The following is a 57,671-nucleotide window of genomic DNA, read 5'->3' on the forward strand; positions in this document are numbered from 1 at the left end:
CGACTACTTAAAAGGAGTCGAATTTGTCTCTGAAGCCGCCAAACTATCAGAAGAACATAATCACCACCCATTTATCCTTATCCAGTATAAAGCAGTCATTATTACTTTGTCATCTTGGAATGCAAAAGGTTTAACGAAACTAGATTTTGAGCTTGCAAAGCAATTTGATGAACTATTTTTACAAAACGAAAAAGCAATTATAAGAAAGTAAAAAAGAGAAGCCTTTTTTAGGCTTCTCCTTTTACTTTGAATTGGATACAATGTCCAAATGGATCCTCGACTTGCAATATTCCATCTTTGTACGTAGCAATCTTGCCAATATTTTTTAAACTTTCACATACTTGCTCTTTTTGTTTTTCATCCGCTAGTACAATTGTGAAATATTTCAAGCCAACGGAATTTGGCATTTGCGGTGGTATTCCTTCACCTTGCCACGTATTTAAACCAATATGGTGATGATAGCCACCTGCCGATACGAACAACGCGCCATTACGAGCTGGGATTGTTACTTCAAAACCAAGACCATCCACATAGAAACGTTTTGCTTCTTCTAAATCAGCTACATGGAAATGAACATGCCCCATCACAGTACCCGCTGGAAAACCATTCCACGCACTTCCTTGTTGTAATAACTCTTCACCAGCTAACGGATTGCTAACAAATGGTAGTTCTCCATTCTCATCACGCCAAACTTCTTTTTGGCGATCATGATAAATTTCAATCCCGTTTCCATCTGGATCAGCTAAATAAAGGGCTTCACTAAAGTAATGGTCGGCTCCGCCGTGCAGTGGATATACCATTTCTACAAGATGACGAAGAATATTCGCTAAATCCTGTCTACTTGGTAATAAAATTGCGTAATGATATAACCCCGTTCTCCCTCTTTGCTTTGGTATGGCTTCTTTCTTTTCTTCAATGATAAGGAGTGGTTCGTTATTTTCATTCCCAAATGTAACAACCATTTCATCTTCTTTTAGTACTTTCATACTTAGTACTTCTGTATAAAACTCTAGTGATTTCTTTATATTTGATACATATAAATGAACAACATCAAGTGTTGTGTCGGGATGAAGTTGAAAACTCATCTTGTTAGCCCCCATTTCATTTAGTTCTTCTTTAACATTTTCTCTTTTAAGAAATTATCTACAAAACCGTCTGCTTTCGCAACAAATAAGTACGCACCCATTGCTAACAATGCAAGCTCTAATTCGAAGCCAGGATTTTTTCCATCTCCTAATAAACCAGCTGACCATTTTACTTTCACAATTGCTCCAACCATAACAAGTGCAAATAATAATCCAATATATCTTACTCCTAAACCTAGTATTAACAATATACCACCAACTACTTCCGCTGTTGCTACGCCGTATGCAAGTCCTCCTGGTAAACCAATGCTTGTGAACCACCCTGCAATATTGTCAATCCCCGATTGGAATTTTGTTAAACCGTGCATAAAGAACGTTACCCCTAACACGATACGAATAATTAAGTTACCGATATGTTGATTCATTTCATTCTCTCCTTTATAGTTTTCTTATACAAAACTTTTATTTACATTACAAAACATACACTACTTTTTTTTATTCGTCAATTCATTTTCACTGGGAAAATATATATTTTTTTTGCTATGATACAAATAGTTGTTTACAAAAAGGAGCTTGATTTTATGAATATTGGTTCTGCAATACGTGAAATTCGTCAACGTAGAGGCATAACAATCGCACAAATTTGTGAGGGAACAGGTCTTTCTAAAGGGTTTATGAGTCAGGTTGAAAATAATAAAACCTCACCATCTATCTCAACTTTAGAAACGATCTCCAATTTTTTAAACGTTCCTCTTCCCTATTTATTATTAGAACAAAAAGATCGGTTGAAAGTTGTCAAAAAGGTAGAGCGTAAATACAGTGTATACGGAAAAGATGAACAAAGAATTGAACATGTTGCAGAGCAAGGTGGCCTTCGCCTAAATCTCGTAGAAATTCCTGCTGGGTTTCCGAAAGAAAACTCACCAAATGCCCATGAGGGAGAAGAATGTCACCTCGTATTACGCGGAAAACTAGAAGTTCAACACGGAGAAGATATTGCAATTGTAGAAGAAGGTGATTCTTTCTCTTGGAATGCATGTGTTCCTCATATCGTGCGTAATATAGGAGAAGAAACGGCATTATTACTCATCTCTAGTCATGCAGAAAATCGAAAACGTGTTTATTAAATAAAAAAGAAGCCTGTAAATTAGGCTTCTTTTTTATCCCCGTATAACTCCATAGCTCGTCCCAACTAGTACAGTCTTTTCGTATTGATTGCGATATACTGACTCGATTGAAACCTTTTTGTATCCTTCCATCTGTTCAACATTTGTTAAAGTCAATTCACAAGTGATCGTATCCCCTGTAAAAACCGGTCTAATAAACTCACTTACTAATTCTCTTGCTATGTAATGTAATTCTTCGCCTACTTTCGTTCCAATACTAGCAGTCAATAAACCATGAACCATTAAACGTCCATTTTCATCATATTCCATATGGTGCCTGCCTTTATCTCCTGTAATATTTGCAAATTCAAAAACCTCTTCCTCAGTAAATCTTCTTTCGTATTTAAATACATCCCCAACTTTTACACTCATTTTTATCCCCCTAATAATAAACAGAATTTTCTTTCATCTTACCATAAAATGAGTCTCAGTTCAGTTTATATTATTAAAATAGTGAGCCTTTTTCTACACTACCTTACTTTTATCTGTGCCCCTCTTTTTTTGCTGCTTGATACCCGTAGTACGCACATGTTCCATTTCTCGATAACTCCCTTACCTCAAAACCACAACTTCTATAAAAATCAAAATTACTAGCAGATGTATGTGCAAACCAATCGCCATGTGGCAGCTTTTGCAAACAAAGAGCGACAAGTTTCTTACCTAATCCCTTACCTCTATATTCACATTTCACAACTAAATTTACTATGTTCGCGACCATAATTCCATCAGAAATGACTCTAACCATCGCAACCATCTCTTCTTCATCCCAAATTGTGAATGCCCATGTTGAATTTTCAAATGCTATCGTGAATTTTTCAATTTGCCAGGAAGGGATATCATCATTGCTCCAACCGGCATCTTCGAATAAAGTTTTAATTGCATATGCAGGTACACCATTCGTTCCCTCACGAATAATAAGTCCATTATGATAAATATACATGTAATCCCCCCTTTATTTTTATATACCATTCTTCAAAAGATGCAATTTACCCTTTTTCATCCAACACACTTAATGGAATAAACGAGAACATCCATACCATGAAATGAAGTTGTTTTCTCATAACTAAGTCCTGTTTTTCTAGCAACAAAGATGGAGGCCGGGTGGTCCGGATTAATAAGAGAAATTAATTTATTCATTCGTAACGCTTGGAAGCCATAGTCTCGAAATGCTGCCGCTGCTTCTTTCGCATACCCTTTTCCCCAATACTGAGGCAGTAACCAATACCCAATTTCAATTTCCTCTTTTCCATCTATCTGCTGCTTTACTAATCCTGCATGACCAATTCGTATTCCTGTTTCCTTTTCAATCAATACAAATAAACCAAGGCCGTTTTTATAGCTAGGAATCACCCACTCCTCCAAACTTTTTTTACATTGCATATATGTTTTTAACGTCCCATTTCCAATATAGCGCATTACCTTCTCATTTCCCCATAGTGAAGCGTAGAACTGTAAATCATCCATTGTATATTTACGAATTTGTAAACGATCTGTATGAAACATCTCTGCACTCCTTCCCACTCATTTGTGCTTAACTACACGACCATGTTTTGAATATATACTAAATGTTACTGTCTATTATAAAGGAACTAACAATAAAATACAGAATATTCAATCTCAGAAGAATTAAAAAAGGCAGTAGACAAATATTGTCTACTGCATCCATATCATAACTAGCATAAAGAAAACTACAATTGAGGGGGGTGTAGGATTTTCAAATATACTAGATACTTATCCCGTTCTAACGGGCGGTAAACTTTTCAATTATATGAAAGTGAAAAGTTTACCGCACATAAGAACCTTTGCGGTCATTAAGAGAGTACCGTTAAGTACTCAAATACACGCTGCGCTTTTTCTCCACCCATTCGTGCATGTTGAAGAAGGGAAATACCATGTGGACCCGATGCACGCAATGCCTCTGGTTGTGCCACTAAAATAGCTTGTACGACTTCTAATTCTCCAAGCATCGCGGCTGCGAAAATATCCATTCGAGCACCCTTTTCTAGTAAATAGAGAGCAATATCCTTACGACCTACATGTGCCGCTGCTCCTAACGCACTTTCCCAATCTGATCCACCCCAATTGTAAGAAGCATGAAGTAAGCTTGGCGATTCAGCCAACAGTTCTTGTACTTTTTCTAAATCTCCGTGAGCTGCCATAACAAATTCTCTTACTAACTCAGTGGTAATACGTTCTTCTGTTCGCATCGCTGTTCTCTCCTTTTAGAAATTCTTTTCGGTGTAAAAAATGGCTTGTCGCTTCCTTGAAAAATATCTACCTCAATACCGAACACACGTTGAAACATTTCATGACATAACACTTCTTCTGGTATACCGTCATACTGAAGCTGTCCTCGCTTTAATACAAGTAAACGATCACTATATTGAGCCGCTTGGTTAATATCATGTAAAACCATTACAATTGTCATGCCAAACTCCTCGTTTAACCGTTTCACAAGTTCCATCACTTCCAATTGGTGAACGATATCCAAAAAAGTTGTTGGCTCATCTAATAATAAGACATTTGTACGTTGTGCTAGCGTCATTGCAATCCAGGCACGTTGTCTTTCTCCTCCTGATAAAGATTGTAAAAGACGATATTCATACCCTCCAAGATTTGTAACTGACAATGCCCAATCAACAATTTCTTCATCTTCTTTATTTAAGCGACTGCTCCATGATTTATGAGGGCCTCTTCCAAATTCGATTAATTCTTTCACTGTTAAATCTAATTGATGATCATGCATTTGTGGTAACATCGCTAATTGCTTCGCTACATCGGCACTTTTCATCGTATGAATATTTTTTCCATCTAGAATGATATCCCCTTCGCTTTGTTTAAGTAGTCTTGCCACTAAACGAAGCAAAGTAGATTTTCCAGATCCATTCGGCCCAATCAAACTAACGACCTCTCCAGCTTTAATATGTACATTCATATTTTGCATTTGAAATCTTTCAGAATGTGCGTAAAACACTTTATTAACGGAAATCACGTTGTTTTCCTCCTCTATGAATTAAATATAAGAAGAACGGACCGCCTAAGAAGGATAATAAAATACCAACAGGCAATTCAATTGGATCGAACCAACTTCGAGCTATCGCATCCGCGAAAACAAGTAATATCCCTCCGCCAAGACATGATAATGGCAATAAATATTTATAATCATTTCCAACTAATAAACGTAACATATGTGGTACGACAAGACCGACAAATCCAATAAGACCAGAAACACTAACCGCAATTCCAGCTAATAATGTACTTACGACTATTAAATAAAACCGGCTTCTCTCCACGTTATGACCTAATAATTTCGCCATTTCATCTCCAAGCATTAATACTCGAATATGTTTAATACCAAAGAAGGCTAATATAATAGCGAATATTGCATAATAAATAATCATGTTTAAATGTGTCCAACTTACACCACCAATGCCACCTGCTAACCATGGCAACACAGATTGTACTTTATCACTATGTAATAACATTAACGCTGACGTGGCTGCACCAATTAATGCATTGATTGACACACCTACTAAGACAATCCTTGAAGCTGGTGCCCCCTTTTGCCATGATAAAGCATAAATGACCATCGCCGTTATAAAAGCTCCTAAAAACGCTCCGAGCGGTAAAAAAGCCATATGCTGAGGAAATAAAATCATAATTACAATTGCTACAAGGCCTGCTCCAGATGAAACCCCGATTATACCAGGGTCTGCAAGAGGGTTTCTCATCACCCCTTGCAGCAGGGCACCAGATGCTGCTAAACATGTTCCTACTATAAATCCAACGAGCACTCTCGGTATACGAAGATCCCATACAATTCGATGAACTGTTGAATCTTCATCTTGTATCCCTGTCAGAATATCTCGTAATGAAAAGGATAAACTTCCTGCGAAAAGGCCGTAGAAAAGACCTAAAATCATTAATACTACTAAAGTAACTGCTATTATCCATCTTTTTTTCGCAAAAGGATGTTCCTTTTCCCTTACTACTTCACTACTTTCCATACGTATCATTTCCTTACATCTTGTATACTTTTATACATAAAGTCCATCGCTTCTGTAACTTTTGTTCCCGGATTTGATCCAAATAAGTCGGGGGGCAAAATAACTACACGATTTTGTTTTACTGCATCCAAATTTTTCCACGCTTCATTTTTCATCATTTCGCCTTCAAATGCTTTTTTAACGCTACTTGGATCTCCATGTGTAATTAAATAAATCACATCTGGATTTGCCTCAATAATACGTTCTACACTTAACTGCGCATATTGCGGATATTCCTTCATTTCCGGAAATTCAGCTGCAATATTTTTCCCGCCTGTTTTTTCTAAAATATCACCTGATAAAGATGTTGATAATGCTGCTAAATAAGTACCTGGTGCTCCATACACTAGCAATGCTTTCACATCGCTTTTTTTCTCATATGTCTTGATTTGATCATTAATTTTTTGGTTAAGTTCTTTTGCTCTATCTTCTTTCTTCATAATCGTTCCGTATAATTCAATATTCTTTTGAATATCTTGTACAGAATTTGCAGAAGAAATCATTACTTTCGTTCCTTGTCCTTCAACCGTTGGAACATTCTTTTGGAACCCATTATTAGCAATAAGTACATCCGGTTTTAAGCTAGCAATCTGCTCAAAATTCGGCTGATGTGCATTCCCGATTACTTGCACTTTCTTTATATCCTCTGGAAGCGTTATTTTTGCATCCGGACGACCTACTATTTTCCCACCTAACGCATGAATAATATTCATGTCTCCCATACTTAATGTTGCAAAACTCTCTGGCACTTTATCGAATGTTACCTTTCTTCCTGACAGGTCGGTAACTTCGATTTTCTCTTTTCCTTTTTCTGTTTTTGTTGCAGATGCTTTTTCGTTTTCCTTTGCATTGCAACCTATTAACAAGAAAAAAATAGATAAAATCGCTGTGAATAGCGTAATAGATTTTTTCATTCTTCCACCTCTAACTGATAATGATAATCATTAACTACTATTCTACTTTAATTGATAAGGATTATCATTGTCAACATAAAACGCATACATTTTCTAGAAAAAACAAAAAGCGTTACAAAAAAGATTCCTTCTTTTTTGTAACGCTCTATTTATCAATATTATTCACATTCATTTCCCTCTAACTCGTCTCGCATCACTTTCACACGCTGAAAGAAAAAGAAGGATAAACTTAAAAATATAACGATGCTCCCCATCATAACAAAAGATTGTACTGCTTCTTTTGCTCCATTCGGAATCAACAAGCCAACCATTAACAATGTACTTACAGCGAGAAGGATTTGTCCGAACCGAGTATAATCTGCTATTTTTTCTTGCAATTCTTTCATCATATTCTCACTCCTCCATTTCACTGTATCATATTCTATTACACTAAAAGACAAGTAAATACAGACATTCTGGGAGATGTTTTCCAAATGAAAAAGAGCCGCTTTATCGCGACTCTTTTATAAGCATTACTCCCCTTTATATGCTTCCATATAAATTTCTTTCAGCTCTGAAATAAGAGGTAGTTTTGGATTAGCTGTTGTACATTGATCTTCAAAAGCTCTTTCTGCTAATAATCCAACAACCTCTTCAAACTGCTCTTTAGCAACTCCTTGTCCCGCAATACTCATATTAATATTTAAACTTTTTCCAAGTTCAATAATTGCTTGGACGAGTGATTCCACGCCTTCAACTGTTGAGCTCGCTGGAAGCCCGAGCATTCTCGCAATATGTGCATAGCGTTCATCAGCTACAAAGTGCTCATATTTTGGGAACAATGCGTGTTTTCTTGGCTTAATAGCATTATAGCGAACTACGTGCGGCATAAGAATTGCATTCGCACGCCCATGCGGAATATGAAATTCTGGTCCAATTTTATGTGCTAAGCTGTGATTAATACCTAGGAAAGCATTTGCAAATGCCATCCCTGCGATTGCAGAAGCATTATGCATTTTTTCTCGTGCTTCTTCGTCATTTCCATCTTTAAATGCTCTTGGTAAATATTTAAATACGAGATCAATGGCCTTTAATGCTAATCCATCTGTATAGTCATTTGCTAGAACAGATACATATGCCTCGATTGCATGCGTTAATACGTCCATGCCAGTGTCTGCTGTTACATGTGGTGGTACTGTCATTACAAACTGTGGATCAACAATTGCTACATCTGGTGTTAATTCATAATCTGCGAGTGGATACTTTATATTATTTTTCTTATCTGTGATAACCGCGAATGGTGTCACTTCTGATCCTGTTCCTGATGTTGTTGGAATGGCAACAAACTGTGCCTTACTTCCTAATTCCGGATATTTACATGTACGTTTTCTTATATCTAAAAACTTCTGTTTAATTCCATAGAATATTGTTTCTGGTTGCTCATAGAAAAGCCACATCCCTTTCGCTGCATCCATCGCTGAACCACCACCAAGTGCAATAATTACATCTGGCTTAAAACTTCTCATCATTTCCGCACCCTTAAAGACAGTTTCATCTGATGGATCTGGCTCGACCTCAAAGAAAACTTCAACTTTTACATCATTAGCATGTTTACGTAAATAATGCGTAACCGTATCTACATATCCATGCTCAACCATTCCTGGATCCGTTACAATAAATGCACGTGAAATGTTAGGCATATTTGCTAAATATGCTGTCGCATGTTTTTCAAAATAAATTTTTGGTGGTAATTTGAACCACTGCATATTCTTTTTTCTATTTGCCAACCTTTTTATATTCAATAAATGCGTCGCTGTTACGTTTTGAGAAACTGAGTTTTTCCCATACGAACCGCAACCAAGCGTAAGTGATGGAATAAATCCATTATATATGTCACCAATTCCACCTTGTGATGAAGGGGCGTTTACAATAAGACGGCAAGCTTTCATACGTAATCCAAACTGCTTTTGTACTTCTTTATTTGTAGAATGAATGACTGCTGAATGTCCTAAACCACCAAGGTCTAACATGTCTTCGCAATATGTAAGTCCCTCTTCTAGTGAATTTGCTTTTACACAAGCTAATACTGGACTCAGTTTCTCACGAGATAGTGGATATGCTGCTCCGATACCTTGTATTTCAGCTACAAGCATTTTTGTATTTTCAGGCACAGTAATTCCAACTAATGCGGCAATGTACTGTGCTGATTTCCCTACAATATCACTATTTACTGCACATGTATTTTCATTAATAACAAGCTTTTCTAATTTTCTTCTCTCTTCTTCTGTTACAAAGTAACAATTGTTTGCAATCATTTCTGTTTTCACATCATCATAAATTTCCTTGTCTACAATGATTGCTTGTTCTGATGCACAAATCATACCGTTATCAAATGTTTTTGATAAAATTAAATCATTAACAGCTCGTTTTATATGCGCTGATTTCTCTATATAGCATGGTACATTACCAGGACCTACACCTAGCGCTGGCTTTCCAGTAGAATAAGCTGATTTCACCATACCTGCTCCTCCAGTTGCCAAAACAAGTGCAACACCTTCATGGTTCATTAATTGTTTCGTTGCTTCGACAGAAGGTTTTTCAATCCACTGAATACAATGTTTTGGTGCCCCTGCCTTCACAGCTGCATCGTATACTGTTTTCGCCGCTGCAATGGAACAGTTTTGTGCTGAAGGATGAAATGCGAAAATAATTGGATTTCTCGTTTTTATCGCGATTAATGCTTTAAACATTGTTGTCGACGTTGGATTCGTTACTGGCGTTACCCCAGCTACTACACCGACAGGTTCCGCAATTTCTATTATTTCTTCATGAGGATCTTCATGAATAATCCCTACTGTTTTATCTTTTTTTATGCTATGCCAAATATATTCAGTAGCAAAAATATTTTTAATACATTTATCTTCATATACACCACGACCCGTTTCTTCAACAGCCAACTTCGCAAGCGGCATATGTTGATCAACACCTGCTAATGCCATTTCATGAACAATGTTGTCAATTTGCTCTTGTGTAAAACTTTCTAATGCTTGTAAGGCCTTTTGACCGTTATTCACTAACGTATCAATCATCTCTTTTACTTCCTGCATTTCATTTACAACTTTCTCTTTGACTACCATGTAAATTCCTCCTATTCTGCTACCGTGGACTAAATAAGACCCTGCAGGTCATAATAAGTCCCGATTAGCGCAAAAAAAATAGAGTTGCTTTCCTACATGAACCTCATTGTTTGTGAAATATTTCACAAGTTTGTTCGTGAGTAACACTTCATGAACTTAATATACATGAAACTATTTCATTTGTGTATGTCTATTTTGTGAATTTTTTCACAAAATAACGTAATAAAAATGCACTGCCTATATAAGCAGTGCATTTTTATTATGCTAACGCTTGTGCTAAATCTTCAATTAAATCTTCACCGTCTTCAATACCGACAGAAATACGAATTAATGTATCTGTAATTCCTAATTCTTTGCGGCGATCTGCTGGGATTGATGCATGTGTCATTTGAGATGGGATAGAAATCAAACTTTCTACTGCTCCTAAACTTTCAGCAAGTGTAAAGTATTGTAATTTCTCTAGTACTTTATTTAATGTTTCTTCACTATCTACATCAAATGAGATAATAGCACCAAATCCATTTGCTTGTTCTGTTGCTAATTCATGGTTTTGATGTGATGCAAGACCTGGATAATATACTTTATTTACTTTTGGATGGTTATTTAAAAACTCAGCAATTGCACGTGAATTCGTTTCATGCTCTTCCATTCGAATTCCTAATGTTTTTAAACCACGAAGTAGTAAGAAGCTATCTTGCGGACCAAGAATGCCTCCTGTTGAGTTTTGTACAAAGTGAAGGTCTTCTGCTAATTGCGGGCTATTTACAACTACTAGGCCTGCAACTACGTCACTATGACCTCCTAAATATTTCGTTGCACTATGAAGTACAATGTCTGCTCCTAAAGAAATCGGTGACTGCCAATATGGCGTCATGAATGTATTATCGATAATTGTTAATAAATCTTTCTCTTTAGCAAGAGTAGATATTTTCTTAATATCAGTAATTTTCAGTAATGGGTTCGTTGGTGTTTCCACATAAATCGCTTTCGTGTTTGGACGAATTGCTTCTACAACTTCCTCTAGATTTGTTGTATCTACAAATGTATGCTCAATACCGAAGCGGTTTAATACTTTTGTGATAACGCGGTACGTTCCACCATACACATCATCTGTTAAAATAACGTGGTCACCTTTTGAGAACAACATAATTGTAGCTGTAATAGCAGCCATTCCTGAACCAAATGCAAAACCAGCATGACCGTTTTCTAATACAGCAATCATTTCTTCTAAAGCTGCACGTGTTGGGTTGCCTGTACGTGAATATTCATATCCTTGATGCTTACCAACTGCTTCTTGTTTGTACGTACTTGTTTGATAAATCGGTACATTTACAGATCCAGTTGAAGGTTCTCCTATGCGAATACCATGAATTAACTTTGTCTTTGCTCTCATTTTTTATTCCCATCCTTTGTATATGTCTTTACTTAAATAGCGCTCACTACTATCAGGAAAAATCGTTACAATGTTTGTACCTGGCGCCGCTTTCTCTGCTTCAAGTAAACTTGCATGAAATGCTGCTCCTGACGAGCTCCCAACAAGCAGTCCTTCTTTTTGAGCTAATTCCTTCACTCGTAAAAATGCATTTCGATCAGAAATTGTATGAATTTCATCAAAATAAGATGTTTTCAAAAATGGTGGGATGAATTCAAGGCCAATCCCTTCTGTTTCATGCGAACCAGCTTTACCACCATTTAAAATGGACCCTTCTGGTTCCACAATAACCGTTTTTATATCTACATTTTTTTCTTTCAAATAAGATGCAGTCCCCATGAATGTACCACCAGTTCCCGCTCCAGCAACAAATATGTTAATCTCTCCGTTCAGTGCCAACCAAAGTTCAGGACCTAGTGTTTTGAAATAAGCACGCGGGTTTGCTTCATTCGCAAACTGACTTGGAGAGTACGAATTCGGTATTTCATTTACTAATTTTTTTGCTTTCGCAATTGCACCAGTCATTCCTTGCTCAGTTGGTGTATGCACAACCGTTGCGCCTAGTGCTTTCATTAATTCTTGTTTTTCAATACTAAATTTCTCTGGTACACAAACAATAACGCGTAAATCATGTTGTAACGCTGCAAGTGCCAGTCCAATACCAGTATTTCCAGCAGTCGGTTCAATAATTGTTCCACCCTGGGTAACAAGCCCTTTTTCTAGTGCATCTTCGATTAATTCTCTTCCTAAACGGTCCTTAACGCTTCCACCTGGGTTATAAAATTCAAGCTTTGCAAATAAACGGACCCCTTCTGGAAGTGAAAAACGAGTAATTTCTACAATTGGTGTATGACCGATCAACTCATGAACTCCACGATATACATTCATCGTGTTCTCCCCCTTATTTGCCAATAAAGAAAAGGCAACTGTATGTATTTTCTTTATATGAGACAGTTGCCTTTTTGTTACATTACTTTAACTCTTCTAGTACTTTTACGATAAAGTTTGTAGAATGAAGAGCTGCTTGATCTAAAAATTGATCAAATGAAACATTTGATTCTTTACCAGCAATATCAGAAAGTGCACGAATAATAACAAACGGAACTTCATATTGGTGGCATACTTGTGCAACAGCTGCTGCTTCCATTTCTACTGCATAAAGATCTTCAAATTTATCACGAATTGCTGCAACGCGGTTCGGATCACTCATAAATGAATCACCTGTTGCAATCATACCTTTTACAACTTGAATATTTTCTTCTGCCTGCATACATTTCTCAGCTAATGCAACTAATGCTTCATCAGCTTTGAAGCCAGGTGGCATTCCTGGTACTTGACCATACTCATAGTTAAATACTGTTACATCTACGTCATGATGACGAACTTCTGTTGAAATAACTACATCTCCAACATTTAGAGAATGATGGAATCCACCAGCTGAACCAGTATTAATTACTTTTTCAGGCTTATATCTTTCTAATAAAATTGTCGTTGACATCGCTGCATTTACTTTACCAATACCAGACTTTAACAAGATTACTTCATGTCCTGCTAATTGTCCTTTCGTAAATTCACAACCCGCAACCGTTTCTGTTTCTGCTTGTTCTAATTTGTCACGTAAAATACGTACTTCTTCTTCCATTGCTCCAATTACAGCAATTCTCAATCTAATCCCTCTTTCTATTGCTTAGTTGCCTCCATTACCCAAACGAAATGATTTAATCTCGTAAACGTTACATGGAAGCCATTGTTTTCAAAAATAGACTGCATGATCGGAATACGTGTATAGTATTCCGTTTGCAAATCGTTTGCTAACTGATGGAAACCTCTTTGTTTTGCTGTTTCAACAGTTTTATCATATGCATCTTGATCTGCAAATATCGTATCAGCAAACACTATTTTACCACCTTTGTTTAGCAATTGACTATACTTCGCAATCGCTACATTTTTTTCATCATCTGTTAAATGATGAAATGCATAGGTGCTTACTATGGTATCAATTGAATTTGGGACTTCAAACGAAAGAAAATCACCTTCTGTAATGGAAAACTCTTGCGGTAATTTCTCTTTAGCAATCATGCGCATTTCACGTGACGGTTCTATACCGTAAACTGTGCGGCCAGCAAGTAATAATTTATTTGTTAAATTACCTGTACCAACACCAAATTCTAATACATTACCAAATGACTTGTTAACTACATCCTCTAGAATGTCCTCATAACGGGCAAAAACTTCTTTATATTGTATATCTTCGCCTTGTACAAATGAGTCGTACGTATGAGCCCACTCATCAAATAAACCATTAAATTCTGTACCCATAAAAATTCCCCTTTTTCTTATCGGTTTTATCAGTATGATATGCCCTCTTTCCAAAAATGTCAATTGAAATGTACATGGTATTTCCTTCTTTTCTTTGTTACACTATAGTTGATTACATAGGAGAGGGGTCGTCTTCGTGTCATTTACCTTTGAAATGTTAGAAGATAAAGTAGAGTTTTTCGAAGCAGGAGACTTAGCTTCTTTGGAACGAAAAATTAGTGAGCAAATCGATAATAATAAAGCACTTATGCTTGAAGTTCATCACATCTCGCATCAAATGGTTATGGATCCCGAAAGCAAAAGGCCATATTATAGCGCGGTTGTTCATTTTAAATTAAAGAAATTACGCTAACTAAAAAAGAGAAGCTCCTAAGGAGCTTCTCTTTTTTAGTTTAGATTTTGAACAAGTACTGGTTTCCAGCCCTCATTATCTACCCAATCAATATTCACATAATATTTTTTGCCTGATTGTTTATCTTGTACGTTACCGTAAGCTTTATTTTTACCGTTATTTCCAATTCTATGAATAACTAATTGCTCTACTGGAACGTCAATTGCAGCTGAAATAGCTTGATTCATCTCATTCCAATCTGCTGTACCTTTTTTAAACGTCATCGCAGGTGTTGCACCTTGCTCTGTACCTACTGGCTTCCAAGAAGATTTCGTATAAGCGTCAGTTGCCTTTGGCTGTGTTTTTTCAGCTGGTACTTTCTCGTTAGCTTTCGCTTCTTCTTCAGCTTTTTTCTGTTCTTCTTCAGCCTTTTGCTTCTCTTCTTCCTTCTTCTTAGCATCTGCCTTATCTTGCTCGTTCTTCTTCATCTCTTCTTTGCCTTTAGCTTTCTCAGCCTTATTCTCTTTCGTTGTTTGCTGAGCTACTTTTTTATCACTAGAAGACGCTTGTTCTTTTCTTTCAGGAACAAACAATTGATATGATACAATAGCTACTAATATTAATACAATTGCAATTGCAATATTTAAAACACCGTTTTGACGACGTTTTTGTTGTTTCTGTTGGAATCTAGATCCTCCTGCCATTCTTCAAACCTCCATGCAGTTTTTCATACTTGCTATTGTAACATTAAATCTAGAAAGGTTGAACATTTACAATAATATTTTCACGAAATGAAAACATTTCACTATGAATTGCAAGATTACTTTTCATTCTCTAATCGATAGATTGATTCTACGATAGCTTTGAAAATAGGTGTAACTTTATTTTCACTACTATTCGTTTCTATATCCACGACAACTAAAGCATATCTTGGATTTTCATATGGAAAATAACCTGCAAACCAACGATTCACTTTCGTCCCTTTTCCTGTTTGCGCTGTCCCAGATTTTCCGGCGACACTTAGTGGCAACGACCTGAATGCGGCTCCTGTTCCTTTCTCTGTTGTTACAACGCCCCTTAATAATTCTTGTAATGTTTTCACCGCTTCATACGAAAGCTGTTTTCCACCTAATGTATGGTCTTCAAAAGTATAAAAGTCCGTTCCATTTTTATACTTTATTTTTTCCACAGCTTTCACTTCCATCTTTTCTCCATCCCTAGCAATCGTCGCCATCATATTTGCAATCGCTAGAGGTGACATACGTACATCTTTCTGTCCAATTGCTGTTTGCGCTACCGCCTTTTTACTATTCTTATTTCCTTCACTTCCCCAAATCGTAACCTTCTTCTCCTCTGGCATTTGCTCAAAATGAGTTGTATGAAATACAGAACCTTTCCATCCAACCTTACCAGCGGCTCCTAACGCTGCTACGTAAGTTTCTAACACCATCTTATCCTTTTGTATTAGCTCATTACCTAGCTCTGAAAATGTCCTATTACAGCTTCTAGCAAAGCTCTCTTTAAAACTAAGTGTACCCATCATAACTTGTGGGTGGTCTTCACCATATAGATCTTGATTACAATTAAATATACGATTCAACACATTTTCATTTTGATCAATCACTGCTGCTGCAACTATTGTTTTAAAAACAGAACCGGGAAAATGTGGTGTTAACATTTGATTTTCAAGTGTAGTGGTATATAAACGCTCATCCTTCACCTGCACAGATGGTTTACTGACCATCACTAAAATTTCATTTTTCTTTACATCAAGTAATACTAGTCCTCCCTTCTTTATTCCGCTTGCTTCAACCACCTCTTCTGCTTTTTGCTGTAACTCGTTATGTAAAGTAGTTTGAATCGTCACCGGATAAAACGGATTTCCAGGCGCAGTATATTTCGCTTGTTTTCCAAAAATCGGTTCTCCTTGTCGGTCCACTTGATACAATACTTTTGCCTCTCCATCCGTCAAAAGAAATTCATCAAATGATTGCTGCAATCCTGAAATGCCAATTGGCGTTTGCCTTGAAATATTTCTTACTTCTCCGTATCGTTTTTCAAATTCTCGTTCATTCTCCCCCACATCGCCAATTAAATGATTCACCCTGTCAGCTTGCCGTAAACGAACTTCAGCTGCTACAATACCTAATACATTTAATTGATTCACCTGCTCCATCTGCTCTCGTACCAAGTGAAATGGACCATCTCCCCTTTGCACGATAAATGCACTTTTCTTGTCTTTCATTTGACTTTCAATCTCTTGTCTCGACACACCAATGATATGCGCAATTTTCTCTAACATGTCATTTTTTATTTGTAGAAATGGAAAAACAATTAAAACAGGATACTTTTTCTCACCTATTCCCTTACCGTTCCGATCTATAAAATGGCCTCGTCCATCATCTACTGTAATGGACTGCGTCCGTTGTGTAACACTTTTTTCAATTAAATTTATCTTACGATCTGTAAATGATTCTGTATCTATAATTTGTATTTGAATTAAACGACAAAGTAAAATAAACATGATACATATAAAACAAATTAAAACAATTGTAATTCTCCGTTTTATTTTCATAAAAAAACACCTCGTCTATTATAGTTTGGACGGAGTGTTTCATCTTTTATACAAATAAAAAAATCACTCGCTTTTACACGAGTGATTTTTTATTATTTTACAGAGATAATCTCTACTTGCATTTCTCCACCTGGAGTTTGGATTGCTACCTTCTCACCAATTTGCTTACCTAATAAGCTTTTTGCAATTGGAGAATCGTTAGAAATTCTTCCTTCAAATGGATCTGCTTCTGCGCTACCTACGATTGTGTAAGATTCTTCATCTCCACCTGGTAACTCTTTAAACGTTACTGTTTTACCTAATGTAACAACTGTAGATTCTTCGCCATTATCTGTGATGATAACTGCGTTACGAATCATGTTTTCTAATTGTGTAATACGTCCTTCTACGAACGCTTGCTCATCTTTCGCTGCATCGTACTCAGAGTTCTCAGAAAGATCTCCGAAGCTACGTGCAATCTTAATGCGCTCTACAACCTCTTTACGTTTTACCGTTTTTAAATCTTCAAGTTCGTTCTCTAGCTTTTGCTTACCCTCTTGCGTCATAGGGTATGTTTTTTCTGTTGCCATATTTTCCACTCCTTTTATATACCAATCCCCCGAAAAAAAGAGGAGTTCCATATGAAAACTCCCCCACTTATATGTATAGCGGAGGTTTCTAGCACGCCTGTACTAGCGGAGTTGTCACATACAACCCCGTATTCCCAATTCTTCTTTATATAAAGAAGATATGTATGGAAAGTTGATATAAATATGCCCTCACCTATATATAGATGAGGTTGCATGTTTCATTGTATTCGATAGGAAGGGAAAAAATCCCTTCCTATCGTATATCTTTTACTATGCTATTACAAATTTACTTTTTGTTCAAGAATTGTTGCAATTTTTGTCACCATAATATCAATTGCAACATGGTTTTGTCCACCTTCAGGGATAATAATATCCGCAAATTTCTTAGAAGGCTCAATAAATTGATTGTGCATTGGACGTACAACACTTACGTATTGATCAATAACTGAATCCATCGTACGACCGCGCTCTTTAATATCACGCTGCATGCGGCGTAAAATACGAAGATCTGCATCTGTATCAACGAATAGCTTAATGTCCATTAACTCACAAAGACGTGGGTCTTCTAAAATAAGAATTCCTTCTAAAATGATTACATCTTTCGGCTCAACTGGAATAACTTCTTCTGAACGCGTATGCAATGTATAGTCATATACAGGCTTATCAATTTGCTCATATGCAAGCAACTGCTGTAAATGTTCAATTAACAGATCATTATCAAACGCAAGCGGATGATCATAATTTGTTTTTAAACGCTCTTCCATTGGTAAATGGCTTTGATCTTTGTAATAATAATCTTGCTCTAAGATTAAAATAGAATGACCTTTAAAATGGTCAAAAATCGCTTTCGTTACACTCGTTTTACCTGATCCCGAACCACCAGCAATTCCAATTACAACAGGCTTATTCGTCCCCATTCGACTATCACTCTTTCTTATTGAAGTATGTTTTTGCGCATCATATTATTCACATACACTGGTTGATCCACTTTGAATTTCACGATTTGCAACGGATGTCTCGCTGCATCTAATTCGTTTCCATCCTCATCCCAAATTTTCTCCACCGTCTGCGTAAAGTTTTCTATTTCTGGTCCAAAGAACTCCACTTCATGTCCTGGTTTGAAATGATTACGTTGCTCAATCGTTACGATGCCCGTTTCTTCATTATAATCTAACACTAAACCAGCGAAATCATACGTTGTTTTCTTACTATGATTTCCAAACATTTGCTCTTGATGTCCTGGAACCCCTTCAAAGAATGCGGGAGCTGTATCACGATTTGCACATTTATCAAGCTCATCTAACCATTCTTGTTTAAACTCAAAATTATCCGGATCCGCACAATACGCATCAATTACTTTACGGTATACTGTTGCTACAGTCGCTACGTAATGGATTGATTTCATACGTCCTTCAACTTTTAAGCTATCAATTCCAATTTCAATCATTTTCGGAATTGATAAAATTAAATTTAAGTCTTTTGGACTCATTGCAAAGTGAGCATCTTCTTCTTGGAATAGAGGCAGCTCTTTTGCATCTTTATGTTGTGATACTGTTTGAACTAAATCATAGTCCCAACGGCAAGATTGACAACAACCACCACGGTTAGAGTCACGTGCTGTCATATGGTTACTTAACGTACATCTGCCTGAATATGCGATACACATTGCACCATGGACGAATGCTTCAATTTCAATATCCACTTTTTCTTTAATTTCTTTCATTTCTTCATAGCTTGCTTCACGAGCTAATACAAGACGATGTAAACCTTCTTCTTTCCAATACTGTGCTGCTTTCCAGTTGGATAGTGATTGTTGTGTACTTAAATGCACTTCAACAGAAGGCGCTACACGTTTACAAGTCTCAATAATAAGCGGATCAGCAACGATAATTCCCGTTACGCCAGCTTTTTCAATCCCTTTTAAATATTCCTCTAGCCCGTCCATATTTTCATTATGTGCAAAGATATTTGTTGTTACATATATTTTTGCTCCATATTTCTTTGCAAATTCAACACCTTCTGCCATATCTTCCAGTGTAAAGTTACCTGCATTCGAACGAAGACCAAATTCTTGTCCACCTAAATATACAGCATCTGCCCCGTAATGGATAGCTACTTTTAATTTTTCTAAGTTACCCGCAGGGATTAACAGTTCAGGTTTCTTCACAATAACGCGTTTGCCATCGACTACTCGTGAAATTTCTTGTACAGTCATTTCCTACACCCTCCTCGTTTAGTAAACCGTCTCTTTAAAGAAGAATCCCGTGTCTAACGGACGATTCACTGGTTGCATTTCTTCTATCTCTTTATATAAATCGTCTTTCACGTCATAATACGCATCACGATCTTCTACACATAAATCAATTGCTTTACGATATTTCTTCGTTACCTCAATAATGTATGCAGAGCTTTTTAGTACACCATCAATTTTTAAGCTAGCGACTTCAGCATCAATTAGCTCTTCTAACTCATCGATGAAACAAATATCGTTTGGACTCATAATGTGAGTACCATTTTCATCTTCATAAATTGGATATTTATTGTTACGCTCTGGGTCATATAAGAACATATTCTCTTCATATTTTTTCTTTTCAATGTCAAGATTACGTCCTTGGTACTCAAAGTAGTTTCCTACTAATGAACGCTTCGATTGGAACATACAAGTCATACCGTGAATTTGTACTTCAAGTTCCACTTCAGCATTTTCTTTTAATTCAACAATTTCATCTAAGCTAAGCTCACGAGCTAATACAGCACGTTTTGCTCCCCTTTGTCCCCAGTAGTTACAAGTAAACCAGTTAGTTGCTGTTGTTTCTGTATTCCAGTGCAATTGCATATTTGGCGCTACTTCTCGGACCGCCATTAATACTGCTGGATCTCCGAAAACAATTGCATCTACACTTACTTCGTTTAAAAATGCAACATAATCTGTTAATTCATCTACTTTATCATTGTGAAACATAGCGTTCATTGCTACGTATACTTTCACACCATTTTCATGTGCAATCTTCACAGCTTGTTTCACATCTTCACGTGAAAATTCCCCTGCTAAACGTAAACCGAACTTTTGCTCACCGATCATTACCGCATCAGCTCCTGCTTTCGCAAGAGGTTCAATATCCACCACTGCTTTTGGCGTTACTAACAATTCAGGTTTCTTCATACCTTGGTCACCCTCTCTTTTTACTAACAGCTACTCCATCACCAATTGGGAAAATCGTTGTATCATATCCTTCATGATTCATAAGCCATTCATTGTACGTCTTAATACGACGGATTAAACCACGTGTACGTCTGTTTTCAATTTTCTCTTTTGTCGTTACAAGCCCATGGTACATAACATTATCTGAAATAATTACGCCACCAGGATTTAATAACGGTTCATATAAGTCAAAAAAGCGACGATATTGTCCTTTTGCTGCATCAATAAAAATAACATCAAATGTTCCATGTTCTTCTACTTGCTCGCCTGTTTCTAAAGCATCACCGTAAATAACAGAAATACGCTCTTTAACTGGTGAACGTTCTATATATTCAAGTGCTTTTTCATATCGCTCGCGATTGCGTTCAACTGTCACAATACGAGAGTTTGGAATAGCTTGCATCATACGAATACTAGAATAACCAATTGCTGTACCAAGCTCTAAAATACTTTTTGGTCCAATTAAACGTAAAAATTGCAACATAAATTCCATTCCAAGTCGATCCATAATCGGCACATGATTTTCTTTCGCATAGTCTTCCATTTCAAGAATTAATTTATCTTTCGGATCAATAAATGATAATAGGTACTCGTTAACTGCATCCTCCATAATGGTCCTCCTTATTTACATGGAGAAGTGCCTCTATGACGTCTTTTCACACATAGAATGCAATAAAAATACAAGCCATTTTCACCCTTAGCTTGTACGTCCCGTTTTGATATTAAAAACGATTCTTCTGCCAGTTTTTAACCCGATATATTTTACCACAAAAAAGAGGGATGTGCGACCTTTTTCGCTATCCCTCCCCATTTCACTGTTTTTTCGTAATATATTTTTGCTTTAATGCATTATGCTCGTCTAATGTTTTCGCATAGTACACTTCACCAGTTGGTGCAGCTAAGAAATAATAATAATCTGTTTGCGCAGGTTCTAACGCCGCCTCCACTGAATGTTTACCCGAGTTTGCGATTGGACCAACTGGCAATCCTTTCACAACATACGTATTGTATGGTGAGTTGATCTTTAAATCTTCGTATAATACACGTTGTTTATGCTTTCCAAGTGCATATAATACCGTTGGATCAGTTTGCAGTGGCATACCTTTCGCTAAACGATTGTAAAAGACACTAGAGATCTTTTGACGATCTGTAAAGCCTGTTGCCTCTTCTTCAATAAGTGAAGACAATGTTAAAAGCTGATGAACATCCCAGTTCTTCGCTTTCATTTTTGCCTCGTTTTGAACAATGATTGCATTCGTTTTCTCAAGCATTGGAATTACGATTTCTTCTAACGTCGTATCTTTTTTATAGAAAGAGTACGTCGCAGGATATAAATAACCTTCTAATGGATATTTAATATTGCTATCAAAGATTTTATCCGTTAATAACTTCGGATACTTTTGCTGCATTTTTTGAATAAATGCTTTATCGTTTAATTGACGTACAACATCATCTTTATTCCACTTTAATTCGTTTGCAACCGTTTCTGCAATTTCAGTTACTTGCGCACCTTCTTTTATCGTCACTTTATAAAGAGCTGGACGATGAACGTTACCAGATGACATTTGTTCAATCACATCTGAGGCACTCATTGAAGGATTTAATAAATATGTACCCGCTTGTAAATTTTTCGATTTAGCCTTTGTATAAAAACTAAAAACTGTACCGTTTTTCACAGCACCTTTTTCTTCTAAAATCTCACCAATTTTACTAGTAGATGACCCCTTGGGAATTTCTACTTCAATCTCTTTTTTATTCCCGCTATCAACTGGTCCTAATGCGGATGAAATATACGCATAGACTGAACCACAAACTAAAAGCAGTGCAATAATCGAAAATAAAAAAAGACGTCTACGCTTCTTTTTCACTTGATTCTCTATCAACACTCTTCCTCCTTAATTAAATTGTAGACCGCATGTATATCTTTCTATACAACACGACATAAAAACACAATAAATTTATTTATCTTTTTAGATAGACATTTTATTTTTCTACAATCCGTCTCATTATACTACAAAGGATTGCAAGGTTTCGACAAAAAATCTTTCATTTTACATATAAAAAAAGATGGACTATATGTCGTCCATCTTTTTAGTACTTATTATTCAGCTTCTTGCTCATCAGCTAGAGTGTTGAACATTTCTTGTACCATTTCCCACTCTTCTTCAGATTCGATTGGAAGTAAACTTCCGCCCTCTTCTTCATTTTGCTCATAAGCCATTGCGTCATAAATTTGGTCTCCATCTTCGTCTACTTCACCGATTGGAGAGAAGACTACGTATGATTTTTTGCCAAATTTTTCAGCATCAAAAGTGAAAATAATTTCACATAAATGTTCGTTACCTTTTTCGTCTACAATTGTAATTTGATTTTCTTCCATTTTGGTCACCTCTTATTTACTATCTAAAAATCCTTGTAAGATTACGACTGCAGCCATCTTATCGATTACTTGCTTTCGCTTCTTACGGCTTACATCAGCTGAAATGAGCAGACGTTCCGCTGCCATCGTCGACAAACGCTCGTCCCACATTACAACGTCTAATTGTAACAGCTCTCGTAGGTTTTCTGCAAATTGTTGGCACGCTTCACCACGTGGGCCAATTGTACCATTCATATTTTTAGGTAAACCTACTACTATTTTGTCCACATTGTACTGCTTTACTAACTCAGAAATACGGTCAAAACCAAAGTTGCCTCGTTCTTCGTTAATCCTGATTGTTTCCAGTCCTTGCGCTGTCCAGCCCATTTCGTCGCTCATTGCAACTCCGACTGTTTTTGTACCTACATCTAAACCTAATATCCGCATAAACTACTCCTCACGATGATGTTTCAAGTAAGACTTCACAAGCTCTTCAATTAACTCATCACGTTCAAGCTTGCGAATGATGCTGCGTGCATCTTTATGGCGAGGTATGTATGCTGGGTCTCCACTTAATAAATAACCGACGATTTGGTTAATCGGATTATAACCTTTTTCTTGAAGTGCATCATACACAGTTAAAAGTACATCATTTACATGGACACTCTGTTTTTCATCTTGAATGCTAAACTTCATTGTTTTATCAAAACCGTCCATTTCAAGCACCTCACTTATATAGTAAGTATAGGGAGAAGAACTTCTCCTCTCCCTACCATTGTACACTACTATCTCTTTATTTTGAAACAGATTTAACGTACTCTTGTACAAATGCTAAAGCTTCCTCAACTTGCGCTGGGTTTTTACCGCCCGCTTGTGCCATATCAGGACGGCCACCGCCACCGCCACCACAACGAGAAGCTACTTCTTTCACAAGTTTACCAGCATGGTATCCTTGGCTAATTAAATCTTTCGTTACGCCAGCTAAGATGTTTACTTTATCATCATTTACAGACGCTAATACGACAACTGCAGATTCTAATTTATTTTTTAGGTCATCCATCATCGTACGTAAGTTGTTCATATCTGCAACATTTACTTTTGCTGCTAATATGTTTACACCATCAACTGTCATTACTGAATCAGTTAAGTTTCCAGCTTCAATATTGCTTAATTTTGCTGCAAGAGATTCGTTTTCTTTTTGAAGTTGTTTTACTTCAGCAAATAAACCATCCACTCTTGTTAAAATATCTTTCGGATTTGTTTTCATTTTTCCTGCTGCTTCTTTTAATAAACCTACTTGATCGTTCATTAATTCGTATGCAGACTTACCAGTTACCGCCTCAATACGACGAGTTCCTGCACCGATACCAGACTCAGCAACGATTTTGAAAATACCGATAGAAGCTGTGTTATCAACGTGACAACCACCGCAAAGCTCTAAGCTGTAATCGCCAACTTGTACAACGCGTACAACATCACCGTATTTTTCACCGAATAATGCCATTGCGCCCATTTCTTTCGCTTCTTCGATTGCTTTTTGAGAAATCTCAACATCAATACTTTCCCAAATTTTCTCGTTTACGATACGCTCAATTTTTTCTAATTCGTCAACTTGTACTTGACCGAAGTGAGAGAAGTCAAAGCGTAAACGTTCAGAAGTTACAAGAGAACCCGCTTGGTTTACGTGCGTTCCAAGTACGTCTTTTAATGCTTGGTGTAGTAAGTGAGTTGCTGTATGGTTTTTCACAACGCTACTACGGTTCTTTGTATCAATGATTGCTTTCACAGCAGCATCTTTCGTTAATGTACCTTCTTCAACAACAACTTTGTGCAAGTTTTGGCCGTTTGGTGCTTTTTGTACGTCTTTTACAAGAACTTTCACACCGTCAGCAAGAAGGTAACCACGGTCTGCAATTTGTCCACCGCTCTCAGCATAGAATGGTGTTACATCAAGCATTAATTGTCCTTCTTCGCCAGCTTGTAAGCTGTCTGTGTATTCGCCGTTTTTCACAAGTGCAACAACGTTACTTTCTGTTGCAACTGTACCGTAACCAACGAACTCACTCGCTACTTTCACTTCTCCAAGGACACCGCCTTGAACTTGCATAGAGTCAACGTCTTGACGAGCAGCACGTGCGCGCTCACGTTGTTTTTCCATTTCATTTTCAAAGCCTTCTTGATCAACTGTCATACCAGCTTCTTCTGCATATTCTTCTGTTAATTCAATCGGGAAACCGTATGTGTCATATAGACGGAACGCATCTACTCCAGAAATAACAGTTGTTTTTTCTTCTTTTGCTTTTGCGATAACTTCAGCTAAAATTGCTTCACCATCATGAAGTGTTTCGTGGAAACGCTCTTCTTCGTTTTTCACAACTTTTGCGATGAAATCTTTCTTCTCAAGTACTTCTGGGTAGAAGTCTTTCATTACTTCTCCAACAACCGGCACTAATTCAAACATGAATGGACGGTTGATATTTAATTTCTTCGAATAACGAACAGCGCGGCGTAATAAACGACGTAATACATAACCACGGCCTTCGTTAGATGGAAGAGCACCGTCACCAACAGCAAATGTTACTGTACGGATATGGTCAGCAATTACTTTAAACGCCATATCTTTTTCTAAGTCACCATTACGATACTTCTCACCAGAGATTGATTCTGTTGCACCAATCATCGGCATGAATAAGTCTGTGTCAAAGTTTGTAGGTACATCTTGAACGATAGATGTCATACGCTCTAGACCCATCCCTGTATCGATGTTCTTCTTAGGAAGTGGTGTATATGAACCATCTGGATTATGGTTAAATTGAGAGAATACAAGGTTCCATACTTCTAAGTAACGCTCATTTTCTCCACCTGGATATAATTCTGGGTCACTAAAGTCATTACCGTAAGCTTCTCCGCGGTCATAGAAAATCTCTGTATTCGGTCCACTTGGTCCTTCACCGATATCCCAGAAGTTTTCTTCTAAACGGATGATGCGCTCTTTTGGAACACCCATTTTCTCATTCCAAATTGTGAATGCTTCTTCATCTTCTGGATGGATTGTAACTGAAAGTAATTCTTTATCGAATCCGATCCATTTGTCGCTCGTTAAGAACTCCCAAGCCCAAGTAATTGCTTCTTCTTTAAAGTAATCACCGATTGAGAAGTTCCCTAACATTTCAAAGAATGTATGGTGACGAGCTGTTTTCCCTACGTTTTCAATATCGTTTGTACGAATTGATTTTTGAGCATTTGTAATACGTGGATTTTGCGGGATTACACGTCCATCAAAATATTTTTTTAACGTTGCTACACCACTGTTAATCCATAAAAGAGATGGATCCTCATGTGGAACTAGTGATGCACTAGGTTCTACTGCATGTCCTTTTTCTTGGAAAAAGTCTAAAAACATTTGACGAATTTGTGCGCCTGTTAGTTGTTTCATTGTATTTTCCTCCTTAAATATAAAAAACTCCCGCCCCTATAAAAGGGACGAGAGTTAACTCGCGATACCACCCTAATTATGAATTGATTACTATAACAATCAACTCATCACCTCATGGTGCCGTAACGTGGCAAAACGGCAGTGATTAGCTGCTCTCAGGATTAGCTTTCTGTTACCCTTCATTTAAAGCTTCTTTCAGCCATATGGAAGCTTCTCTCTATAAATGGACTGTAACGTACTTGTTCCGTCATTGATTTAATGTATTATATGACTAAATATAATAGAATTCTCTTAAGTTTGTCAATGTAGATAATCATTTATATTATATCAATTGCTTATTAATCATAGCTATTCTACTAGTCATTCTTAACAGCCTTTTCATATATTATGCATGTATTAATAAGTTGCACTACCTCTACAAACTTTTCTGAATATTATATTTTTGTTATAATTAAATTATCAACAATAAAGGAGCGATTACAATGACAACCTTATTAAGCAAAGCCAAAACCATATTAACGACTGACGAAATAATATTGTTTTACGTAGCATGTTCACTAGACATATTTATTTATCGCTCCGTCGCAAGGCCAGGGCTGTTAATTTTAACGAACAAACGGCTCTTCTTTTATGGACCAGATGTAAGTCAGAATCCATTATTTGAGGAGTACTCTTTCGAAAAAATTTCTGACCTAAAAGAACAAAAGCGCCTTTTCAGCAATCAAATTATCTTTATGTATGATCATGAATGGAAAAAAATAAAACATATTCAAACAAATGATGTAAGCTCTCTCGTTCAACAAATACACGAGCAACTCTCAAAATAATGAAAGCCCTCTACCTTTGTAGGTAGAGGGCTTTCTTATTACACATTTTCTTTTTTCCAAAGAGGTCTTACATGAACGATCACTGTACGAATGACTGCTAAAATCGGAACTGATATGAGTAATCCTACAATTCCTGCCACTTCTCCTCCAACTAGTAATGCCAGCATAATAATAACAGGATGCATACGAAGCGACTTACCAACGATGTAAGGGGATAAAATGTTACTTTCCAAAAATTGCAAAATAGCAATCGTAATTCCCGCCTTAATAAGTAAACTCGTTGATACCGTTGCCGCAATCATTAATGTCGGGATTGCTCCTAAAATCGGACCGAAGTACGGGATTATATCCGTTACCCCAATAATAATGCCGAGTAATAATGGATATTTCATACCGATAAACCAAAAAGAAAGAACAGATACGCCCCCTAATACTAAGCAAACAAATAACTGTCCTCGAATATAACTTCCGAGTGACTTATCAATTTCTTTCGCTAGCATTTGTCCAGTACTCCGCCACTTACTCGGGACTAGTTTCCAAAAGATATGATAAAACTCACCGTAATCTTTTAATATGTAAAATACAATGAACGGTATTAAGAAAATAATGAGTAACGAATCGAGTACACCACGAGCTGTGCTCATCACTTTATTCAAAAGTGATTGTATCTTCGTTTCTACTCCACCAAAAATTTGTTTCACCTTTTCATGAATAAATGACGGGAAGTTCGCTGTTTGTTCCGTAACGCCATCCATCCAAGAATCATACATTTTTGTAAACTGCGGGAACTGTTCATTGATTTCTTGTAATTGCTTAATTACAACTGGCGTTCCTTTATAAATTCCATAACCAATTCCACCAAAGAAAAGGATGTAAATGAGCAAAATAGCGAGTGTGCGTGGCATCCCTTCCTTATGAATTTTTTCAATTAAAGGATGCAATAAATACGCAATAAAACACGCAATAAGAAACGGTGTAATGGCCACTTTAAATACAAAAATAATCGGTGCCCATAGCGGCTTAATTTTTAAAAAGACGAGCAAGCAAAGAAATACGAGTAACAATAACCCTAAACGATATATCCAAATAATTTTAAGATTCTTCACACGAAAAACCTCCTCCACCTTTATTTTGAAAATAAATAGGGTAGGTTATGTGCAAAAGTTTTAAAATCTTTTTATCCAGACCATACTGTTTTGTAAAGACGTACATATAAATAACATAACAAGGACAACCACCCCTGAGAATGCAGCATGAAACAATATAATCAGGAGGGTTCATGATGGTTTTATTTATGCTCGTATTATCAGCACTTTTTATGATTCTTGAATGGGTTTGTATCGGGTTTGGTATTTGGAAAGGTTTCTTTATTCGTTCCTCACGAAAAGAAAGAGCGAAGCAATTATTTCATTACGGAATGCTTGGCGTTGGATGTTACGGCCTATCTTATCTCTTCTCTGAAATTGGACTTTTATATTTGCATACAAGTGCATAAAAAAACTCCCTTATGATGAAGGGAGTTTTTTGCGCTTATAGATAAGATTTAATCATCTTACGTGCTTTTTTCATATTGCGTTTTGAAAATACATCTTGCTTGCGAGCATATTGGTATGCTGCCGCTCCAACACCTAATGCGATTAATGAATTGCGTAGATTCAAAGTAAATCCCCCTTTTCGTTATCCGATCGTTCTTTCGTTCTCATCAAATAAATCATCAAGTGAGCTTAATGAACCATCTTCTTCTACTTGATGCGTATGGATTTTCCCCTTTGAAACCGATAATTCGATATAACAATTCCAGCAATAAAATTGGTTGACACCTATTTTTCCAATGTCTTTCCCTTTGCAATTTGGACAAATGAACATATGGCTTTCATCTCCTTACAGTCTCCCAGATTCTATTCGCCATTATGTCCAAACCGCATTCATTTATACATTGCTGGAGCCTTTCAACGTTATACGTTTGAAAGTTTCACTATATAATTTCACCTTGTTACATGAAATCATACGGTGAAATGTTTTCCACGTCCATTTCTTCACCATTAACTGTTACCATCTGTACTTCTCCTTGTGATTCTTGCAAGCGACTCGCTAAAGTCGTTTGACGCATTGCATCATCAAGGCGATTTACACCAGACTGGAATGCGGCTTCCTCCCCGCAAATAATAAGGAACTTCTTACTTCTTGTAATACCAGTATAAATTAAATTACGACGTAACATACGATTGTAACTTTTTACTATCGGCATGATTACGATCGGGAACTCACTACCTTGCGACTTATGAATCGAACAGCAATAGGCATGTGTAATTTGATTTAAGTCTGGCTTTGTATACGTTACTTCAATTCCATCAAATGAAACGATAATCATATCTTGTTGCTCAACGTTTTCTTTCGCATAAAACACCGAAACAATTTCTCCGATATCACCATTAAACACTTGGCTCTCTGGCTGATTAACGAGCTGCAATACTTTATCGCCTCTTCGGTATACAACATCACCGTAAGCAATTTCTTTACTCTTTTCCCTTTTCGGATTAAACACTTCTTGCAACGCTTCGTTTAGTACATTAATACCAGCAGGCCCGCGGTACATCGGCGCCAATACTTGTACATCCCTTGCGCTAAACCCTTTTGTCTTAGCATTGTCACAAACCTTCTTAACAACCTCAACAATTTGAGCTCCTGTACAGCCAATAAATGAACGATCTTTTTGATTTTGCGCTAAATCTGGCGGGAGCGTTCCATTTTTTATCGCATGGGCAAGTTGAATAACAGATGAGCCTTCCGCTTGACGATAAATTTCAGTAAGCTTTACTGTCGGAACTGCACCTGCATTCAATAAGTCTTTCAACACTTGTCCAGGGCCTACAGATGGTAATTGATCTTCATCGCCTACAACGATAACTTGAATATTAGTCGGCAATGACTTAAACAGCTGATTTGCAAGCCAAATATCAACCATTGAAAATTCATCAATAATGAGTAATTTCCCTTGTACCGGATCCGTTTCATTACGCTGGAAAGACCCTTCTGGCGTCCAGCCAAGTAAACGGTGAATTGTACAAGCTGGAAGCCCTGTTGATTCACTCATTCGCTTCGCTGCTCTTCCTGTTGGAGCCGTTAATAATATCGGAAATGGATTATCATCACTGTATTCATTCGGATTTAACGATAGTCCGTGAAGTGATGCATACATTTCAACAATTCCTTTAATAACTGTTGTCTTCCCTGTTCCCGGTCCACCTGTCAATAACATCATCGGTTTATGAAGTGCCGTTTGAATTGCTTCTTGCTGAAATGGTGCATACTGCACATTCAGTTGTTCTTCAATTTGACCTAACGTCTTTAACACTTCTGCTTCAGGAAATGAAGGTGTTTCCTCTTGATTCATGAGCCTGCGGATAGACTTTACAACACCTTTTTCAGAGTAGAATAACGAAGCTAAATACACTCGTTCTTCTTCTATGATAACTTTCCCTTCACTTTGCATCATTTCAACGCAACCTACAATATCTTCTTCTGTCACTCTTCCTTCTTGATTATTTAAAAGTGACATCGTTTCTCTTACGAGTTGATCTTTCCCCATATAAACGTGACCAAGTTGTAATGATACATTTTCTAACGTATAAAAACATCCCGCACGTACACGATCATCATGATTACCCGATATCCCTAACGCACGTCCTATATCATCCGCTCTTCCAAATCCAATCCCATCCACTTCTTCAATAAGCTGATATGGATTCTTACGGATTACTTCTAATGTCATCTCTTTATATTGTTGGTAAATCTTAATAGAAAGCTTCGTTCCAAAACCGTAGCCATTTAAAAAGCTCATTACTTTCTCTAGCCCTTGATGTTCAACAATCGTCTCATATATTTCCTGAGCTTTTTGTTTGTTGACAACACCATTTAGCGCATCAGGATCATCCATAATTTTAGAAATGGCATGTTCCCCGAGATGGTCCACAATTTTTTCAGCTGTACGCTTTCCTATCCCTTTAAATAAATCACTCGCTAAATATTGCACCATACCAGCTTTTGTTTGCGGTAATTCTTTCTTAAACGTTTCAACCAAATATTGTTTCCCATACTTCGGATGGTCTTTAAAATGCCCTGTCAATGTAAACACTTCATCTTCATGCATGCGGGGAAAATGACCGTTTATCATCACTTTTTTTTCGTCGTACGTTTCATTCGTTTCAATGACTTTCATACTGACAACGGAATAGAGGTTTTCTTCGTTGTGGAAAATGGTATGAAGAACTTGCGCTTTTATAAACTTTTTCTCTTCCTCAAACAAATCCATTGCATGTTGATTTCCCATTCTTCCTCTCCTTTCCGGTTTCATTTCACTTTAATGAGCAGTACATCCCCCACCTTTTTAGATGAGGGATAACTACCCATTAAACTATATTTTCATCTTATTCAGCTTCTTGCTCTAATAAACGAACACCATTACCAGCTAAAAAGTGATCTGGTTGAATTTCAGTTGCTTTCTTAAATAAAGCAAGAGCCTTCTCGTTATTTTCTTCAAATACGTACGCAACACCTAAATTATAATACGCATCTGCATGCTCTTCATCCATTTCTAATACCTTTTCAAAATAAGGTTTCGCCTCTTGAATATGTTCTAAACGTGCAAAGCAAAGTCCACACTGGAACATAGCTTCTACATCGTTTTCATCTAATTCTGTTGCTCTTTGTAAAAATGGTAGCGCAAGACGATCATTTCCAAGTTGCACATGTGTAATACCTAGCATAAATGTTACATCAGCTGATTGTAATCCAGCTTGCATCGCTTGTTCAAATACAGCTTTAGCCTCTGCAAATTGCTCTTGACCGTAATATACGTTTCCTAATCCATAATAAGCAGCAGCAGATTTATCATCTAACTCTAATGCACGTTTATAAAATAAAATTGCTCTTTCACTATCACCTAGTACATCTAATAAGTTCGCAAAATTAATGTATCCAAGCGCATCTTTCGGATTTTCTTCGATTGCTTCTGTGAAATTTTTAGCAGCTTCTTCCCAGTTTCCTTCTTGCATATATTGAATACCTGTTTCAAGTTTGTTTGACATGTCCTTCACCTCTACAACAAATTATAACAAAGAATGTATTTTCCAAGCGAACGAAAATTCGCTTTATGTAAAAGAAACCTCTAACCGCGAATCGGCAGAGGCTTCTCGTTTTATCCTAAATAATCCAATTTCTTACCGCTACGGTACACTTCATCAATTGTAGCACCGCCTAAGCACTCATCTCCATCATAGAAAACAACTGCTTGTCCTGGTGTAATTGCACGAATTGGCTCGTCACAAAGAATGCGAACTGTATTTTCATCAACGATTTGAACCGTTACTTTATTGTCTTCTTGACGATAACGGAATTTCGCTGTGCATTTAAATTCTTTTTCTTTCGCTTCATTACTTACCCAGCCAATATTCGTAGCAATAACTTCATCACCATATAGAAGTTCGTTATGGAATCCTTGATCAACATATAAAATGTTTTCTTTTAAGTTTTTCCCAACAGCAAACCACGGATCACCGTTACCACCAATACCAAGGCCATGACGTTGTCCAATTGTATAATACATTAAACCGTCATGTTTCCCTTTCACTTCACCAGATAATGTTTGCATCACACCTGGTTGTGCTGGTAAATAATTACTTAAGAAATCTTTAAAGTTACGCTCACCAATGAAGCAAATACCAGTACTATCTTTCTTCGCCGCTGTCGCTAAACCAGCTTCTTTCGCCATTTCACGAATTTGTGGTTTCTTCAGTTCACCGAGCGGGAACATTGTTTTTGATAATTGCTCTTGGCTTAATTGATTTAAGAAATACGTTTGGTCTTTATTGTCATCAACGCCGCGAAGCATTTTATATTCGCCGTCCATATAAGCAACGCGTGCATAATGGCCTGTCGCTACATAATCCGCACCAAGCGCAATTGCATGCTCTAAAAATGCTTTAAATTTAATTTCTTTATTACACATTACATCTGGGTTTGGTGTACGACCAGCTCGGTACTCATCTAAGAAGTACGTAAACACTTTATCCCAGTATTGTTTTTCAAAGTTTACTGCATAATATGGAATGCCAATTTGGTTACACACTTCAATTACATCATTGTAATCTTCTGTTGCTGTGCAGACACCATTCTCATCTGTATCATCCCAGTTTTTCATAAAAATTCCGATTACATCATAACCTTGCTCTTTTAATAAAAGAGCTGCTACAGATGAATCGACGCCACCGGACATCCCGATGACAACGCGTGTTTCTTGAGGTAGTTTGTTCATCATGTCACCTCCTATGCTAATTTTGTGTTAATCGCTTCACGATTTTCACTGTTTCGTACGCCGCTTTCTCAATTTGCTCTTTCGTATTTCCAAGTCCGAAACTAAAGCGTACGGATGAACGTATTTGATCGGAGTCTTTTCCGAACATCGCTACTAATACATGTGATGGATCAATCGAACCAGCTGTACAAGCAGAACCACTTGATACCGCAATGCCAGCTAAGTCTAAGTTCACAAGAAACGGTTCAATGTTCATTCCTGTAAAACTAATATTAAGCACATGCGGTAAGCGATATTCTAAGTTTCCGTTTACCTCGAAAGTAATGTCTTCATTTTTGAAGACAGATACCATTATATCTTTAAACTCTTCATATTGGGCATTTTTTTGCTCACGAGTTTTTACAGCTAGCAAAATTGCTTGCTGTAAACCAACGATACTCGGTACATTTTCAGTACCAGCACGGCGTTTTCTTTCTTGCTCCCCGCCTATTAATAACGGTTCAAATTTCACATTTGCACCAGCGAATAGGAACCCTACACCTTTTGGCCCGTTAATTTTATGAGCTGAAATCGATAATAAATCAATGCCAAACTCTTTCACATCTATTTCTACTAATCCGTAAGCTTGTACCGCATCTGTATGGAAATAAGCTTGATGCTCTTTTAACAGCTTACCTATTTCCACAATTGATTGCATCGTTCCAACTTCATTATTCCCAAACATAACGGATACGAGAATTGTCTCTTCTGTTAATGCCTTTTGTATGTCAGAAACTTGAACGCGTCCTGTTTCATCAACAGGTAAATATGTGACTTCAAACCCTTCACGCTCTAACAATTCACACGTATGCAAAATTGCGTGATGTTCAATTTGCGTCGTTATAATATGGTTACCTTTATGACGATTCGCACGTGCTACACCGATAAGTGCTAAATTATCAGCTTCTGTACCACCACTCGTAAATATAATTTCATTCGGATTCGCATGAATGCTACGTGCACACACACGTCTCGCCTCATCTACTGCATGGCGCGTTTGACGTCCATAAAAGTGAATACTAGACGGGTTCCCGAATGTTTCTGTCATATATGGAATCATCTTTTCGACCACTTCTGGGTGAGTCGGAGATGTCGCAGCATGATCTAAGTAAATGCGTTCCATTAAATCTCCTTCTTTCCAAATCGTTTCACAAGGAATTAAATGTAAAACATATAGCCCCCGTGATTTTCTTCCTCATAACGTACTAAATCTTCTAATGTTGTACTATCTAACACTTCTTGCACCGCATCACGAACACGCATCCATAATTGGCGTTGTGCTGGTTCTTCTTCTTCTATCATTTCTACAACACTAATTGGCCCCTCTAGTACACGGATTACATCCCCAGCTGTAATGTTAGCTGGCTGATCTGACAATACATATCCGCCATATGCCCCGCGCGTACTCTTTACTAGACGAGCGTTACGAAGTGGTGAAATTAATTGCTCTAAGTAATGTTCCGATAAGTCATGTGCCTGCGCAATTGATTTTAAGGAAATCGGACCTTCACCAAACTTTTTTGCAAGATCGATCATAATTGTTAAGCCGTAGCGGCCTTTCGTTGAAATCTTCATCTATTTTGCACCTCTTTTCAAATTTTCACTTCTATTGGTTATATCTTATTTATAAAAGAACACAATTTAAAATCCTATGAAATTATAGCATAATATAGTATTATAAGAAATTTCAACTTGTGTATCAAAATGATAACATAAAATCACATTGAAAAACTCGGAAATTATTACAATTGAAAGAAAAATGAAAATATTAATATTCATTTTTCCCACAAAACGGCATCCTATTTCAAATTCCACTAAAAAAAATGATACGATAGAAAGAGATTATACATTAAGGGAGACGGTAAAAATGAAACAACCACTCGCACATCGAATGCGCCCTACAAATATTCAAGAAATTATCGGACAACAACATTTAGTTGGTGAAGGAAAAATTTTATGGCGAATGGTCCAAGCAAATCATTTTCAATCTATGATTTTATACGGTCCTCCAGGCACTGGAAAAACATCCATTGCGAGCGCAATTGCAGGAAGTACCGGAACCCCTTTTCGCCTATTAAACGCTGTTACTCATAATAAAAAAGATATGGAAGTTGTCGTACAAGAGGCAAAGATGCATCGACACCTCGTTTTAATTTTAGATGAAGTACACCGTCTAGATAAAGCAAAACAGGATTTTCTATTACCTCATTTAGAAAGCGGACTCCTTACCTTAATTGGTGCAACGACGAGTAATCCGTTCCATGCTATTAATTCTGCTATTCGAAGTCGTTGTCAAATCTTCGAATTACACGCATTGACAGAAGATGATCTTTTAATTGGCTTAAAACGAGCACTTGAAGATAAAGAAAAAGGTCTTGGGGAATATGATGTAACCGTTACACCTGAAGCATTACATCACTTTGCAAATGCATCAGGCGGAGATATGCGTTCCGCTTATAATGCACTTGAACTAGCTGTTTTATCTAGCTTTACAACAGATGACAAAGCTGCGGAAATTACGCTAGAAATCGCAGAAGAATGCTTACAAAAAAAGAGCTTCGTTCACGACAAAGGTGGAGATGCTCATTATGACGTATTATCGGCATTTCAAAAATCGGTACGCGGAAGTGATGTAAATGCAGCACTTCATTATTTAGCACGCCTTATTGAAGCTGGTGATTTACAAAGCATTGGTAGACGGCTTCTTATTATGGCATATGAAGATATCGGACTTGCTAGCCCACAAGCCGGACCACGTACACTAGCAGCCATAGAATCAGCCGAACGAGTTGGGTTCCCAGAGGCACGTATACCACTTGCAAATGCTGTTATCGAGCTTTGTCTATCACCAAAATCAAACTCAGCTTATAAAGCACTTGATGCTGCACTACACGATTTACGTAACGGTCAAACAGGCGACATCCCAAGTCATTTAAAAGATAGTCATTACAAAGGCGCAGAATCACTTGGCAGAGGCATTGGATACTTATATCCACACGACAATCCAAATGGCTGGGTACAACAACAATACTTACCTGATAAAATTAAAAACAAACAATATTATAAACCGAAAACGACAGGGAAATTTGAGCAAGCACTTTCTACTGTATATGAAAGATTACAAAGTTCGAATAAAACGAAAAATAAAGGGTAACATAAGCGAAAACGTCACCATTATGGAGGCTTCGCTTATGAAAACACGTCAAGATGCATGGACAAAAGAAGACGATCTCCTTTTAGCAGAAACTGTTTTACGACATATTCGCAGCGGCAGTACACAAATAAAAGCATTCGATGAAGTCGGCGATACATTGAACCGCACTTCAGCAGCTTGCGGCTTTAGATGGAATGCTGAAGTACGACCGAATTACGAAGATGCGGTGCAACTTGCAAAAAAACAACGTAAAGAATTAAAACGCTCTGAAGCTAAAATAGAAAAAGAGCATTTCACGCAAACGAAACAACTCGTAATCGACGCCGAGTTTTCAGAAGATATTACGCCAAATAAACAAGAACTTACAATGCAAAGTGTCATTTCATTTTTGCAAAACTTAGAGCATACCAACCCTTCACTCGCAAAGTTACAAACTGAAAATGAAGTATTACAGGCTCAGCTCACATCCCTGCAAAAAATGAATCATGAACTCGAAGCAAAATTAGCGGTACTCTCAAAAAAACAACAAGCAATCGAAGAAGATTATGCAATGCTTGTTAGAATTATGGACCGTGCTCGAAAACTCGTTTCAGTTGAAGAACAAGAAGAACAGATTGCTCCCATTTTCAAGACAGATCAAAATGGAAATTTAGATATTATATATTCTGCAGAGAATTAGAAAAAGGATGTCACTTCTTTGACTAAGTGACATCCTTGTTTTTCTTCGTTAAAGAGTATATTGGTACACGAAATTACATCGATTTACCGACAAAAATTGACGAAATATGCCTGCCTGTCATACAAGAAAACTCCCGATATTAATTGGATATTTTTTACTAAAATGTTATTATAAACATATATCTTTTAAGGGAGATGGTTACTATTTCATTAATAGTCTTCAAAATAACACTCGGTGTTCTCGTCCTAACTTTAGCTCTTTTCACCATTAACAGCTTAAAAAAGACGTCCGCCTATACATCAGATAAATATGATCATTACTTACTAGCTTTACTTACATTTGAACTAGTAGTAATGCAAATATCCATATTTCTTTAATACATGTAAAAAAGCATATATCCGAAATGGATATATGCTTTTACTTTATTCTTGCCCTACACGTTTCACTTCTACGTTTTTAATGCGTTCACGTACAACGTGACTTGCCATAATTAAGCCTGCCACAGATGGTACGAATGCATTTGATGAAGGTGGTAATTTCGCTTTACGAATTTTTGCATTTTCGTCTGGTACGATTTCTTTACGTACTTCTTCACGAATTACGATTGGGTTTTCGTCAGAGAAGACAACTTTTACACCTTTTTTAATACCCTCTTTACGAAGCTTCGTACGAATTACTTTCGCAATTGGATCTGTATGTGTTTTAGAGATGTCCGCAATACGGAAACGAGTTGGGTCCATTTTATTTGCCGCACCCATACATGAGATAATTTTAATTTTACGACGTAAACATTGTTTAATTAAATGAATTTTGAACGTAATCGTATCAGATGCATCTACTACGAAATCCAAGCCATGTTTGAAAAACTCTTCATATGTTTCATCAGTATAAAACATTTCTAGTCCAATTACTTCACACTCTGGATTAATATCTGCGATACGCTCTTTCATTAATTCTACTTTTGAACGTCCTACAGTAGATACTAACGCGTGAATTTGACGGTTTACATTTGTAATATCTACAACGTCTTTATCAACTAATACAAGACGCCCAACGCCAGAACGCGCTAACGCCTCTGCCGAAAATGACCCTACGCCGCCAATTCCTAAAATACCGACTGTACTATTTTTTAATATTTCAAGTCCTTCTTTACCGAAGGCTAATTCATTACGTGAAAATTGATGTAACATTCAGCTCTACACTCCTATTACAAAAATGGTCTACCATGTATTCTAGCGTTTTTCCGACTATTTGTATAGAAAAAGTTATAGAATTCCTAAAAATACATATTTCGAGAAGGAAAGCATAGTGTAAACCGCGCTTTTACCTCTTCTCTCAATTATCCATTAAAAAAGTCTAGATGGTATTAGTATAACCATCTAGACCTTATTTTTACTTCTCTTACTTCTCTTCTTTCACGCTCAATTTTAAGCTTAACTCTTCAAGCTGTGCTTCTGCAACTGGGCTTGGAGCTTCTGTTAATAAGCAGCTTGCGCTTGCTGTTTTCGGGAATGCAATTGTATCACGAAGGTTCGTACGGCCTGCAAGTAACATAACAAGACGGTCTAAACCTAATGCGATACCGCCGTGTGGTGGCGTACCGTATTCGAATGCTTCTAATAAGAATCCGAATTGCTCTTGTGCTTCTTCTTGTGAGAATCCAAGTGCTTTGAACATTTTTTCTTGTACGTCACGCTCGTAAATACGAAGTGATCCACCACCAAGCTCATAACCGTTTAATACAAGGTCATATGCTTGTGCACGTGCTTTTTCTGGTGCTGTTTCTAATAGCTCAACGTCTTCACGGAACGGCATTGTGAATGGGTGGTGAGCTGCGAAGTAACGATCTGCATCTTCATCGTACTCAAGAAGTGGCCAATCAGTTACCCATAGGAAGTTAAATTTACTTTCGTCAATTAACTCAAGCTCTTTACCTAGACGTAAACGAAGTGCACCTAAGCTATCTGCAACAACGCTTTTCTTATCTGCTACGAATAGTAATAAATCGCCAGCAGTAGCTTCTAATGTAGCCATTAACGCGTTTGCTTCTTCTTCACCGAAGAATTTCGCAATCGGTCCTTTTAAGCCGTCTTCTTCAACTTTAAGCCAAGCTAGACCTTTTGCACCGTATACTTTTACGAATTCAGTTAATGCATCAATATCTTTACGAGAGTATTTGCTCGCAGCACCTTTTGCATTAATTGCTTTTACTTGTCCGCCGCTTTCTACAGCACTTGTAAATACTTTAAATCCACAACCTGCTGCAAATTCAGATAGGTCTGTTAGTTCCATTTCAAAGCGTGTATCTGGCTTATCGGAACCGTAACGAGCCATTGCATCAGCGTATTTCATACGAGGGAATGGTGCACTCACTTCTACACCTTTTGCATCCTTCATAACTTTCGTCATCATGCGCTCCATCATATCTAAAATTTCATCTTGTGTTAAGAATGAAGCTTCGATATCGATTTGCGTGAATTCTGGTTGACGGTCTGCACGTAAATCTTCGTCACGGAAACAACGTGCTACTTGATAGTAACGCTCAAATCCGCCGACCATAAGAAGCTGTTTAAATAACTGTGGAGACTGTGGTAATGCATAGAATTCACCATCATGTACACGACTTGGTACTAAATAGTCACGAGCTCCTTCTGGTGTGCTCTTCGTTAAAATTGGTGTTTCCACTTCTAAGAAATCTTCTGTGTCTAAGAAGTTACGAATTGTTTTCGTTACGTCGTGACGCATTTTGAATGTGTTAAACATTACAGGACGACGTAAGTCTAAATAACGATATTTTAAACGCACATCTTCTGATGCATCTGTATCATCAGCAATAATGATTGGCGTTGTTTTCGCTGCATTTAATACGTTTACTTTCGTTGCTTGTACTTCAATACGACCAGTTGCCATATTGTCATTAATTGCGCCTTCACCACGCTCAACAACTGTACCTTCTACGTGTAATACGTACTCGCTACGAATTGTTTCTGCTACTTCTAGCGCTTCTTTTGATGTTTCTGGGTTAAATACAACTTGTACGATACCTGTACGGTCACGTAAGTCGATAAAGATTAATCCACCTAAATCACGGCGTTTTTGTACCCAACCTTTTAATTGAACTGTTTGTCCAACTGCTTCTACTGTTACTTTTCCACATGCATGTGTTCTTTCAGCCACTGTAAGTTCCCCCTATATTAATTTCTCTGCTACGTATGAAGCAAATACATCTAATGCTACTTCTTCTTGTTCGCCTGTTGCCATATCTTTTAAGTTAATGATGCCTTTATCTAGCTCATCTTCCCCTAATACAGCTACAAATTTCGCTTTTAGACGATCTGCTGATTTAAATTGTGCTTTCATTTTGCGATCTAAATAATCTTTTTCAACTGATAATCCAGCTTTACGAAGATCAAACGCAACTTTTGCAGCATGGTCTTTTGCTTTTTCACCAAGAGCTACAACGTAACAATCGATACTATGTTCAATTGGTAATTCAATGTTTTCAGCTTTTAGCGCCATAATTAAACGTTCAATACTCATCGCAAAACCGATACCTGGCATTTCTGGTCCACCGATTTCTTGTACAAGTCCGTTATAACGGCCGCCACCGCTTAATGTTGTGATAGCACCGAAACCTTCTGCTTCACTCATAATTTCAAAAACAGTATGTTGGTAGTAGTCTAAACCACGTACTAAGTTCGGATCTTTTTCAAATGGAACATCCATCATCGTTAATAGCTCTTGAACTTTGTCATAGTACACTGCTGAATCTTCGTTTAAGTATTCTGTAATAGATGGTGCTGTTCCCATTAATTCATGGTTACGGTCCTTCTTACAATCTAAAATACGAAGAGGGTTCTTTTCTAAACGAGATTGACAGTCAGAACAGAACTCGCCGATACGTGGCTCGAAGTGTGCGATTAACGCATCACGGTGCGCTTGACGGCTCGCTGCATCACCTAAGCTGTTTAATACAACTTTAATATTTTTTAAGCCCATGCCGCGGTAAAACTCTACAGCAAGTGCAATTACTTCTGCATCAATTGCAGGATCGTTACTACCGATTGCTTCAATACCGAATTGTACGAATTGACGATAGCGACCTGCTTGTGGTCTTTCGTAACGGAACATTTGGCCGATATAGTATAATTTCGTTGGTTGTGTTGCGTCACCGAACATTTTGTTTTCAACGTAAGAACGTACAACAGGTGCAGTACCTTCTGGACGTAATGTTAAACTACGCTCTCCACGATCTTGGAATGAGTACATTTCTTTTTGTACGATATCTGTCGTATCACCAACACCACGTAAAAATAGCTCAGTGTGTTCAAAAATTGGTGTACGAATTTCTTTATAATTGTAACGACGGCAAATTTCGCGTGCTTGCCCTTCGATATACTGCCATAACTCAACAGTGCCTGGAAGAATATCTTGCGTTCCGCGTGGGATTTGAATAGACATATTCAGTTCCTCCTCAAATTGTTTTAATCTTAATAAAAATAAAAAAACTCCCGCCTCTACTGTTTGAACAGTAGGGACGAGAGTATTATACCCGTGGTGCCACCCTAATTGAAGCACGAATGCTTCCACTTTTTTAATAACGCTTAAATGTGCGTTCATCCCTACTAAGCATATACGCCGTTCAAGTTGAAACCTCTAGAGTGTCATTCAATCAGTCATCATGTAGAAATGTTTTCAGCCTAAGACATTTCTTCTCTTGCCATGTGTGTCTCATTTACTCTTCTCTATCAACGGTTATATTCATATGTAAATATAAAATTACTATACGTTTGTTGAGTAGGATTGTCAAGTACTCTAAGAGCGTTCAATCTGCTTCTTTAGACGCTTTACATCTTGAAGAGAAATTCCAAACTCAGAAGCGAGCTCCATTGAAGTATTGTTTTGCTCTTTTGAAATAAAATCATGAAAATTCACGTTAAACAATTGATTTGCACCATTTGTAACAGAATGCCCTTTTTCATTCATACGCATACGTATATCCCTCACATTCAATATGGATGTTTTACTTTTTATTGTTCCATATTGATGAGAGAGTTATACATAAACAAAAAAGCTATTGGTTCCAAAGAAGGTAATCCTTTCATCCGTGGGGTTCACTGTCCACAAATAGCGTGATAAATGAACAAAACATACAACAATGTATAAAAAAGAGAGGATGATATCATCCTCTCTTCTTAAGCAACACTATTTACTATCCACAATTAAGGTCACCGGACCATCATTGATTAAAGAAACATCCATCATTGCTCCAAATGTCCCTGTTTCTACATGCAATCCTTGCTTACGAACTTCCTCATTAAAGAAATCGTATAAGCGCTCTGCATAGTCAGGTTTGGCAGCATCCATAAAGTTTGGACGTCTTCCCTTGCGGCAATCTCCGTATAATGTGAACTGCGAAATTGATAGAACTTGTCCTTCTACATCAAGTACAGAATGGTTCATCTTTCCGCTCTCATCTTCAAAAATACGTAAGTTCGCAATTTTTTCTGCAATGTAAGTTGCATCTTTTTCTGTATCTTCATGCGTAATGCCAACTAGTAATGTTAAACCGAACGGAATTTGTCCTACGATCTCACCGTCTACTGTGACAGACGCTTCTTTTGATCGTTGTAAAACAACTCTCATCTTTTCTACACTCCCTATTAATGCATCATGCGTCGTACTGCATAAATTTCTGGAACACGTTTAATGCGTTCTACTACTTTTTTCAAGTGCTGTAAGTTACGAATAGAGATTGACATATTAATTGTCGCCATCTTATTACGGTCACTTCTACCAGAAACTGCCGAAATGTACGTTTTCGTCTCTGTAACAGCTTGCAATACTTCGTTTAATAAACCACGGCGATCATAACCTGAAATTTCAATATCAACGTTATACTCAATTTCTTTTTCAGGGCTACCTTCCCACTCTACTTCTAATAAACGTTCTATAGCTTCTTCTGTATGAACATTTACACAATCACGGCGGTGAATCGATACACCTCGGCCTTTCGTAATATATCCAACGATATCATCACCCGGTACTGGGTTACAGCATTTTGATAAACGAATTAATAAATTATCCGCACCACTTACTTTAACGCCAGAATCCCATTTTCGAATTTTCATCGGTTTACGAACTTCTTTAACTTCAACGATTTCTTCTTCTTCACGTTGCTTACGGAATTTGTCCGTTAGTCGCGTAACAATTTGCGACGCTGTAATCCCGCTATATCCAACTGCTGCAAACATATCTTCTTCATTTGCAAAATTGAACTTCTCAGCAACACGTTTTAAATTGTCAGGAGCTAGCACTTCTTTCATCTCATACTCTAAGCCACGTACTTCTTTTTCAACAAGTTCACGGCCCTTTTCAATATTTTCGTCTCTACGTTGCTTCTTAAAGAATTGACGTATTTTGTTTTTCGCATGAGATGTTTGAGCAAGTTTTACCCAGTCTTGACTTGGTCCATACGAATGTTTCGATGTTAAAATTTCAATGATGTCACCCGTTTTTAATTTATAATCAAGGGTCACCATTTTCCCATTTACTTTTGCGCCAATTGTTTTATTTCCAATCTCTGAATGCACGCGATACGAAAAGTCAATCGGAACAGATCCAAGTGGCAATTCCATTACATCGCCTTTAGGTGTAAAGACGAATACCATGTCAGAGAATAAATCAATTTTTAATGACTCCATAAACTCTTCTGCATTAGAAGCTTCATTTTGCCATTCTAATATTTGACGGAACCAAGTAAGTTTCTTCTCTAATGTACCTGTTGTTTCTGCTGTTTTTCCTTCTTTATACGCCCAGTGCGCCGCGATCCCGAATTCTGCAATCTCATGCATTTCTTTCGTACGAATTTGCACTTCAAGCGGATCACCTTTCGGCCCAATTACAGTCGTATGAAGAGATTGATATAGATTTGCTTTCGGCATTGCAATATAATCTTTAAAACGACCTGGCATCGGTTTCCAGCACGTATGAATAATTCCAAGTACTGCATAACAATCTTTAATACTATTTACAACGACACGTACAGCTAATAAATCGTAAATTTCATTGAACTGTTTATTTTGCAGTGCCATTTTACGATAAATACTATAAATATGTTTTGGTCTTCCAGAAATCTCAGGTTGAATTGAAACCTCTTTTAACTTCTCACGAATACCAGTCATTACTTCATCTAAATACTCTTCACGCTCTGCACGTTTACGCTTCATTAAATTTACAATACGATAGTATTGCTGTGGATTTAAATAGCGAAGTGACGTATCCTCTAACTCCCATTTAATAGTACTAATTCCGAGTCTATGTGCTAAAGGTGCAAAGATTTCTAACGTTTCATTCGCAATGCGACGCTGCTTCTCTTGAGGCAAATGTTTCAATGTACGCATGTTATGAAGACGATCAGCTAGTTTAATTAAAATAACTCGAATATCTTGAGCCATTGCAATAAACATTTTGCGATGGTTTTCTGCTTGCTGTTGCTCGTGAGATTTATATTTAATCTTTCCGAGCTTTGTTACACCATCGACAAGCATAGCAATTTCTTTATTAAATTCACGTTCAATATCTTCTAATGTAATTTCTGTATCTTCCACTACATCATGTAAGAAACCTGCTGATACTGTAGCTGGATCCATGTGTAAATCAACTAAAATACCTGCAACTTGAATTGGATGAATAATGTACGGTTCACCCGATTTTCTGTATTGTTCGCTATGCGCATCACGTGCATATTCATAGGCACGTGCCACTAGCTCAATATCTTCATCTGCTAAATATTGACTTGCTTTCTCGAGTACCTGTTCAGCTGTTAGTACCTGCTCATTTGCCATCGAATCACCTTTTATTGAAAATTGACTTTATCTTAATTAAGTAGAATAAATTATATTCTATCATTATAACCTAATGATTGTGAATTGTGAAAAGGAAAAGATTTTACTGACATTTCACCTTGTTTTTTTGTGCAATTATACAAAAGTACCCGCTCCTCTCCAAGAGATTCACGGGTACTTCTTATCACCGTAGTTTTACCTATATAGTGATTAGTATTTTTCTAATACTAATACATCGTAACCATCTAACATTTTACGACCATCTAAGTAAGTAAGCTCTACTAAGAATGCAATTCCTGCTACAACTCCGCCAAGTTCTTCAACTAGCTTAATTGTCGCTTCAATTGTTCCACCTGTAGCTAATAGATCATCTGTAATCAATACGCGTTGACCTGGCTTAATTGCATCTTTATGGATTGTTAAAACATCTTTACCATATTCTTTACCGTAGTCAACTGTAATTACTTCACGTGGTAATTTCCCTAATTTACGAACTGGTGCAAAACCTACTTCTAACGCATAAGAAACTGGGCAACCAATAATAAAGCCACGTGCTTCTGGCCCTACTACAACGTCAATGTCTCTTTTCTTTGCATACTCAACGATTGCATCTGTTGCTGCTTTGTATGCTTTACCGTCGTTCATTAACGGTGTAATGTCTTTAAATACAATACCTTCTTTTGGATAATCCGGTACAATTGCGATATGTTGCTTGAAATCCATATTTCTGAATCCTCCTCAGATCTAAAAGGTTTGTAAATACAAATCCTTTACCCTAACTGTTCTACTTCTTTATGATTACGAATCGTTTCAAACCATGTATATAGTTGCTGATATGTGCTATAAACCAATTCTTTTTCTAATTGTAAGTGGTTCATTTTCTCACGATATGTGTTCGATTCAATTAAATCACGCTTTTGTTTTTTGTCTGCCATAAAAATGACGCCATCTTTTATTGTAACAAATTCTAACTCAAAAAACACCTGTGTCATGAAATTTACTGTATCTTTTGACCAACCTTTATGTTGACAGAGTTGTGCTCCGTATTGTCTTAAAGAAAATGGTGCTTTTTGGCTCAAGAACGAATAGTACCATTTAAAATGTTCCCTCGTTGGAACAGTACTAAATAAATGATTATTCTCTTGATAAAATAGCGTATAAATTCGCGACGGGAACCCAACTTTAAATAGATTTCTTAATTCATCTGTTCCTTTTGGCAAATCAAGTAACACGATGTATTGATCGTCTAAATGAGTTACTTCTGATGCATGCATCATATGCTCTTTATAGTCTTCTAGAGAAAATTTATTCAATACCTCTTCAGAAAAATACACCATCGTTATTTTTTCTTTCGGAAGTTCTGCTACATTTGCTTCTACGTTACGCATACTACGCCAATCAAATAATTGCCACGCCTCTACAGCAATATCTTGTACCATTAATTGCGGCTTCTTAAAATTATTCCATTCATTAATAGATGCTTCTCCTATTACAGATACCTTTGCAACTGGAGAAATTTCTTTCGCATACGCACCAAAACCAAATCCGATTGTATCCAGTGTCGCTTGTCCATCGCGAAGAGCCATTTTCAAATGAGAGCCATCTGATCCGATTGCACGAATACTTTCTAGCTCTGCATCCTTCACTGCAATACGCGGTTTTGGATTTCCAACACCAAATGGCGCTAACTTTTGCATGTCTTCAATTGCTGCAAGTGTTACATCCTCCACTTTACAAAAAACATCAACAGCGGTAATTGGGATAAAATCTTCTTCTGTTAAAATTACCTCTGCTTGTTCATTTAAGCGGCGGCGCAATTCAGCTACATCATTCATATGTAGCGTCATTCCCGCTGCCATTGGATGCCCTCCGAAGTGTGGCAATAACTCTCTACAATCTGACAAGTTTGCAAACAAATCAAATCCTGCAATACTACGTGCTGAACCTTTTGCTGTTTCTTTTACAGGATCAATACATAATACAATCGTTGGACGATAAAAACGTTCAACTAATTTAGATGCGACAATTCCAATTACACCTGGATTCCAGCCTTCTTTTGCCAGTACTAGTACTTTATTGTCTTCTGGCGGGAAATTATTTTCCACTTCAGCGATAGCTTCTTCTGTAATTTGCTTTACAATATCTTTTCGCAGTTTGTTCAGCTCATCAATTTCTTCAGCCAACTCTTTCGCTTCTTCCGGATCATCTGATAATAAAAGATGTACAGCCGGCGTAGCATCTTCTAAACGTCCAACTGCATTAATACGCGGTGCGATTGAGAAGCCAATGCTCTCTTCTGTAATTTCACTTTGCGATACGTTAGCAACTTTAAACAGCGCCTTTAGTCCGATATTTTTTGTCATGCGCATATGTTTTAAACCGCGCTTCACTAGCAATCTATTCTCACCATGAAGTGATACTAAATCGGCTACTGTACCAATTACTGCAATTTCTAATAAATGTTCTGGTACACGGCCTAATAGTGCATGCGCAACTTTAAATGCAACACCTACACCAGCTAAATAGTGGAACGGATACATACCGCCATCTAATTTCGGATGAATAATCGCAAGTGCTTCTGGCAATTCCGGTGGTGGCTCATGATGATCCGTAATAATAAGATCTACTCCAAGCTCCTTCGCTACCTTCGCTTCATGCACTGCTGCGATACCAGTATCAACAGTAATAATTAGCGAGAACCCCGCGCTATGTGCCCAACGAAATGCTTCTTCGTTTGGTCCATACCCTTCTGTAAAACGGTTTGGGATATAAAATTCTACGTCTGCACCTAATTCTTGTAAGGCAAGATACAACACAGTCGTACTACTTACTCCGTCCGCATCGTAGTCACCAAATATTAATATTTGCTCTCCATTTTGAACCGCCTTATTTACACGTTCTACGGTTCTATCCATTCCTTCTAATAAAAATGGATCATGAAATTCTTGATTTTCTGTATTTAAAAAATCTAAAATCTTATCTTCTGTATCTAGTCCTCTACCGAGGAATAACGAAACGACAAGTGGTGATAATTGTAATTTACTTGCTAATTCACTCACTCGCTCATTATTATATTCTTTTTCTTTCCAACGCGTCTTCGGTTGTAACACGAAATCACCCCTTAACCTGTTCATTATACAAGACAGATTAAGGGGTGACAATATAATGCAAACTACGATGCAATATCTATATACCAAAATATTAATAATGTTTAATTTGGAGAATACGGATTTATATGTACAAACACATTTTGTACGTTATCTTGTTCCATCAGCGTTTCTTTCACACGCTTTCCAATACGGTGCCCTTCTTCTACAGTAATGTATGGGTCTACAGAAACTTTAATATCAACAATAACGTAATGGCCATGCTCCCTTGCATATAAAGAACCGATTTTTTTCACACCATCTATTTGAAGTACTGCTTTTCTAAGCGGCACAACATCTTCCTCATGCAGAACATGATCAAGCGTTGCATGAATTGCTTCTGCACCAATACTCCATGCCATTTTGGCAACAAGGAGCGAAACAAATAATCCTGCAATTGGATCGGCATATACAAGCCAATTTACCCCAAACTTACCACCAATAATCGCTGCACAAATACCGATTAAAGCTGCAATTGAAGAAAATACATCCGAACGGTGCTCATATGCATTTGCAATAATTGCATCACTATTTACCCTCTTCCCTAATCGGAATTTATATTGAAACATTCCTTCTTTCACAACAATCGAAAGAACAACAGCAAAAATCGTAATTCCTTTCGGTGGTTCTAGTTCTTGCGAAAAAGCTTTTATAGACGAAATTGCTATCTCGATTCCCACAATAAATAATAATACTGCAACAATAATAGCTGAAATCGATTCCGCTTTACCATGACCATACGGATGATCTTCATCAGGCGGCTGCTTTGCTGCTCGCAATCCAAACAGTACAGCTAGCGAACCAATTACATCTGATGCAGAATGCACGGCATCCGCTAATAGCGCTTTACTGTTCCCAATATAACCAATTACCGCCTTTACAATCGCTAATATAATATTACCAACGATCCCGACAATAGCACCAAACTCGGCCTGTTTAAAACGTTCATCTTTTTCCATAATTAAAATCCCTTCTTTTCTTAACCTATCTTTTTATTGTAGCAAAAATAGCGATAGCATCACCACTTTCTTCCATTTTTTTATTTCAAAGTCGCTATCTTATTGTATCCACAAACGAAAAAAGAGATGCCTCATAAAGAGACATCATCTTTTTTATACTTGCGGTTCAGATTCTACTTTCTCAACCTTTTTCTTGTTTTTGCCCTTTTTCAAACGACGGTTTTCAAGCATTAACCAAATTTGAGAAGCGACGAAAACAGAAGAGTACGTACCTACAACTAATCCAACAAGTAACGCAAACGAGAAGTTACGTAATGACTCACTACCGAAGATAAGTAACGCAATTACAGGGAATAACACTGTTAATACGGTGTTAATCGAACGACCAAGCGTTTGGCGAATACTTGCATTTACGATTTCTTCTAAGTCTTTTATATCGCGAACTCGTTTTTTCTGTTTGTATAATTCACGGTTTCTATCAAATGTAACAATCGAGTCATTAATAGAGTAACCGATGATTGTTAATACCGCAGCGATAAACGTTAAGTCTACCTCTAATTGGAAAATACTAAATATAACAACCATAACGAATGCGTCATGTAATAATGCAAGTACTGCAGATAATGCATACGTAAAGCGGAATCGAATACTTACGTATAAAATGATAACTGCAGAAGCGATTAATACTGCGATAAATGCATTTCGTGCAATTTCTTTACCGATTGTCGGTGAAACTGTACTTACGTTTGGATCTGTACCATATTTATCATGGAAGAATGTTTTTGTTTTCGCAATTTCATCTTTTGATAGAACACCTAATGTACGAACTGCGAATCCTTTATTGTCATCTCCAGTCGGTACAATATTTTCTTCCTTCACATCAATTTTCAATTCTTTAAAATCTTTATGAACATCAGATACAGTAAGTGCTTGTTTTGATTGCAAGTCGATACGTGTACCACTCGCAAAGTCAATACCAAGATTCAATTTGAAAATTGGTAGTATAATTGCACCTGCAATTACAACTACAATCGAGAAGACAAGGAATTTATGACCGATATTTACAAAGTTAATACGATCAAATTTCGTTGGTGGATGTACTACACCTTTTGTTAACGGAATAATATCCTTTTGTTTCACACCGAAATATCCTGGTTTTTTATCGAAGTAACGGCTCTTTACAAGTAACCCTAGTAAGAAACGAGTACCGAATACGTTCGTAACGAAACCAACTAAAATACTTACAATTAAGCTTGTTGCAAACCCTTTTACAGAACTATTACCATAAACGAATAATACACCAGCTGCTGCAAGAGTCGTAACGTTTGCATCTAAAATTGTTGCTAATGAACGATGGTTACCAGCACGGAATGCTGACATCATGGACTTACCAATTTTCAGCTCTTCTTTCAGTCTCTCGTACGTAATAATATTCGCATCAACTGCGATACCTACCCCGAGCACTAACGCCGCAATACCTGGCAATGTAAGAACTGCATGCATCCAGTTAAATACGAGTAGCGTAACAAAAATGTATAGACCTAGCATAATAACCGCTACAATTCCTGGTAAACGGTAATATACAAGCATAAATAAGAAAATAAGAGCGATACCAATCGCACTAGCGAAAATTGTTTGTTCTAATGCTTGTTGTCCAAATTTCGCCCCAACAGATGTTGAATACATTTCTTTTAAATCAACAGGAAGTGCACCTGCATTTAATAAAGATGAAAGTTGTTTCGCACTTTCAACTGTGAAGTTTCCACCTACGATAGATACTTCAGCTTGGTTAAACACTTGGCTTACTGTTGCTGCTGATAAGAACTTCGGATTCGGTTTTGCAGATTCTGCTTTATACGAATCTTTTCCTTCTTCAAAGTCTAGCCAGATTACCATTAAATTCGTTGGTGGTGGCATTTTTGAAATTTTTTCAGTTACTTCACGGAATTTTTCAGCGCTTTTTAGTGTAAGACCTACGCTCGCACGGCCTTGCTCATCAAATGTTTGCTTCGCTCCGCCGCCTTTTAAATCCGTTCCGTCCATAAGAAGGTTGTCATCTACATCACGGAATGTTAATTTTGCTTGTGTTGATAACATTTCACGTGCTTTTTGCTGATCTTGTACACCAGCAAGCTGTACGCGAATTCGATCTTGTCCTTCAATTTGAATGTTCGGCTCACTTACACCGAGAACATTAACACGATTTTCAAGAGCACCTACTGTACTTACAAGTGCCTCTCGGTCGATTTTATCACCTTTTTTGGCTGGCTTTACTTCATAAAGAATTTCAAAACCACCGCGAAGGTCTAGTCCTAGACTAATTCCTTTTGCTATGTCTTTTCCTGCCGCACCAATTACTCCACCGATTAATAAAACGATGAGGAAAAAGGCGGCAATTCTCGTACCACGCTTTGCCATATGTACCCTCTTTCTGCTACTAACACTTTAAATAAATCTCTTACGATTCACTTTTACACGTGTGCATACGCCTAGTTAGTAGACTTCCTTTCTATAATTTTGCTAGTTCATCACTAGCTGTGTTGGTAAGTTTTTCACAATACCTACACTTTCATTATTTATTTTCTCTGTTCACTACCCCCTTTATATATAATCTTAGACATAATTATTTCCTCATTATCAATACCTATCATTATACTGCAAAAGGAAGAACAAACCAATTGCAGGCGGTTATTTATTTTCATATTCATCAAACGACCAAAGTGGTGCTTGATATGCTTCAACAGTTAAATAAGTCATATATTCATTAGCACTTACTCTTAATACATCATTTACTAATTCATATAACCTCACATCGCTGTCTATCTTCTTCCACTTTTTCACTTTAAGAAACTTCCAAATGTCATCATCTGTTACTCGGTCATAACCGAACATGTGGAACTCTTCTACTTTGCTTTCTAAAACGACTTGTAACTGTCCGCGGTATGATTCTACCAAAGCCTCTTTTTCTAACATACATAACATCTCCTTCTTATTTCAGCACGAAAAGTCGCTTTTAATCCCGCTCTAATGGACAGCAATAACTACTTTCAAGAGCACTCTCTTAAATGCTTGTCATTCTTGTCTCGTACGTGCATATAAATTATTGTAAATCATTCCACTGATTTTGAGAAGGTAGGAGAAGACCATGACGAGACAAAGCTTTTTAAAAGGCGCATTTATTTTAATGATTGCCGGCTTTATTACCAAAATCCTTGGATTTATTAACCGGATTGTAATGGCACGTATTTTAGGAGAAGAAGGCGTTGGCCTTTATATGATGGCCGTTCCTACATTCATTCTAGCAATTACATTAACACAAATCGGCCTTCCTGTCGCAATCGCAAAATTTGTAGCAGAAGCAGAAGCTGTGAATGATAAACAAAGAGTTAAAAAAATATTAACAGTATCATTAGCAGTTACATCCGTTATTAGTATCATTTTAACAATTGGAATTATGCTCCTCACACCTATTTTAGCAAAAACATTATTAACTGATGAAAGAACGTACTATCCATTAATGGCCATTTTACCTGTCGTTCCTGTTATTGCCGTTTCTTCTGTTTTACGCGGCTATTTCCAAGGGAAACAAAACATGAAACCTAGTGCTTACGCCCAAGTTATAGAACAAGTTGTCCGCATTACAATTATCGCTATATGCATTCAGTTATTTTTACCTTACGGCGTAGAATACGCTGCAGCTGGTGCTATGTTATCAGCCGTTCTCGGTGAAGTTGCATCGTTATTATTTTTACTCACTTTATTTCAGCGCGAAAAACATTTATCTATACGCTCTGGATTTTTCACTACTGTAAAAGAAAGCAAAGGGACATTTTATTCGCTTATGGATATCGCTCTTCCAACTACAGGGAGTCGTTTAATCGGTTCCGTTTCATATTTCTTTGAGCCTATCGTCGTTATGCAAAGCTTAGCGATTGCCGGCGTTGCTGCCTCTGTCGCAACCCAGCAATACGGTATATTAAACGGTTATGCCTTCCCACTTCTTTCACTGCCAGCCTTTATTACATACGCCCTTTCTACAGCACTCGTTCCATCTATTAGTGAAGCGATGGCGAAAAGACAGCATAAATTAGTGGAACACCGCCTACAACAAGCTCTCCGGATCTCATTAATTACTGGCGGGTGGTCAGTCGTTATATTATACGTATTCGCTTCTCCTATTTTAACTCTTATGTATGGATCGGATAGTGCAACAGCATTCATCCAGCTTCTTGCACCTTGCTTTTTATTTCATTACTTTCAAAGTCCACTTACATCTGTTTTACAAGCTTTAAACTTAGCACGGGCTGCGATGATGAATACATTTATTGGCGCAATCGTGAAATTAATCGTTATTTTTGTACTAGCTTCAAGGCCAGAATTTCAAATGATGGGGGTTGCACTTGCAATTGCAGCAAATATAGTAACCGTAACATTCCTTCATTACGCTACTGTTTTAAAGAAAATTACATTTACCATTTACGCGAAAGATTACATTTTCGGCGGACTTGCCATCGGTATTGCAGGCTCCTTCGGTTTTTACCTTCATAAGTACATTATTTTTTCTCATTCACTTGGCGTACAAACCTTATGGGAAATCTCTTTAACAACACTTGTTTATATCGTTCTCCTCTTCACTTTCAAACTCATTCGAAAAGAAGAGTTAAGTAGGCTCCCTATCATTCGAAAACTTTCATTTTTGAAATAAACAGGCTTACTATTTCATATAGTAAGCCTCTAGTTTTCTTTCACATCAACAAAAAATTGTCCATTTTGAAAGCTGCAGTATAAAATTTGTTTGATATCGTTATAACCTAAGTTTTTTAATTTCTCAATAAGCCATTCATCTGTATGTTCAATCATTTGTAAATGATTCGATTGGATTTCTCCATCAATAATTAACGGGAGTGTAAAAACCGGCGTATCATTTTTACTCTTTTTACTTTTTTGTTTTTGAAAGACAGATAACTTTCCTGAAGGTTCTAAAATGGCGTATTCTACATCCCTTACATCTCCGACTCCCTGCTCCCTTAATTGCATCATTAAATCATCTATATTATAACGTTGCTTTCTCATTTTCTTTTCATCAATCTTTCCCGCATTTACAAGAATAGCCGGCTCACCTTCTATTAAATGTCGAAAACGTTGATACTTTAACGAAATAACTGACAAAATGATTTGTATACACATAAGAAAAGTCATCGGAACTAATTGGTGCCAAAGTGATTTATCGGTATTTTCAATTGCGACTACAGCCATTTCACCAAGCATAATGAATACGACTAAATCTAATACACTTAGCTCTCCAATTTCACGTTTACCCATAAGACGAAAAATAATTAATATGATGATATACAAAAGCATCGTCCGACCAATGATTGATACCCATTCCATTTCTACATCTCCTTTTTTACATATAGACTCCCCTATAAAAAATAAACTAGTCTAACTTCAGCAAAAAGAAAATATGCTTGTATTAAAAAGGGGGAATGTATAAATGGATGGAACGAAAAAATTATCAACTGCAATCGGCTTTGGTATCATTACCTTATTAATTCTGGCAACAATTATTAGCATGGTTATGGCTCTTTTATTAAAATTTACAGATATGAATGAAGGGACATTAGCCGTTACTATTTTTATACTTGCTCTTTTATCTATGCTTATATCCGGATTTACTGCCGGCAAAAAGGCACAAGGGAAAGGTTGGCTAGTAGGTTTCACAACAGGTCTTACATTCGCTATACTTGTTTTTCTAGTTAACTATTTAGGCTTCTCTCAAACTTTATCGAACTCACAGTTACTTTATCAATTAGCATTAATGGGGGCAAGTACACTCGGTGGTATTTTCGGGGTAAATATGTCAAAACAAAATAACTAAAAAAAGCCCTGCACATTTCATGCAGGGCCTTCCTCATTAGTTTTTCACAACTTCACGAATCGCATTGCGATCGAAAGTTAAGTGTGAACCACCAGATTTAATAACGATTTTCGTATCATCTACTGATTCGATTGTACCGTGTAAACCACCGATTGTTACGATAGCATCACCTTTTGATAACTCACTTTGCATTTGAGCAACTGCTTTTTGACGCTTTTGTTGCGGGCGAATTAATAAGAAATAGAAAATCGCAAACATCGCAACAATCATAACGATATTCATCATACCTGGATTCATCTTTGTTTCCTCCTTTTAAATTATGTATTAGAAGTTTTTAGCATTCGGTTTATTAAAGCCATACTGTTCAAAGAATTCTTCGCGGAAATCGCCAAGACGGTCTTCACGAATAGCTTGTCTCACCTGCTCCATTAAGTTTAACAGAAAATGCAGGTTGTGATAAGACGTTAAACGAATTCCGAACGTTTCATCACATTTCATTAAGTGACGAATGTACGCACGAGAGTAATTTTTACATGTATAGCAATCGCAATTTGGATCAAGCGGACCGAAGTCTCTTGCGAATTTCGCATTTTTTACAACTAGACGACCTTCACTTGTCATACATGTACCATTTCGAGCGATACGAGTTGGAAGTACACAGTCAAACATATCAATACCACGAATTGCACCGTCGATTAATGAGTCAGGAGAACCTACTCCCATTAAGTAACGTGGCTTATTATCTGGAAGAAGTGGTGTTGTAAACTCAAGTACACGGTTCATAATATCTTTTGGTTCTCCAACAGATAAACCACCTACAGCGTAACCAGGGAAGTCCATTGAAACAAGGTCTTTTGCACTTTGACGACGAAGCTCTTCGAACTCTCCACCTTGTACGATACCGAATAAACCTTGATCTTGTGGACGTTCATGCGCTTTTAAACAACGTTCTGCCCAGCGGCTTGTACGTTCTACAGACTTCTTCATATATTCAAAAGTAGCTGGGAATGGTGGACACTCATCAAATGCCATCATGATATCTGATCCTAATGCATTTTGAATTTCCATCGCTTTTTCTGGTGATAAGAATAATTTATCTCCATTTAAGTGATTGCGGAAGTGAACACCTTCCTCTTCAATACGACGGAAGTCACTTAAACTAAATACTTGGAAACCACCAGAATCCGTCAAGATTGCACGATCCCAGTTCATAAATTTATGCAAACCACCTGCTTCACGAATAATTTCGTGACCTGGGCGTAGCCATAAATGATACGTATTACTTAAAATAATGCCAGAATCCATTGCTTTTAATTCTTCTGGTGACATTGTTTTAACTGTTGCAAGTGTACCAACTGGCATGAATGTTGGTGTATCAAATGAACCGTGCGGCGTATGTACACGTCCTAAACGGGCACCTGTTTGTTTACAAGTTTTAATAAATTCATAACGAATTGCTGTCATAATTTACTCCTTTTATTTGGTTCCCATTTTAGCGTGAGATGCAACGAACATTGCATCACCAAAGCTAAAGAAACGATATTTTTCTTTTACTGCTTCATTATAAGCATGAAGTACATTATCTCTGTTTGCAAATGCACTTACAAGCATAATTAATGTTGATTTCGGTAAATGGAAGTTGGTAATTAAACCATCAATTGCTTTAAATTCATAACCTGGGTACATGAAAATGTCTGTCCAGCCAGAAGCAGCACAAAGCTTGCCATCATGATCTGTCGCAATTGTTTCTAACGTACGAGTTGAAGTCGTACCTACCGTAATAATACGTCCACCACTCTCTTTCACACGATTTAATAATGCCGCTGTCTCTTCAGACATATGGTAATATTCTGCGTGCATATGGTGTTCTTCAATCGTATCGGCAGAAACTGGTCTAAATGTTCCAAGCCCTACGTGAAGTGTAATGAAAGCTAACCCGACGCCTTTTTGTTTTAACTTCTCCAGTAACTCTTCTGTAAAGTGAAGTCCTGCAGTTGGCGCTGCTGCTGAGCCGATTTCTTTCGCATATACCGTTTGATAGCGATCGCGATCTTCTAGCGTCTCTTTAATATATGGAGGAAGTGGCATTTCTCCAAGTTCATCTAAAATTTCATAGAAGATGCCGTCATATGAAAATTCAAGCTGACGTCCACCTTGATCTGCAGTTCCTGTACAAGTTGCTTTTAATTTCCCTTCGCCAAAAGAGATAACAGTTCCTTCTTTTACACGTTTCGCTGGCTTAACAAGCGTTTCCCACGTATCGCCTTCTTCTTGTTTTA

General features: G+C 37.2%; 59 protein-coding genes and 2 other annotated features (2 of these 61 only partly in view). Of the genes, 9 read left to right on the forward strand and 50 right to left on the reverse strand.

The window, feature by feature from the left end; genetic code table 11:
* Positions 1 to 211 carry the 3' portion of a 4a-hydroxytetrahydrobiopterin dehydratase gene (locus MR115_RS06345; protein WP_016086202.1) on the forward strand. Its footprint begins 104 nt before the window's first position, so the window shows 211 of its 315 coding nt (coding positions 105-315); its start codon lies beyond the left edge, outside the window; it ends in the stop codon at positions 209 to 211.
* A gap of 16 nt (positions 212 to 227) precedes the next feature.
* On the opposite strand, the gene MR115_RS06350 is transcribed toward MR115_RS06345, so the two are convergent.
* Both MR115_RS06350 and MR115_RS06355 read right to left on the reverse strand, forming a co-directional pair.
* Positions 228 to 1,085 carry a VOC family protein gene (locus tag MR115_RS06350; protein WP_071720670.1) on the reverse strand — a complete coding sequence of 286 codons (858 nt, stop codon included), beginning with the start codon at positions 1,083 to 1,085 and terminating at the stop codon, positions 228 to 230.
* Positions 1,086 to 1,105: 20 nt separating this feature from the next.
* A complete protein-coding gene (locus MR115_RS06355; protein ID WP_061677240.1) occupies positions 1,106 to 1,510 on the reverse strand; it encodes a DoxX family protein in 405 nt (134 codons plus the stop codon).
* A 156-nt stretch (positions 1,511 to 1,666) separates the two neighbouring features.
* Here MR115_RS06355 and MR115_RS06360 point away from each other — a divergent pair, with 156 nt between their 5' ends.
* Positions 1,667 to 2,212, forward strand: coding sequence for a helix-turn-helix domain-containing protein (locus MR115_RS06360; protein WP_001020698.1), 546 nt, complete (start codon positions 1,667 to 1,669; stop codon positions 2,210 to 2,212).
* Positions 2,213 to 2,245: 33 nt separating this feature from the next.
* Here the strand turns inward: MR115_RS06360 and MR115_RS06365 are convergent, their stop codons facing one another.
* The 13 genes from MR115_RS06365 to MR115_RS06425 all read right to left on the reverse strand — a co-directional run bounded on the left by MR115_RS06365 (position 2,246) and on the right by MR115_RS06425 (position 14,078).
* Entirely contained in the window at positions 2,246 to 2,623 is a 378-nt protein-coding gene (locus MR115_RS06365; RefSeq protein WP_097864782.1) for a hotdog family protein, read from the reverse strand.
* 109 nt (positions 2,624 to 2,732) lie between these two features.
* Complete coding sequence (locus tag MR115_RS06370; RefSeq protein WP_097818241.1) at positions 2,733 to 3,191, reverse strand: GNAT family N-acetyltransferase; 459 nt, start codon at positions 3,189 to 3,191, stop codon at positions 2,733 to 2,735.
* 56 nt (positions 3,192 to 3,247) lie between these two features.
* On the reverse strand, positions 3,248 to 3,754 hold the full coding sequence (locus MR115_RS06375) for a GNAT family N-acetyltransferase (protein WP_242240504.1): 507 nt from the start codon (positions 3,752 to 3,754) through the stop codon (positions 3,248 to 3,250).
* A gap of 308 nt (positions 3,755 to 4,062) precedes the next feature.
* Positions 4,063 to 4,458: an ankyrin repeat domain-containing protein gene (locus MR115_RS06380; RefSeq protein ID WP_061677232.1), complete on the reverse strand. Its 396-nt coding sequence runs from the start codon at positions 4,456 to 4,458 to the stop codon at positions 4,063 to 4,065.
* Complete coding sequence (locus tag MR115_RS06385; RefSeq protein WP_097864783.1) at positions 4,425 to 5,243, reverse strand: ABC transporter ATP-binding protein; 819 nt, start codon at positions 5,241 to 5,243, stop codon at positions 4,425 to 4,427. The genes MR115_RS06380 and MR115_RS06385 overlap by 34 nt, the downstream gene beginning before the upstream one ends.
* On the reverse strand, positions 5,230 to 6,258 hold the full coding sequence (locus MR115_RS06390) for a FecCD family ABC transporter permease (protein ID WP_141438499.1): 1,029 nt from the start codon (positions 6,256 to 6,258) through the stop codon (positions 5,230 to 5,232). Before MR115_RS06390 ends, MR115_RS06385 begins: the two co-directional genes overlap by 14 nt.
* 5 nt (positions 6,259 to 6,263) lie before the next feature.
* Positions 6,264 to 7,211 (reverse strand): ABC transporter substrate-binding protein, encoded by a 948-nt coding sequence (locus MR115_RS06395; RefSeq protein WP_242240505.1) that lies wholly within the window; start codon positions 7,209 to 7,211, stop codon positions 6,264 to 6,266.
* Between the two features lie 158 nt (positions 7,212 to 7,369).
* Entirely contained in the window at positions 7,370 to 7,597 is a 228-nt protein-coding gene (locus tag MR115_RS06400) for a YrhC family protein (protein ID WP_097818416.1), read from the reverse strand.
* Between the two features lie 126 nt (positions 7,598 to 7,723).
* Complete coding sequence (gene adhE, locus MR115_RS06405; protein WP_242240507.1) at positions 7,724 to 10,327, reverse strand: bifunctional acetaldehyde-CoA/alcohol dehydrogenase; 2,604 nt, start codon at positions 10,325 to 10,327, stop codon at positions 7,724 to 7,726.
* 259 nt (positions 10,328 to 10,586) lie between these two features.
* A complete protein-coding gene (locus MR115_RS06410) occupies positions 10,587 to 11,720 on the reverse strand; it encodes a bifunctional cystathionine gamma-lyase/homocysteine desulfhydrase (RefSeq protein ID WP_061677223.1) in 1,134 nt (377 codons plus the stop codon).
* A gap of 3 nt (positions 11,721 to 11,723) precedes the next feature.
* Positions 11,724 to 12,647, reverse strand: coding sequence for an O-acetylserine dependent cystathionine beta-synthase (locus MR115_RS06415; RefSeq protein WP_242240508.1), 924 nt, complete (start codon positions 12,645 to 12,647; stop codon positions 11,724 to 11,726).
* 82 nt (positions 12,648 to 12,729) lie between these two features.
* Positions 12,730 to 13,425, reverse strand: a complete 696-nt coding sequence (gene mtnN, locus MR115_RS06420) for a 5'-methylthioadenosine/S-adenosylhomocysteine nucleosidase (protein WP_061677219.1) — start codon at positions 13,423 to 13,425, stop codon at positions 12,730 to 12,732.
* A gap of 14 nt (positions 13,426 to 13,439) precedes the next feature.
* Positions 13,440 to 14,078, reverse strand: coding sequence for a class I SAM-dependent DNA methyltransferase (locus MR115_RS06425; protein ID WP_097818249.1), 639 nt, complete (start codon positions 14,076 to 14,078; stop codon positions 13,440 to 13,442).
* Between the two features lie 136 nt (positions 14,079 to 14,214).
* Here MR115_RS06425 and MR115_RS06430 point away from each other — a divergent pair, with 136 nt between their 5' ends.
* Positions 14,215 to 14,430, forward strand: a complete 216-nt coding sequence (locus tag MR115_RS06430; RefSeq protein WP_000010984.1) for a YrzA family protein — start codon at positions 14,215 to 14,217, stop codon at positions 14,428 to 14,430.
* A gap of 35 nt (positions 14,431 to 14,465) precedes the next feature.
* On the opposite strand, the gene MR115_RS06435 is transcribed toward MR115_RS06430, so the two are convergent.
* The 12 genes from MR115_RS06435 to alaS all read right to left on the reverse strand — a co-directional run bounded on the left by MR115_RS06435 (position 14,466) and on the right by alaS (position 26,550).
* The gene (locus MR115_RS06435; protein ID WP_242240510.1) at positions 14,466 to 15,113 is read right to left on the reverse strand and encodes a YrrS family protein; all 648 of its coding nucleotides are present in this window, start codon (positions 15,111 to 15,113) and stop codon (positions 14,466 to 14,468) included.
* A gap of 116 nt (positions 15,114 to 15,229) precedes the next feature.
* Positions 15,230 to 16,984: a peptidoglycan D,D-transpeptidase FtsI family protein gene (locus MR115_RS06440; protein ID WP_242240512.1), complete on the reverse strand. Its 1,755-nt coding sequence runs from the start codon at positions 16,982 to 16,984 to the stop codon at positions 15,230 to 15,232.
* 92 nt (positions 16,985 to 17,076) lie between these two features.
* Positions 17,077 to 17,553 (reverse strand): transcription elongation factor GreA, encoded by a 477-nt coding sequence (gene greA, locus MR115_RS06445; RefSeq protein ID WP_000179964.1) that lies wholly within the window; start codon positions 17,551 to 17,553, stop codon positions 17,077 to 17,079.
* A 278-nt stretch (positions 17,554 to 17,831) separates the two neighbouring features.
* Complete coding sequence (gene udk, locus MR115_RS06450; RefSeq protein WP_000537082.1) at positions 17,832 to 18,470, reverse strand: uridine kinase; 639 nt, start codon at positions 18,468 to 18,470, stop codon at positions 17,832 to 17,834.
* Between the two features lie 17 nt (positions 18,471 to 18,487).
* Positions 18,488 to 19,768, reverse strand: a complete 1,281-nt coding sequence (locus tag MR115_RS06455; protein ID WP_061677215.1) for a peptidase U32 family protein — start codon at positions 19,766 to 19,768, stop codon at positions 18,488 to 18,490.
* Positions 19,769 to 19,786: 18 nt separating this feature from the next.
* Positions 19,787 to 20,716 (reverse strand): peptidase U32 family protein, encoded by a 930-nt coding sequence (locus MR115_RS06460; protein WP_242240513.1) that lies wholly within the window; start codon positions 20,714 to 20,716, stop codon positions 19,787 to 19,789.
* A gap of 7 nt (positions 20,717 to 20,723) precedes the next feature.
* Positions 20,724 to 21,365 carry an O-methyltransferase gene (locus tag MR115_RS06465; RefSeq protein WP_000389094.1) on the reverse strand — a complete coding sequence of 214 codons (642 nt, stop codon included), beginning with the start codon at positions 21,363 to 21,365 and terminating at the stop codon, positions 20,724 to 20,726.
* Positions 21,366 to 21,567: 202 nt separating this feature from the next.
* Positions 21,568 to 22,638 carry an endolytic transglycosylase MltG gene (mltG, locus tag MR115_RS06470; RefSeq protein ID WP_061677213.1) on the reverse strand — a complete coding sequence of 357 codons (1,071 nt, stop codon included), beginning with the start codon at positions 22,636 to 22,638 and terminating at the stop codon, positions 21,568 to 21,570.
* 218 nt (positions 22,639 to 22,856) lie between these two features.
* Entirely contained in the window at positions 22,857 to 23,135 is a 279-nt protein-coding gene (locus MR115_RS06475; protein WP_000392246.1) for a DUF1292 domain-containing protein, read from the reverse strand.
* Positions 23,136 to 23,147: 12 nt separating this feature from the next.
* The gene (ruvX, locus tag MR115_RS06480; RefSeq protein WP_061677211.1) at positions 23,148 to 23,561 is read right to left on the reverse strand and encodes a Holliday junction resolvase RuvX; all 414 of its coding nucleotides are present in this window, start codon (positions 23,559 to 23,561) and stop codon (positions 23,148 to 23,150) included.
* Between the two features lie 3 nt (positions 23,562 to 23,564).
* A complete protein-coding gene (locus MR115_RS06485; RefSeq protein WP_000348590.1) occupies positions 23,565 to 23,831 on the reverse strand; it encodes an IreB family regulatory phosphoprotein in 267 nt (88 codons plus the stop codon).
* Between the two features lie 76 nt (positions 23,832 to 23,907).
* Entirely contained in the window at positions 23,908 to 26,550 is a 2,643-nt protein-coding gene (alaS, locus tag MR115_RS06490; RefSeq protein WP_242240514.1) for an alanine--tRNA ligase, read from the reverse strand.
* Positions 26,551 to 26,590: 40 nt separating this feature from the next.
* Positions 26,591 to 26,810: a binding site (T-box leader), on the reverse strand.
* Positions 26,811 to 27,032: 222 nt separating this feature from the next.
* Between alaS and MR115_RS06495 the strand changes: the two genes are divergently transcribed.
* The gene (locus MR115_RS06495; RefSeq protein ID WP_242240515.1) at positions 27,033 to 27,377 is read left to right on the forward strand and encodes a PH domain-containing protein; all 345 of its coding nucleotides are present in this window, start codon (positions 27,033 to 27,035) and stop codon (positions 27,375 to 27,377) included.
* A 38-nt stretch (positions 27,378 to 27,415) separates the two neighbouring features.
* Here the strand turns inward: MR115_RS06495 and MR115_RS06500 are convergent, their stop codons facing one another.
* On the reverse strand, positions 27,416 to 28,483 hold the full coding sequence (locus tag MR115_RS06500) for an AI-2E family transporter (RefSeq protein WP_088028218.1): 1,068 nt from the start codon (positions 28,481 to 28,483) through the stop codon (positions 27,416 to 27,418).
* A 176-nt stretch (positions 28,484 to 28,659) separates the two neighbouring features.
* Here MR115_RS06500 and MR115_RS06505 point away from each other — a divergent pair, with 176 nt between their 5' ends.
* Positions 28,660 to 28,872 (forward strand): hypothetical protein, encoded by a 213-nt coding sequence (locus tag MR115_RS06505; RefSeq protein WP_000242555.1) that lies wholly within the window; start codon positions 28,660 to 28,662, stop codon positions 28,870 to 28,872.
* Between the two features lie 35 nt (positions 28,873 to 28,907).
* On the opposite strand, the gene MR115_RS06510 is transcribed toward MR115_RS06505, so the two are convergent.
* The 7 genes from MR115_RS06510 to cymR form a co-directional block, all read right to left on the reverse strand.
* Positions 28,908 to 29,036 (reverse strand): YrzQ family protein, encoded by a 129-nt coding sequence (locus tag MR115_RS06510; protein WP_001053553.1) that lies wholly within the window; start codon positions 29,034 to 29,036, stop codon positions 28,908 to 28,910.
* 18 nt (positions 29,037 to 29,054) lie between these two features.
* Complete coding sequence (locus MR115_RS06515; RefSeq protein WP_000469281.1) at positions 29,055 to 29,243, reverse strand: hypothetical protein; 189 nt, start codon at positions 29,241 to 29,243, stop codon at positions 29,055 to 29,057.
* Positions 29,244 to 29,370: 127 nt separating this feature from the next.
* The gene (recD2, locus tag MR115_RS06520) at positions 29,371 to 31,707 is read right to left on the reverse strand and encodes an SF1B family DNA helicase RecD2 (RefSeq protein ID WP_061677206.1); all 2,337 of its coding nucleotides are present in this window, start codon (positions 31,705 to 31,707) and stop codon (positions 29,371 to 29,373) included.
* Between the two features lie 97 nt (positions 31,708 to 31,804).
* Complete coding sequence (locus MR115_RS06525) at positions 31,805 to 32,464, reverse strand: tetratricopeptide repeat protein (protein WP_073516586.1); 660 nt, start codon at positions 32,462 to 32,464, stop codon at positions 31,805 to 31,807.
* A gap of 110 nt (positions 32,465 to 32,574) precedes the next feature.
* Positions 32,575 to 33,690 (reverse strand): tRNA 2-thiouridine(34) synthase MnmA, encoded by a 1,116-nt coding sequence (gene mnmA, locus MR115_RS06530; protein ID WP_048531354.1) that lies wholly within the window; start codon positions 33,688 to 33,690, stop codon positions 32,575 to 32,577.
* A gap of 16 nt (positions 33,691 to 33,706) precedes the next feature.
* Entirely contained in the window at positions 33,707 to 34,852 is a 1,146-nt protein-coding gene (locus MR115_RS06535) for a cysteine desulfurase family protein (RefSeq protein WP_242240516.1), read from the reverse strand.
* Positions 34,853 to 34,887: 35 nt separating this feature from the next.
* Positions 34,888 to 35,304, reverse strand: a complete 417-nt coding sequence (gene cymR / locus MR115_RS06540) for a cysteine metabolism transcriptional regulator CymR (protein WP_000704116.1) — start codon at positions 35,302 to 35,304, stop codon at positions 34,888 to 34,890.
* Positions 35,305 to 35,596: 292 nt separating this feature from the next.
* Between cymR and MR115_RS06545 the strand changes: the two genes are divergently transcribed.
* Together MR115_RS06545 and MR115_RS06550 are read left to right on the forward strand one after the other, a co-directional pair.
* Entirely contained in the window at positions 35,597 to 36,883 is a 1,287-nt protein-coding gene (locus MR115_RS06545; protein WP_000812939.1) for a replication-associated recombination protein A, read from the forward strand.
* 37 nt (positions 36,884 to 36,920) lie between these two features.
* Complete coding sequence (locus MR115_RS06550; protein WP_073516589.1) at positions 36,921 to 37,562, forward strand: RsfA family transcriptional regulator; 642 nt, start codon at positions 36,921 to 36,923, stop codon at positions 37,560 to 37,562.
* A gap of 422 nt (positions 37,563 to 37,984) precedes the next feature.
* Here MR115_RS06550 and MR115_RS06555 read toward each other — a convergent pair whose 3' ends face one another.
* The 11 genes from MR115_RS06555 to MR115_RS06605 form a co-directional block, all read right to left on the reverse strand.
* Complete coding sequence (locus MR115_RS06555) at positions 37,985 to 38,752, reverse strand: tRNA threonylcarbamoyladenosine dehydratase (protein WP_000903182.1); 768 nt, start codon at positions 38,750 to 38,752, stop codon at positions 37,985 to 37,987.
* A gap of 211 nt (positions 38,753 to 38,963) precedes the next feature.
* The gene (aspS, locus tag MR115_RS06560) at positions 38,964 to 40,739 is read right to left on the reverse strand and encodes an aspartate--tRNA ligase (protein ID WP_242240519.1); all 1,776 of its coding nucleotides are present in this window, start codon (positions 40,737 to 40,739) and stop codon (positions 38,964 to 38,966) included.
* A gap of 12 nt (positions 40,740 to 40,751) precedes the next feature.
* Positions 40,752 to 42,023 carry a histidine--tRNA ligase gene (gene hisS, locus MR115_RS06565; protein ID WP_033656406.1) on the reverse strand — a complete coding sequence of 424 codons (1,272 nt, stop codon included), beginning with the start codon at positions 42,021 to 42,023 and terminating at the stop codon, positions 40,752 to 40,754.
* Positions 42,024 to 42,092: 69 nt separating this feature from the next.
* Positions 42,093 to 42,323 (reverse strand) — a binding site (T-box leader).
* Positions 42,324 to 42,377: 54 nt separating this feature from the next.
* Positions 42,378 to 42,554 carry a hypothetical protein gene (locus MR115_RS06570; RefSeq protein ID WP_001242605.1) on the reverse strand — a complete coding sequence of 59 codons (177 nt, stop codon included), beginning with the start codon at positions 42,552 to 42,554 and terminating at the stop codon, positions 42,378 to 42,380.
* A gap of 213 nt (positions 42,555 to 42,767) precedes the next feature.
* Complete coding sequence (locus tag MR115_RS06575) at positions 42,768 to 43,208, reverse strand: D-tyrosyl-tRNA(Tyr) deacylase (protein ID WP_001266958.1); 441 nt, start codon at positions 43,206 to 43,208, stop codon at positions 42,768 to 42,770.
* A gap of 17 nt (positions 43,209 to 43,225) precedes the next feature.
* Entirely contained in the window at positions 43,226 to 45,409 is a 2,184-nt protein-coding gene (relA, locus tag MR115_RS06580; protein ID WP_001262800.1) for a GTP diphosphokinase, read from the reverse strand.
* Between the two features lie 210 nt (positions 45,410 to 45,619).
* The gene (locus MR115_RS06585; RefSeq protein WP_000346221.1) at positions 45,620 to 46,132 is read right to left on the reverse strand and encodes an adenine phosphoribosyltransferase; all 513 of its coding nucleotides are present in this window, start codon (positions 46,130 to 46,132) and stop codon (positions 45,620 to 45,622) included.
* A 47-nt stretch (positions 46,133 to 46,179) separates the two neighbouring features.
* Positions 46,180 to 48,519 (reverse strand): single-stranded-DNA-specific exonuclease RecJ, encoded by a 2,340-nt coding sequence (gene recJ / locus MR115_RS06590; RefSeq protein ID WP_242240522.1) that lies wholly within the window; start codon positions 48,517 to 48,519, stop codon positions 46,180 to 46,182.
* Between the two features lie 101 nt (positions 48,520 to 48,620).
* The gene (locus tag MR115_RS06595) at positions 48,621 to 49,514 is read right to left on the reverse strand and encodes a cation diffusion facilitator family transporter (RefSeq protein WP_242240524.1); all 894 of its coding nucleotides are present in this window, start codon (positions 49,512 to 49,514) and stop codon (positions 48,621 to 48,623) included.
* Between the two features lie 153 nt (positions 49,515 to 49,667).
* Positions 49,668 to 51,932 carry a protein translocase subunit SecDF gene (secDF, locus tag MR115_RS06600; protein ID WP_242240526.1) on the reverse strand — a complete coding sequence of 755 codons (2,265 nt, stop codon included), beginning with the start codon at positions 51,930 to 51,932 and terminating at the stop codon, positions 49,668 to 49,670.
* Positions 51,933 to 52,202: 270 nt separating this feature from the next.
* On the reverse strand, positions 52,203 to 52,487 hold the full coding sequence (locus tag MR115_RS06605) for a post-transcriptional regulator (RefSeq protein WP_000890213.1): 285 nt from the start codon (positions 52,485 to 52,487) through the stop codon (positions 52,203 to 52,205).
* Positions 52,488 to 52,659: 172 nt separating this feature from the next.
* Between MR115_RS06605 and spoVB the strand changes: the two genes are divergently transcribed.
* The gene (gene spoVB, locus MR115_RS06610) at positions 52,660 to 54,219 is read left to right on the forward strand and encodes a stage V sporulation protein B (RefSeq protein WP_097818263.1); all 1,560 of its coding nucleotides are present in this window, start codon (positions 52,660 to 52,662) and stop codon (positions 54,217 to 54,219) included.
* Positions 54,220 to 54,248: 29 nt separating this feature from the next.
* Here spoVB and MR115_RS06615 read toward each other — a convergent pair whose 3' ends face one another.
* A complete protein-coding gene (locus tag MR115_RS06615; RefSeq protein ID WP_061677196.1) occupies positions 54,249 to 54,905 on the reverse strand; it encodes a DUF421 domain-containing protein in 657 nt (218 codons plus the stop codon).
* A 103-nt stretch (positions 54,906 to 55,008) separates the two neighbouring features.
* Here MR115_RS06615 and MR115_RS06620 point away from each other — a divergent pair, with 103 nt between their 5' ends.
* Positions 55,009 to 55,392 carry a TIGR04086 family membrane protein gene (locus tag MR115_RS06620; protein ID WP_000349143.1) on the forward strand — a complete coding sequence of 128 codons (384 nt, stop codon included), beginning with the start codon at positions 55,009 to 55,011 and terminating at the stop codon, positions 55,390 to 55,392.
* 36 nt (positions 55,393 to 55,428) lie between these two features.
* Here the strand turns inward: MR115_RS06620 and yajC are convergent, their stop codons facing one another.
* The 3 genes in view from yajC to queA are tightly spaced (at most 27 nt apart) and all read right to left on the reverse strand, a layout consistent with a single transcriptional unit that may run on beyond the window.
* On the reverse strand, positions 55,429 to 55,689 hold the full coding sequence (gene yajC, locus MR115_RS06625) for a preprotein translocase subunit YajC (RefSeq protein WP_001068068.1): 261 nt from the start codon (positions 55,687 to 55,689) through the stop codon (positions 55,429 to 55,431).
* Positions 55,690 to 55,716: 27 nt separating this feature from the next.
* Positions 55,717 to 56,856 carry a tRNA guanosine(34) transglycosylase Tgt gene (gene tgt, locus MR115_RS06630; protein ID WP_000125362.1) on the reverse strand — a complete coding sequence of 380 codons (1,140 nt, stop codon included), beginning with the start codon at positions 56,854 to 56,856 and terminating at the stop codon, positions 55,717 to 55,719.
* Between the two features lie 12 nt (positions 56,857 to 56,868).
* On the reverse strand, positions 56,869 to 57,671 hold the 3' portion of the coding sequence (gene queA, locus MR115_RS06635) for a tRNA preQ1(34) S-adenosylmethionine ribosyltransferase-isomerase QueA (RefSeq protein WP_242240528.1). 250 nt of this gene lie beyond the right edge of the window; 803 of the gene's 1,053 nt are visible here — the last part of the coding sequence; its start codon lies beyond the right edge, outside the window — the gene reads right to left on this strand; it ends in the stop codon at positions 56,869 to 56,871.

This window comes from Bacillus cereus group sp. BfR-BA-01309, from assembly GCF_022664315.1.
Classification (GTDB): domain Bacteria; phylum Bacillota; class Bacilli; order Bacillales; family Bacillaceae_G; genus Bacillus_A; species Bacillus_A mobilis.

Coding starts and splice junctions, on each gene's coding strand:
- ruvX (WP_061677211.1), bottom strand. CDS start 23,561: ATGCGGATATTAGGTTTAGATGTAGGTACAAAAACAGTCGGAGTTGCA.
- yajC (WP_001068068.1), bottom strand. CDS start 55,689: ATGAATCCAGGTATGATGAATATCGTTATGATTGTTGCGATGTTTGCG.
- recD2 (WP_061677206.1), bottom strand. CDS start 31,707: ATGGGAAATCAACATGCAATGGATTTGTTTGAGGAAGAGAAAAAGTTT.
- secDF (WP_242240526.1), bottom strand. CDS start 51,932: ATGGCAAAGCGTGGTACGAGAATTGCCGCCTTTTTCCTCATCGTTTTA.
- udk (WP_000537082.1), bottom strand. CDS start 18,470: ATGGGGACGAATAAGCCTGTTGTAATTGGAATTGCTGGTGGTTCGGGA.
- MR115_RS06360 (WP_001020698.1), top strand. CDS start 1,667: ATGAATATTGGTTCTGCAATACGTGAAATTCGTCAACGTAGAGGCATA.
- MR115_RS06465 (WP_000389094.1), bottom strand. CDS start 21,365: ATGGAGGATGCAGTTAACGAGTACCTATTATCATTTATTGATCCGAAA.
- MR115_RS06440 (WP_242240512.1), bottom strand. CDS start 16,984: ATGAAAATAAAACGGAGAATTACAATTGTTTTAATTTGTTTTATATGT.
- MR115_RS06355 (WP_061677240.1), bottom strand. CDS start 1,510: ATGAATCAACATATCGGTAACTTAATTATTCGTATCGTGTTAGGGGTA.
- MR115_RS06455 (WP_061677215.1), bottom strand. CDS start 19,768: ATGACTGTACAAGAAATTTCACGAGTAGTCGATGGCAAACGCGTTATT.
- MR115_RS06495 (WP_242240515.1), top strand. CDS start 27,033: ATGACAACCTTATTAAGCAAAGCCAAAACCATATTAACGACTGACGAA.
- MR115_RS06575 (WP_001266958.1), bottom strand. CDS start 43,208: ATGAGAGTTGTTTTACAACGATCAAAAGAAGCGTCTGTCACAGTAGAC.
- relA (WP_001262800.1), bottom strand. CDS start 45,409: ATGGCAAATGAGCAGGTACTAACAGCTGAACAGGTACTCGAGAAAGCA.
- MR115_RS06425 (WP_097818249.1), bottom strand. CDS start 14,078: ATGGGTACAGAATTTAATGGTTTATTTGATGAGTGGGCTCATACGTAC.
- MR115_RS06410 (WP_061677223.1), bottom strand. CDS start 11,720: ATGAGAGCAAAGACAAAGTTAATTCATGGTATTCGCATAGGAGAACCT.
- MR115_RS06570 (WP_001242605.1), bottom strand. CDS start 42,554: ATGCGTATGAATGAAAAAGGGCATTCTGTTACAAATGGTGCAAATCAA.
- MR115_RS06370 (WP_097818241.1), bottom strand. CDS start 3,191: ATGTATATTTATCATAATGGACTTATTATTCGTGAGGGAACGAATGGT.
- alaS (WP_242240514.1), bottom strand. CDS start 26,550: ATGAAACAACTAACAGGCGCACAAATTCGTCAAATGTTTTTAGACTTT.
- MR115_RS06435 (WP_242240510.1), bottom strand. CDS start 15,113: ATGGCAGGAGGATCTAGATTCCAACAGAAACAACAAAAACGTCGTCAA.
- spoVB (WP_097818263.1), top strand. CDS start 52,660: ATGACGAGACAAAGCTTTTTAAAAGGCGCATTTATTTTAATGATTGCC.
- MR115_RS06375 (WP_242240504.1), bottom strand. CDS start 3,754: ATGTTTCATACAGATCGTTTACAAATTCGTAAATATACAATGGATGAT.
- MR115_RS06475 (WP_000392246.1), bottom strand. CDS start 23,135: ATGGAAGAAAATCAAATTACAATTGTAGACGAAAAAGGTAACGAACAT.
- MR115_RS06390 (WP_141438499.1), bottom strand. CDS start 6,258: ATGGAAAGTAGTGAAGTAGTAAGGGAAAAGGAACATCCTTTTGCGAAA.
- MR115_RS06585 (WP_000346221.1), bottom strand. CDS start 46,132: ATGGATTTCAAGCAACATATCGCAATTGTACCGGATTATCCAAAAGAA.
- MR115_RS06365 (WP_097864782.1), bottom strand. CDS start 2,623: ATGAGTGTAAAAGTTGGGGATGTATTTAAATACGAAAGAAGATTTACT.
- hisS (WP_033656406.1), bottom strand. CDS start 42,023: ATGTCTATTCAAATCCCACGCGGAACGCAAGATATTCTTCCAGGCACT.
- MR115_RS06395 (WP_242240505.1), bottom strand. CDS start 7,211: ATGAAAAAATCTATTACGCTATTCACAGCGATTTTATCTATTTTTTTC.
- MR115_RS06605 (WP_000890213.1), bottom strand. CDS start 52,487: ATGTTAGAAAAAGAGGCTTTGGTAGAATCATACCGCGGACAGTTACAA.
- MR115_RS06595 (WP_242240524.1), bottom strand. CDS start 49,514: ATGGAAAAAGATGAACGTTTTAAACAGGCCGAGTTTGGTGCTATTGTC.
- cymR (WP_000704116.1), bottom strand. CDS start 35,304: ATGAAGATTTCAACGAAAGGCCGCTACGGCTTAACAATTATGATCGAT.
- MR115_RS06525 (WP_073516586.1), bottom strand. CDS start 32,464: ATGTCAAACAAACTTGAAACAGGTATTCAATATATGCAAGAAGGAAAC.
- MR115_RS06415 (WP_242240508.1), bottom strand. CDS start 12,647: ATGAATGTATATCGTGGAGTTCATGAGTTGATCGGTCATACACCAATT.
- tgt (WP_000125362.1), bottom strand. CDS start 56,856: ATGACAGCAATTCGTTATGAATTTATTAAAACTTGTAAACAAACAGGT.
- MR115_RS06400 (WP_097818416.1), bottom strand. CDS start 7,597: ATGAAAGAATTGCAAGAAAAAATAGCAGATTATACTCGGTTCGGACAA.
- adhE (WP_242240507.1), bottom strand. CDS start 10,327: ATGGTAGTCAAAGAGAAAGTTGTAAATGAAATGCAGGAAGTAAAAGAG.
- MR115_RS06350 (WP_071720670.1), bottom strand. CDS start 1,085: ATGAGTTTTCAACTTCATCCCGACACAACACTTGATGTTGTTCATTTA.
- MR115_RS06620 (WP_000349143.1), top strand. CDS start 55,009: ATGGATGGAACGAAAAAATTATCAACTGCAATCGGCTTTGGTATCATT.
- MR115_RS06550 (WP_073516589.1), top strand. CDS start 36,921: ATGAAAACACGTCAAGATGCATGGACAAAAGAAGACGATCTCCTTTTA.
- MR115_RS06380 (WP_061677232.1), bottom strand. CDS start 4,458: ATGCGAACAGAAGAACGTATTACCACTGAGTTAGTAAGAGAATTTGTT.
- MR115_RS06615 (WP_061677196.1), bottom strand. CDS start 54,905: ATGGAATGGGTATCAATCATTGGTCGGACGATGCTTTTGTATATCATC.
- MR115_RS06535 (WP_242240516.1), bottom strand. CDS start 34,852: ATGGAACGCATTTACTTAGATCATGCTGCGACATCTCCGACTCACCCA.
- MR115_RS06460 (WP_242240513.1), bottom strand. CDS start 20,716: ATGAAGAAACCTGAATTGTTAGTAACGCCAAAAGCAGTGGTGGATATT.
- MR115_RS06485 (WP_000348590.1), bottom strand. CDS start 23,831: ATGGACGGTTTTGATAAAACAATGAAGTTTAGCATTCAAGATGAAAAA.
- greA (WP_000179964.1), bottom strand. CDS start 17,553: ATGGCAACAGAAAAAACATACCCTATGACGCAAGAGGGTAAGCAAAAG.
- MR115_RS06515 (WP_000469281.1), bottom strand. CDS start 29,243: ATGTTCATTTGTCCAAATTGCAAAGGGAAAGACATTGGAAAAATAGGT.
- mnmA (WP_048531354.1), bottom strand. CDS start 33,690: ATGAACAAACTACCTCAAGAAACACGCGTTGTCATCGGGATGTCCGGT.
- MR115_RS06555 (WP_000903182.1), bottom strand. CDS start 38,752: ATGTTACATCAATTTTCACGTAATGAATTAGCCTTCGGTAAAGAAGGA.
- MR115_RS06505 (WP_000242555.1), top strand. CDS start 28,660: ATGGTTTTATTTATGCTCGTATTATCAGCACTTTTTATGATTCTTGAA.
- MR115_RS06545 (WP_000812939.1), top strand. CDS start 35,597: ATGAAACAACCACTCGCACATCGAATGCGCCCTACAAATATTCAAGAA.